General features: G+C 52.8%; 53 protein-coding genes (2 of these 53 only partly in view). 28 read left to right on the forward strand and 25 right to left on the reverse strand.

Annotation, left to right across the window (positions count from 1 at the left end; genetic code table 11):
* Positions 1–21, forward strand: the final stretch of a protein-coding gene (locus O5O45_RS14470) for a DUF2798 domain-containing protein (protein ID WP_305905917.1). The gene continues 228 nt to the left of window position 1, outside the view; 21 of the gene's 249 nt are visible here — the last part of the coding sequence; its start codon lies beyond the left edge, outside the window; the stop codon is at positions 19–21.
* Positions 22–55: 34 nt separating this feature from the next.
* Complete coding sequence (locus O5O45_RS14475; RefSeq protein ID WP_305905918.1) at positions 56–442, forward strand: RidA family protein; 387 nt, start codon at positions 56–58, stop codon at positions 440–442.
* Between the two features lie 32 nt (positions 443–474).
* Here the strand turns inward: O5O45_RS14475 and O5O45_RS14480 are convergent, their stop codons facing one another.
* From O5O45_RS14480 to O5O45_RS14520, 9 genes are all read right to left on the reverse strand, one after another.
* Positions 475–1548, reverse strand: coding sequence for a lipase secretion chaperone (locus O5O45_RS14480; RefSeq protein ID WP_305905919.1), 1074 nt, complete (start codon positions 1546–1548; stop codon positions 475–477).
* A 128-nt stretch (positions 1549–1676) separates the two neighbouring features.
* Positions 1677–2657 carry an esterase/lipase family protein gene (locus O5O45_RS14485; protein WP_305905920.1) on the reverse strand — a complete coding sequence of 327 codons (981 nt, stop codon included), beginning with the start codon at positions 2655–2657 and terminating at the stop codon, positions 1677–1679.
* A gap of 200 nt (positions 2658–2857) precedes the next feature.
* Positions 2858–3409 carry a DUF4136 domain-containing protein gene (locus tag O5O45_RS14490; RefSeq protein ID WP_305905921.1) on the reverse strand — a complete coding sequence of 184 codons (552 nt, stop codon included), beginning with the start codon at positions 3407–3409 and terminating at the stop codon, positions 2858–2860.
* A gap of 65 nt (positions 3410–3474) precedes the next feature.
* A complete protein-coding gene (locus O5O45_RS14495) occupies positions 3475–4047 on the reverse strand; it encodes a DUF4136 domain-containing protein (RefSeq protein ID WP_305905922.1) in 573 nt (190 codons plus the stop codon).
* 154 nt (positions 4048–4201) lie between these two features.
* On the reverse strand, positions 4202–4612 hold the full coding sequence (locus O5O45_RS14500; protein ID WP_305905923.1) for a response regulator: 411 nt from the start codon (positions 4610–4612) through the stop codon (positions 4202–4204).
* A gap of 69 nt (positions 4613–4681) precedes the next feature.
* A complete protein-coding gene (locus O5O45_RS14505) occupies positions 4682–5047 on the reverse strand; it encodes a response regulator (protein WP_305905924.1) in 366 nt (121 codons plus the stop codon).
* 11 nt (positions 5048–5058) lie between these two features.
* Positions 5059–7437, reverse strand: a complete 2379-nt coding sequence (locus tag O5O45_RS14510; protein WP_305905925.1) for a response regulator — start codon at positions 7435–7437, stop codon at positions 5059–5061.
* Position 7438: 1 nt separating this feature from the next.
* On the reverse strand, positions 7439–7981 hold the full coding sequence (locus O5O45_RS14515) for a YfiR family protein (RefSeq protein ID WP_305905926.1): 543 nt from the start codon (positions 7979–7981) through the stop codon (positions 7439–7441).
* Positions 7982–7984: 3 nt separating this feature from the next.
* The gene (locus O5O45_RS14520; protein ID WP_305905927.1) at positions 7985–9790 is read right to left on the reverse strand and encodes a TonB-dependent receptor plug domain-containing protein; all 1806 of its coding nucleotides are present in this window, start codon (positions 9788–9790) and stop codon (positions 7985–7987) included.
* Between the two features lie 264 nt (positions 9791–10054).
* Here O5O45_RS14520 and O5O45_RS14525 point away from each other — a divergent pair, with 264 nt between their 5' ends.
* Complete coding sequence (locus tag O5O45_RS14525; RefSeq protein WP_305905928.1) at positions 10055–11764, forward strand: putative bifunctional diguanylate cyclase/phosphodiesterase; 1710 nt, start codon at positions 10055–10057, stop codon at positions 11762–11764.
* Positions 11765–11769: 5 nt separating this feature from the next.
* Here the strand turns inward: O5O45_RS14525 and O5O45_RS14530 are convergent, their stop codons facing one another.
* Entirely contained in the window at positions 11770–12420 is a 651-nt protein-coding gene (locus O5O45_RS14530; RefSeq protein WP_305905929.1) for an HD domain-containing protein, read from the reverse strand.
* Positions 12421–12711: 291 nt separating this feature from the next.
* Between O5O45_RS14530 and O5O45_RS14535 the strand changes: the two genes are divergently transcribed.
* The 5 genes from O5O45_RS14535 (at position 12712) to O5O45_RS14555 (ending at position 19523) form a co-directional block, all read left to right on the forward strand.
* Positions 12712–14127 (forward strand): sigma-54 interaction domain-containing protein, encoded by a 1416-nt coding sequence (locus tag O5O45_RS14535; protein ID WP_305905930.1) that lies wholly within the window; start codon positions 12712–12714, stop codon positions 14125–14127.
* 374 nt (positions 14128–14501) lie between these two features.
* Positions 14502–15578 (forward strand): TRAP transporter substrate-binding protein, encoded by a 1077-nt coding sequence (locus O5O45_RS14540; RefSeq protein WP_305905931.1) that lies wholly within the window; start codon positions 14502–14504, stop codon positions 15576–15578.
* Between the two features lie 193 nt (positions 15579–15771).
* Complete coding sequence (locus O5O45_RS14545; RefSeq protein ID WP_305905932.1) at positions 15772–16470, forward strand: TRAP transporter small permease subunit; 699 nt, start codon at positions 15772–15774, stop codon at positions 16468–16470.
* 4 nt (positions 16471–16474) lie between these two features.
* Positions 16475–17833 carry a TRAP transporter large permease gene (locus tag O5O45_RS14550; RefSeq protein ID WP_305905933.1) on the forward strand — a complete coding sequence of 453 codons (1359 nt, stop codon included), beginning with the start codon at positions 16475–16477 and terminating at the stop codon, positions 17831–17833.
* A gap of 13 nt (positions 17834–17846) precedes the next feature.
* Positions 17847–19523: an acyl CoA:acetate/3-ketoacid CoA transferase gene (locus O5O45_RS14555; protein WP_305905934.1), complete on the forward strand. Its 1677-nt coding sequence runs from the start codon at positions 17847–17849 to the stop codon at positions 19521–19523.
* Here O5O45_RS14555 and O5O45_RS14560 read toward each other — a convergent pair whose 3' ends face one another.
* Positions 19524–21311 carry a thiamine pyrophosphate-binding protein gene (locus O5O45_RS14560; RefSeq protein WP_305905935.1) on the reverse strand — a complete coding sequence of 596 codons (1788 nt, stop codon included), beginning with the start codon at positions 21309–21311 and terminating at the stop codon, positions 19524–19526. It abuts the gene before it with no gap.
* A 383-nt stretch (positions 21312–21694) separates the two neighbouring features.
* Here O5O45_RS14560 and O5O45_RS14565 point away from each other — a divergent pair, with 383 nt between their 5' ends.
* The 11 genes from O5O45_RS14565 (at position 21695) to O5O45_RS14615 (ending at position 30345) form a co-directional block, all read left to right on the forward strand.
* On the forward strand, positions 21695–22177 hold the full coding sequence (locus O5O45_RS14565; protein WP_305905936.1) for a DUF6484 domain-containing protein: 483 nt from the start codon (positions 21695–21697) through the stop codon (positions 22175–22177).
* A gap of 68 nt (positions 22178–22245) precedes the next feature.
* A complete protein-coding gene (locus tag O5O45_RS14570; protein WP_216739476.1) occupies positions 22246–22707 on the forward strand; it encodes a DUF4150 domain-containing protein in 462 nt (153 codons plus the stop codon).
* Positions 22708–22734: 27 nt separating this feature from the next.
* Positions 22735–23793, forward strand: coding sequence for a DUF2169 family type VI secretion system accessory protein (locus tag O5O45_RS14575; protein WP_305905937.1), 1059 nt, complete (start codon positions 22735–22737; stop codon positions 23791–23793).
* 4 nt (positions 23794–23797) lie between these two features.
* A complete protein-coding gene (locus tag O5O45_RS14580) occupies positions 23798–25165 on the forward strand; it encodes a hypothetical protein (protein ID WP_305905938.1) in 1368 nt (455 codons plus the stop codon).
* Between the two features lie 12 nt (positions 25166–25177).
* Positions 25178–26293 carry a hypothetical protein gene (locus O5O45_RS14585; protein WP_305905939.1) on the forward strand — a complete coding sequence of 372 codons (1116 nt, stop codon included), beginning with the start codon at positions 25178–25180 and terminating at the stop codon, positions 26291–26293.
* A complete protein-coding gene (locus tag O5O45_RS14590; protein WP_305905940.1) occupies positions 26290–27132 on the forward strand; it encodes an AHH domain-containing protein in 843 nt (280 codons plus the stop codon). Before O5O45_RS14585 ends, O5O45_RS14590 begins: the two co-directional genes overlap by 4 nt.
* 54 nt (positions 27133–27186) lie before the next feature.
* Complete coding sequence (locus tag O5O45_RS14595) at positions 27187–27768, forward strand: imm11 family protein (RefSeq protein ID WP_305905941.1); 582 nt, start codon at positions 27187–27189, stop codon at positions 27766–27768.
* A 7-nt stretch (positions 27769–27775) separates the two neighbouring features.
* Positions 27776–28357 carry an imm11 family protein gene (locus tag O5O45_RS14600; RefSeq protein ID WP_305905942.1) on the forward strand — a complete coding sequence of 194 codons (582 nt, stop codon included), beginning with the start codon at positions 27776–27778 and terminating at the stop codon, positions 28355–28357.
* Between the two features lie 10 nt (positions 28358–28367).
* Positions 28368–28949 carry an imm11 family protein gene (locus tag O5O45_RS14605; RefSeq protein WP_305905943.1) on the forward strand — a complete coding sequence of 194 codons (582 nt, stop codon included), beginning with the start codon at positions 28368–28370 and terminating at the stop codon, positions 28947–28949.
* A gap of 3 nt (positions 28950–28952) precedes the next feature.
* A complete protein-coding gene (locus O5O45_RS14610; RefSeq protein ID WP_371747990.1) occupies positions 28953–29411 on the forward strand; it encodes a hypothetical protein in 459 nt (152 codons plus the stop codon).
* Positions 29412–29568: 157 nt separating this feature from the next.
* Positions 29569–30345, forward strand: a complete 777-nt coding sequence (locus O5O45_RS14615) for a hypothetical protein (RefSeq protein ID WP_305905944.1) — start codon at positions 29569–29571, stop codon at positions 30343–30345.
* A 227-nt stretch (positions 30346–30572) separates the two neighbouring features.
* Here the strand turns inward: O5O45_RS14615 and O5O45_RS14620 are convergent, their stop codons facing one another.
* Positions 30573–31400: a proprotein convertase P-domain-containing protein gene (locus O5O45_RS14620; RefSeq protein ID WP_305905945.1), complete on the reverse strand. Its 828-nt coding sequence runs from the start codon at positions 31398–31400 to the stop codon at positions 30573–30575.
* 669 nt (positions 31401–32069) lie between these two features.
* Between O5O45_RS14620 and O5O45_RS14625 the strand changes: the two genes are divergently transcribed.
* A complete protein-coding gene (locus tag O5O45_RS14625; RefSeq protein ID WP_011398068.1) occupies positions 32070–32558 on the forward strand; it encodes an Hcp family type VI secretion system effector in 489 nt (162 codons plus the stop codon).
* A gap of 160 nt (positions 32559–32718) precedes the next feature.
* On the opposite strand, the gene O5O45_RS14630 is transcribed toward O5O45_RS14625, so the two are convergent.
* The 8 genes from O5O45_RS14630 to tagH all read right to left on the reverse strand — a co-directional run bounded on the left by O5O45_RS14630 (position 32719) and on the right by tagH (position 43020).
* Entirely contained in the window at positions 32719–32997 is a 279-nt protein-coding gene (locus O5O45_RS14630) for a hypothetical protein (RefSeq protein WP_305905946.1), read from the reverse strand.
* Positions 32966–33691 (reverse strand): PP2C family protein-serine/threonine phosphatase, encoded by a 726-nt coding sequence (locus O5O45_RS14635; protein ID WP_305905947.1) that lies wholly within the window; start codon positions 33689–33691, stop codon positions 32966–32968. The genes O5O45_RS14630 and O5O45_RS14635 overlap by 32 nt, the downstream gene beginning before the upstream one ends.
* Before the next feature lie 70 nt (positions 33692–33761).
* Complete coding sequence (tagF, locus tag O5O45_RS14640) at positions 33762–34454, reverse strand: type VI secretion system-associated protein TagF (RefSeq protein ID WP_305905948.1); 693 nt, start codon at positions 34452–34454, stop codon at positions 33762–33764.
* 86 nt (positions 34455–34540) lie between these two features.
* Positions 34541–37999, reverse strand: coding sequence for a type VI secretion system membrane subunit TssM (tssM, locus tag O5O45_RS14645; RefSeq protein WP_305905949.1), 3459 nt, complete (start codon positions 37997–37999; stop codon positions 34541–34543).
* Positions 38000–38084: 85 nt separating this feature from the next.
* Complete coding sequence (icmH, locus tag O5O45_RS14650) at positions 38085–38966, reverse strand: type IVB secretion system protein IcmH/DotU (RefSeq protein ID WP_305905950.1); 882 nt, start codon at positions 38964–38966, stop codon at positions 38085–38087.
* 106 nt (positions 38967–39072) lie between these two features.
* On the reverse strand, positions 39073–40410 hold the full coding sequence (gene tssK, locus O5O45_RS14655; protein WP_305905951.1) for a type VI secretion system baseplate subunit TssK: 1338 nt from the start codon (positions 40408–40410) through the stop codon (positions 39073–39075).
* 14 nt (positions 40411–40424) lie between these two features.
* On the reverse strand, positions 40425–40871 hold the full coding sequence (tssJ, locus tag O5O45_RS14660) for a type VI secretion system lipoprotein TssJ (protein WP_238384917.1): 447 nt from the start codon (positions 40869–40871) through the stop codon (positions 40425–40427).
* A 259-nt stretch (positions 40872–41130) separates the two neighbouring features.
* On the reverse strand, positions 41131–43020 hold the full coding sequence (gene tagH / locus O5O45_RS14665) for a type VI secretion system-associated FHA domain protein TagH (protein WP_305905952.1): 1890 nt from the start codon (positions 43018–43020) through the stop codon (positions 41131–41133).
* Between the two features lie 462 nt (positions 43021–43482).
* Between tagH and O5O45_RS14670 the strand changes: the two genes are divergently transcribed.
* The 3 genes from O5O45_RS14670 to O5O45_RS14680 all read left to right on the forward strand — a co-directional run bounded on the left by O5O45_RS14670 (position 43483) and on the right by O5O45_RS14680 (position 46892).
* Positions 43483–44241, forward strand: coding sequence for a response regulator (locus O5O45_RS14670; protein WP_305905953.1), 759 nt, complete (start codon positions 43483–43485; stop codon positions 44239–44241).
* A gap of 329 nt (positions 44242–44570) precedes the next feature.
* Positions 44571–46196, forward strand: coding sequence for a tetratricopeptide repeat-containing response regulator (locus O5O45_RS14675; protein WP_305905954.1), 1626 nt, complete (start codon positions 44571–44573; stop codon positions 46194–46196).
* A gap of 6 nt (positions 46197–46202) precedes the next feature.
* Entirely contained in the window at positions 46203–46892 is a 690-nt protein-coding gene (locus O5O45_RS14680; RefSeq protein ID WP_305905955.1) for a sensor histidine kinase, read from the forward strand.
* A gap of 46 nt (positions 46893–46938) precedes the next feature.
* Here O5O45_RS14680 and O5O45_RS14685 read toward each other — a convergent pair whose 3' ends face one another.
* Positions 46939–47739, reverse strand: a complete 801-nt coding sequence (locus O5O45_RS14685) for a UPF0149 family protein (RefSeq protein ID WP_371747991.1) — start codon at positions 47737–47739, stop codon at positions 46939–46941.
* Between the two features lie 313 nt (positions 47740–48052).
* Between O5O45_RS14685 and malT the strand changes: the two genes are divergently transcribed.
* The 3 genes from malT (at position 48053) to O5O45_RS14700 (ending at position 52752) form a co-directional block, all read left to right on the forward strand.
* Positions 48053–50776 (forward strand): HTH-type transcriptional regulator MalT, encoded by a 2724-nt coding sequence (gene malT, locus O5O45_RS14690; protein ID WP_305905957.1) that lies wholly within the window; start codon positions 48053–48055, stop codon positions 50774–50776.
* Between the two features lie 197 nt (positions 50777–50973).
* Positions 50974–52317 carry a glucan 1,4-alpha-maltotetraohydrolase domain-containing protein gene (locus tag O5O45_RS14695; protein WP_305905958.1) on the forward strand — a complete coding sequence of 448 codons (1344 nt, stop codon included), beginning with the start codon at positions 50974–50976 and terminating at the stop codon, positions 52315–52317.
* A gap of 177 nt (positions 52318–52494) precedes the next feature.
* The gene (locus O5O45_RS14700) at positions 52495–52752 is read left to right on the forward strand and encodes a GrxA family glutaredoxin (protein WP_305905959.1); all 258 of its coding nucleotides are present in this window, start codon (positions 52495–52497) and stop codon (positions 52750–52752) included.
* 115 nt (positions 52753–52867) lie between these two features.
* Here the strand turns inward: O5O45_RS14700 and O5O45_RS14705 are convergent, their stop codons facing one another.
* The 4 genes from O5O45_RS14705 to O5O45_RS14720 form a co-directional block, all read right to left on the reverse strand.
* Entirely contained in the window at positions 52868–54346 is a 1479-nt protein-coding gene (locus O5O45_RS14705) for an OmpA family protein (protein ID WP_305905960.1), read from the reverse strand.
* Positions 54347–54489: 143 nt separating this feature from the next.
* Positions 54490–55767 carry an NAD(P)/FAD-dependent oxidoreductase gene (locus O5O45_RS14710; RefSeq protein ID WP_305905961.1) on the reverse strand — a complete coding sequence of 426 codons (1278 nt, stop codon included), beginning with the start codon at positions 55765–55767 and terminating at the stop codon, positions 54490–54492.
* A 159-nt stretch (positions 55768–55926) separates the two neighbouring features.
* Entirely contained in the window at positions 55927–56367 is a 441-nt protein-coding gene (locus tag O5O45_RS14715; protein WP_011398087.1) for a hypothetical protein, read from the reverse strand.
* 347 nt (positions 56368–56714) lie between these two features.
* Positions 56715–57137: a transcriptional regulator gene (locus tag O5O45_RS14720; RefSeq protein WP_127971876.1), complete on the reverse strand. Its 423-nt coding sequence runs from the start codon at positions 57135–57137 to the stop codon at positions 56715–56717.
* Between the two features lie 108 nt (positions 57138–57245).
* Between O5O45_RS14720 and O5O45_RS14725 the strand changes: the two genes are divergently transcribed.
* A complete protein-coding gene (locus O5O45_RS14725; RefSeq protein ID WP_305905962.1) occupies positions 57246–57524 on the forward strand; it encodes a Cro/CI family transcriptional regulator in 279 nt (92 codons plus the stop codon).
* A 21-nt stretch (positions 57525–57545) separates the two neighbouring features.
* A protein-coding gene (locus tag O5O45_RS14730) for a hypothetical protein (RefSeq protein ID WP_305905963.1) crosses the window boundary here: on the forward strand, positions 57546–57671 show its 5' portion. The gene runs 102 nt beyond the window's last position; 126 of the gene's 228 nt are visible here — the first part of the coding sequence; its start codon is at positions 57546–57548; the stop codon falls past the right edge of the window.

The raw sequence follows: 57671 nt of genomic DNA on the forward strand, positions 1-57671 counted from the left end.
GGTCGCAAATCGGGTTCTTAATTAATGCAAAAGCGCAAACACTGAGTATCAGCACATGGAAAAGAAACCATCGATCCGGCGCCAAAATTACGCGGCGCTAGGGCAGCCTGTTGGGCCTTATTGTCACGCTACCGCGTTCAACGGCATGCTATTCATCAGCGGGCTGACGGCGTATGACGGCAGTGGCGCCAGCAAGCCTATAGGACAACAAATCGACGCTATTTTCGCTCAAATCACGCACATTGCTGAAGCAGAGGGCGTCGGTTTGGACAGGATTTTAAAGGTGGCCGTCTACATCAAGTCCACTGAGCATCTGGCGGCAGTGAGGGAAGGCCTCAGCAGGCATTATCAGGGCGCCTTTCCCGCCAGCACTCTGATGGAAGTGAGCCGCTTTTTCTCTCCGGAGGTGGACATAGAGATTGAAGCGGTAGTGGCGCTTTAACAGCGCCGCCGCCTTTAAGCTATGAGCGTCATTCAAGGTTTATCGTATTGCGCGGCTTTCCTTTCAATGGCGTCGTAACTCTCCACCAACTTCAATTCCTCTGAGGTAAACAGGCTGTTGCGCAACTGTGTGAGCCCAGCGATGGTTTCCGCATCGGTGCGCGCAGCGGCCTGGATATCCTGTTTGCGCCGTTGGTAATCACCCAGACGAGCGCGCCACTCCTCTTCCCTCTGATAGTAAGTAATAATCTTTTCCGCTTTCTCGTCGCTAAAGCGCCCTCGCAAAGCTTGTCGTACACTGTCGGCGCTGTACCCTTCCCGGTACATGCGTCGCGCTTCCCGAGTCAAACTCTCCCGCTGCGCGGCCTGGCGATGGGCGTCGCGCATCTGCGCGGGCAACTTTTGCTGCAAGGCTTCCACTTGGCTGGCCTTCTCCTTGTCGCTCAACTGAGCGTCCGCCTTCACTTGCATAACCGCCAGCGCATAACCGGAATAGGCTTCATCCAGACCAAAAAATGCGTCGACTACATCCGGGGCGAATATTTGCCGACGTAGAGACTTCAACTGCTCGAATGTACTCTCCATCACTGATGCGTAATATTCATAGTTCTGACTCTCCGCCGGCGCCAACGGCGCCGCCATCAACTCTCGTATACGCTCCTGATAGGAGATGTAATCGTTCAGCAAACCCATCGCCTGGTCCGCAGCCGGGGCCGGCAATCGGTCATAGATACGCCGCTTAATTTCCGCAACCACCTCCTCCGGCGTACGCTCTCCGACAGCGAGGAAGAAGTAATCGAAAAAGTCCTTCACCTGTATGTCCATGATCAAAAGACCATTCTCATCCACTCGCAAATCACCGTCGATATCCGTCCCAGCCAGGGCGCGGGCGAAGTTTGCGCCATTCCATACTGGCGTCGTCATTGGCGGGTCGGATTGACGAGGCTTGGACGCCTGCTCGTCGCCAGACGCATCAGACTGCGCTGGCTGGAGGCCTTCTGGATTCACTTCCGCGGCGATGGGTGACTCGGTCAAGTCAGGTTGCAAGAGCAATAACGCCGCTGCAGTGAGAGCTGCGACGCACAAGGCGAGGGAGAGTTTCTTCATGGCGAGGTTCCTTTTTATTTTTATTACGTCCTGATTGTTATAACGTCCTGTTGCGATTACTCCGGTGGGCAAATCGCAGCGCACCCTCACCGCATGTCATAGTAAGGGCGCACTGCTCAAACTACTGATCAGAGTCCGATATTTTTCAGACGGTTGGCCTGCACGCGGTACAGCGACACCGGGTTGTGCCAGATGGAGCCCACGCCCATCACGTGATTAATCACGTCGATATGGTTGGCGTCATAGTCGCCCAGGTACTCGCCCAGTTTTTGCGAACAGACGGAAACCATACCGTCGTTGGCTTCACCGCCGAACGCCAATGAGGTGGTGAAGAGAAACGGGTCCAGCAGATCCAGAATGTTGGTCATCACGCTTTTTCCCGCCCAGGAGTACAGATGGATCTCATTGCCGCGATACGTTACGACCGTATCGCGGTCCTCCACACATTCCCCAGATGCGGTCCCATAGGGGTGACGGCTGTTGAGATCCGCAGTACCGACTGAAGTCAGCGAATCCAGCGCCGCAATAGAATCCTGCGAATGCTCATCCCCCGAAATCCAGGCGATCAGGGAGCCGAATGCATTCGCCACCGCAGCGACGCCGCCCTCAATCGAACTGTCCGCAGGAATGACGCCGCGAATCATATCCGCCACCCGTGAGCCGTTGTTGACCCCATCCACGGAAGTCAGCGAGGCGATATGCCCCTGTCCTTCCGCATTGGCGTGAGCGTCAAAAGTGATGGCGGCGCGAGTGGTGGGAGAGCCCTGGCTATGGGCGAAAACATTGTATTTCACCGCATCGCCGTAGACGCCGCTATTAATATCGTCCGCCAGGAACAGGCCACGCTGTTCGCTATCATTGAACGGCGATACGCTGGCGATGACCACATCAGCGCCGCTGCGGCACAAATTCATGGGCACTGTGTGAAAGTATCCCAACAATCCGCCGACAGTATCGAAACCAGTAATGCCATGCACCATCAAAAAGGGATGTTGGGTATCGGTATAACCATCTGAAGTACCCGCCCAGGCGCTGCATCCATCAGCGTGTGAGAGGGTGGAGAATGAAGCTGCCACGACCAAACATACAGCGTGCGTTATTTTTTCCATTACGCTACCTTCTGCTTTCGTTAATGTTTATTTTTGTACTTCTCAACAGCATTTTCAGGTTAATAAAGCGACAAACGAAAAAGAATCACCTGTATGGGTGACTCTTCCTGACAACACACGAAAAAGAAATTTTCCCGGTCTCGGGATCAAAGGAAAGCGCCCTTGCGGGATACTGTGACAGGACGGGGAAACCGGAAAGACTATTGCGCCGCCGGCTGCGGCGGGTAGCGCTCAAAGATGGCGCGCACCTCTTCTTCCAGGTTCTTGATCTTTTCTTCAGGGGTCTGGTCGTAACTCATACGCCTGGATGAAGAGCCCTGCCATACGACGCGATTGGTATTGGGCTCTATCATTTCTACTGTGAGCACGCCCATTTGATAGTCATGCGCCACCACATCGCGGTCATGAGAAAAGAAAGGCCGCCAGAACCCAAACCCAGGCTCCTGACGATACTCCTGCCGGTTATCAATGCGGTATAGAACCCGCACCAGCACATCCGCCGTCTCAGCCGGAGACAGACCTTCGTCTTGCAGCGCCTGCTCCACGGTCTGACGCATCCGCTGCTCGCGTAATCCCACTACACCCTGAGCGTCGCGATTCTCCATCGCCCAGCGATAGGTATGGATGCGGGAAAAGTCGAACTCCTCGGCGTAATCGCCACGCACCTGGTAACCGGCGCAGCCGCCCAACAGCAGCAGCGCGCACAGCGTCGCCACGCGACTTAGCAGATTCAATTGTCCGCACAGGTTCATCGAAGTCTCCTCACCCACATTCCACATACAGCGTCAGTCTGACGCCCAATCTATCACTCATGCCTTCAAACGTCTTTCGGTGGAAAATTCTGTAGCATTTCTCCCACCTGTTTGCGGATTTCCGCTTCCTTCGCCGCTGGCGAATCGTCCTCGCTCAAGGGACGAGCGGCCTCCGCGCTCCAGATAACATTGGCATTCTGCGGATCGATCATCTCCAGCACTAACTTGCCTCGCATCACTTCTTCCGCCGGCGGTCGAGTCCCCAGGCTGATGCCGACGCCGGTGCGCCCGCTCGCGATGCCATAGCCAAAACCATAGCTGATTCCATCGCGGCGGATTTCCTTTTCCTCTTTGATCCGCCAAGTGCTCCAGACATCCGCCTTGACCTTGTCGACCATTTGAAAACCTTTGTTCTGCATGAACAGGCGAATGGCGTTTTCTATTCGGGCGTCGCTCAGCGTGGTCGCGCCGCCATTGACGCTGGGCGGCGTCAGGGCATAGGTTTTTAGAGAGGAAAAGTCTCTGCCGGGCTGATAATCATATCGCGCCGCTTTCGTGGCGCAGCCGGACAGGTTAGTAGTTAAGGTCAAAGTAACCAGAATGGCGGACACTCCGCCAATAATTCGCTTGTGAAACATAAAGCGCTCCCCATGACGCGCCCGTTAGAGGAACGCAGCCAGGGCGCCTCCAGCGGAATTTGCAACTTATTCCTACAATATTGCCCGGCCTGGGTATTTTCCATGAACAATTGGTAATACGCTCTTATGGGTCCCGGTTCTATGCGACACAGGCTCAAGGGTCCGTCCGGTCGATGACGAGGCTTTCCTGCAAATACTGCAGTAGCACGCGATAACTAAAAGGCTTGGTGATGAAGTAGTCGAATCCCGCTTGATCGATGGCCTCCAGATCGTTTTTCATGGCGTGGGCGGACATGCCGATGATTAACACAGGCCGTTTCCTAGCTTGATTCCGCTGTAGCGATTCCGCTTCTCGGATCCGGCTGGCGGCGACTATACCGCTGACGCCTGGGAGTTTGATGTCCATAAGTATCGCCTGGGGCGACAATTCAGAGGCCAGCCGCACACCCTCTTCGCCATTATCCACGGCCTGGCACCGATAGCCTGCATTTTCCAGGATATCCAGCAACAAACGTCTGGAGGCCGGGTCGTCTTCAACAATCAGAACATCTGTCGTTTTGATCATCGCCGCCTCCACAAACCTTTCACCCTGCCCTGCGTACACCCTTTCTCAGAGCCTCGCCCAAGCGCCTTTTCAACTCACCGACAGAAAACGCTCGATTTTTTCCAGCAGGCGAGGGAAATTCACCGGCTTGGTTTCGTAATCATCGCATCCCGCCGCCAACGCCTTATCACGGTCTTCCGACAGAGCATGGGCCGTCAGCGCAATAATGGGAGCGTCGCATCCTCCGCTCTCTTTTATTCTTCGGGTCGCCTCATAGCCATCTATAACGGGCAAGCTCAAATCCATCAGGATCAACGCAGGCCGACATTCCTGCGCCATGGTCACCGCCTCGCCGCCGTCGCAGGCAAGCGCGATTTCGTATCCTTTCCGACGTAGTCGACGCGTGAGCATGTCCGCATTCATATCGTTATCTTCGACAATCAGCAGCAATGTCATGACTCTCTCCCCTAACTTACCGGCATCCTTTCCTCCAGTACTTCCTTGATGCGGCTCAGCAGCGCGCTCTTGTCATACATGCCTTTGCGCAGCACCGCCTGGGTATGCTGTTGCAGCAAGCTGCGTTCCGCCTGGGTCAAATCCCTGGCGGAGATCACGATGACCGGGATATCCGCGGTTTTCTCATTGCGACGGATTTGCTCAAGAAATTCGAAGCCGTTCATTCCCGGCATGATCAAATCCAACAAAATCATAGAAATATCCGGGTTCTTACTCAGTTTTTCCAAGCCTTCCCGACCATCCTCCGCCATGATCAGACTCCACCCGGTTCCATGCATGTACGCACGCACCAGTTCCAGGCTATGCACATCGTCATCCACGTACAGCACTTTCATTCCGGTATCTTTTTTCTGATAGCGCTGCAAGATCGACAACAGGCGCGAGCCGTTGATCGGCTTCACCAGATAATCCGCAGCGCCAAGCGCAAAGCCTTTCTCCGCGTTGGACTCAATGGTGTGCATGACGACCGGAATGTGGGCCGTCGCCGCATCGGACTTCAGCTTTTGCAATACCTGCCAGCCATCCTGCCCAGGCATGAAGATATCCAACACAATGACGTCAAAATCTTCCTGTTTCGCCAGCGCCAATCCTTCAGCGCCAGAGAGCGCGGAACGGACCATGAATCCATGCTTGTTCAGTTGATGCTTCAGGATGTCATGCACCGTTGGATCATCGTCGATCAGCAACAGCCTGGCCCCTGTCATCACATTTGGCGCAGGGAGCGGTATGTCTGACGTAACCAGTGGCGGTCTGGAGGACAGCGTCTCTCCGCCCTCGATGCGCTCTTCCGAACCGTTGATTTCAGCCGTAGTGGGCAAGCGTATGCAGAACTCCGAGCCTTCGCCTTCTTTGCTGGAGACGCTGATTTCTCCTCCCAGCATCGTGGCGTAGGAGCGACTGATCGCCAGTCCGAGGCCGGTACCGCCGTAGCGCCGCGTAGTGGAGGGATCCGCCTGACTGAAAGGTCGAAACAGCTCCTTTATCGCGCTGTCGCTGATGCCTATTCCCGTATCACGCACCTTGCACAGCATCCAGTCCTCCCCTTCTACAGATTCCCTTTCGCATATCAACTCTACGACGCCGTCCTGGGTGAACTTGACCGCATTGCTCAACAGGTTGAACAGGATCTGCCTGACCTTGACCAAATCGCTGTGCACCACGCCAACTTCAGCTGCGCCGCGCACAACCAGTTGATTGCGTCGTTCATCCGCCAGCAGCCGCAACGCGCCTGCCACTTCATCAACCAGATCCTCCATGCTGAACGCCTCAATGCTGATCTGCATCTTGCCGGCTTCAATCTTGGATATATCCAGAATATCGTTGATCAGACTCAGCAGGTGTTTACCTGCGGAGCGCACCTTGCCGATATCATCGAGAATTTCCTCTGTCTCATAATCGTCCTCCGCCACGACTTCCTGCAGCATTTCGCTATAACCGATGATGGCGTTGAGAGGCGTTCGCAGTTCATGGCTCATATTGGCGAGGAAGCGGCTTTTCGCCTTATTGGCCTCCTCCGCCCGATTGCGCATGGCGATTAAGTCTTTCTCCACCACTTTGCGCTCCTGAATCTCCCGTTCCAGTTCCCGGTTCAGCGAGACGATAGTTTCCTGCCGCGCCAACTCTGACAACATGACATTGAGACTATCCACCAGATGCCCGATTTCATCCTCATTGCGCTTGCTGGCGCGAGCGTTGAAGTCCTTGTGCTTGGAAACCTGCATCGCCCACTCCGACAGAGAAGCCAGCGGCTGGGTAATGTGGGACTTCAGCCAGTAAGACACCAACAACGTCAGAGCCAGCATACCGACGATCAGCACCAGAAATAGCGTCAGCAGCTTCTGTTTGAATTTATCCCACTCTTGCAGATTCGATTTCAGCACCAGATATCCGACTGTTTCATCATTCACCTTCACCGGCGTCGAGGTGATGTAAAACTCCCGCCGCAGCCAAACGCCGCTCTGGCCCGCCATCGCCGCCAAGCCCACCGCAGCGCCTGATTGCGGATACTCGGCAAAAGCCACGCCGCCGCCATTCTGATACAATGCAGCCGCCTCCACGGAGGTGTTTTCTTTCAATGCAGACAACACCTTGCCCGCGGAAGACGCATCGTTGAAGGTCAGCGCCGCGCCGGTGTTCTCCGCCAGCACCTTGCTAAGCATTTGCAGGTCCTGGCGCATCTTCTGATGAAAATAGAGATTCGCCATCACCGTCAGAGTGATAGCGCAGATAACTAGCAGCAACAGCGCAAAACCGAGAACGCCTATCTGCATCTTGGCGCGGATGCTAACCCGCCGCCACCAGCTCACCTCTGTCGTTTGCGCATCTTGCATGTTATTCCACTCCCAATTGCACCAACTGCGCCGCCACCTTGAAATTGGTCTCCGTGACTAGCGACGCGTTGACTCTGAAGCGTATGCTGTCATCTTTCTGATACAGCTCAATCAAGCCGCCATAGGCAATAAACGGGGAGTATTCGCTTATGGTCAGCACTTCGCGCACATCCACCAGTTTCAGGATGCGTTCTGTTTCTCTCTCTTCCGACGAAGACAGGAACAACACATTGCAGCCATATATCGGTAGATTGGGTCGATATCGTCCCAGGCTACTGACGACGACCGTACCCTGTGGCGCTTTAGCCCCGTTTACTTCGTCTAAAGCATCGCCAAAGCGATTTACGCCGACGATACAGACCTTGATCTGACCATCGTGGACTAAAGACTCCTGCGGAAAACTCACAAACTGCATAAAATTGTAGAGATAGGAGGCTTTGATTTGATATTCGACATCGGCCGCGAACACGGCGGCGGAAAACGCCAATATTATCGCCGTCGCCATGCCGCTCGCCCAATTCCAGCACATCTGTCGAGAGGACATCCGCTAAAACTCCCAGCCCAGATAGAAGGCGGCGTCAGATTCCACCTCGCCATTCGGGCCCACTGACTCCGGGTGCGGATCCCCCAAATGACGGATAACCCACTGCGCGCGCAGATCTTTAGTCGGCTTCCACACCACGCTGAGGTCCGCCACGAGAAAGCTGGGGATATTCGAAAACTGAATCCGATCCACGTAGCGCAGATAGGCGTTTAAACTCCAGGCGGGCGATATGTCCCAGTAGGAAATCAACTGCGCCATATCTCTGGGAGAGGCGTCTTCGAGGCTCTCCGCGCTGATCACCGAGTCGCTGGATGAGTCCAGCTCCAGATCCATTTCCATGTGACTGGCGTTGAAACGTAATCGCCACACAGGATTTGGCTTGAAATCCAACGAGGCTTCAATGCCCCGGACGTCGCCGGACATCTCGTTGTCGATAACGCCGCCTCCAACCGTTCTCAGGTCATCATACTCGCCGTAGTAGGCGGACAGGTCCAGCGTCCACTTCTTCCAGGATTGGCGCCCCCCAAGCTCGTAAAATTTAGCGCGTTCCGGTAGCAGGCTCTGCGCCCCTTCCAGCCCCGGCGCATACAAGTCGTGCTCCAACCGCGTCGGCACACGCACCGCTTTGGACCAGGACGCCCAGACGATAGCGTTCTGGAAGTCATAAGCAAGCCTTATACTGGGTTGCCATTCCTCACCGGAGTAATCATTCACTTCATATTTAGTTCCTGCAATGACACGGAAATTCTCACCGAAGGGCTTGATTTCATCCTGAATAAACAGGTTCTTGACCTCATCATTCCGCCTCTCTGGCCTCAAACCGGATATCTCAGAAGGCGACACAACTTCATCATGCACCACCCGATAACCAACTCCCGCCACCACATCATGAAACCCGAACTGGTTGCGCAACTGGTATTCCAGGTTCCAGATATCACGCTTATCGTCGAGGCCTGTGGTTTCCAGCACAGTGTTATCAAAGTAAAGCAGCAATTGTTGGCTAAGCTGCTCAGAGAAGGTATGACTCCAATTGAACATCAGATTGCCGCCGTGGAATTCTTCCGTCGGATCGGCCTCACCTCGATAATAATCCCCCTGCAAGGTGAACTCATCCTTACGGCCGCGCCCCAGATCCACCCTGAACCCGGTTTGCAGATGTTCACTGTCGTCTTCCGTCCCCAGGCCGCCGCTATTATCCCGATAAACCCCTTTGCCATAGATGCGGGCGAACCCCTCATCGCCGACTCTCCAGCCATAGCGCTGCTGATACAACGCCCGTTCTTCCAGACCAACGCCGGCGGTGACCGCGCCACCCTGCGTTTCCTGCGCATTACGCGTGATTATGTTGATGACGCCATTGACCGCATTGGCGCCCCATAAGGTGCCGCCAGGTCCCCGCACCACTTCGATGCGATCCACGTCTTCCAGCATGACGTCCTTCTCCTCCCACAACACGCCGGAATACAGCATGCTGTAAATACTGCGGCCGTCGATGAGCACCAGCATCTTGTTGGCGTTAGTGGTGGAGGAACTGAATCCGCGGGCGCTCACGCTCCACTTGCCCCCCTCGAAACGATTCACTTCGAGCCCGGGAACATAGCGCAGCGCTTCCGCAATGTGGGTGACGCCCATGCGTCGAATCTCGTCCCGGGTAATGACGTAAACCGCCGCCGGGGCTCTGGCGAGTAATTCCTGTTTGCGGGACAGGGTGGAAATCTTAAGCCCCATAAGCTGCTCCAGACTGGCGCCTTTAATATCCAGCACCAGATCATCTCTTGCAGCGAATGAAGTAGCGGAATATAGCGCCATTAGCGAACATCCAGCTATTTTCGCGAGGTCGGACGGTCGTTGTTTCATATCCTCGAAACTCCCTTGAACCGTTAAACTCAGTATAGAAACAAGCTGGGAATTAACAAAAAAACACACATAGTCTGGGTTGGCCTCACCAGCCAAAACAACCTCCTCCCCGTCGCATCAGAGAGCGCCCCCTATTACAAAAAGTCCTGATTTGAGACGTTAAATTTGCTGGAATTCTTGACTAGACTTTAAAGATCAAGCGATGGAAAACAATTTATGCTCCAGCTCGAGGGAAGCAGGCTGTTAATAGTCGACGACGAACAGCGCAACACCAGACTGCTGGCGGATATCTTCCGCGCAGAAGGTTGTGACGTTCACGAGCTGAACAACAGTTGCGACGCGCTGAAAACCGTCGCCAGTTACGAACCGGACCTGATTATCCTGGACGTAATGATGCCGGGTAAGAACGGCTTTGAGCTAACGCGGGAAATCAAGTCTCATGAAGCCTGGAAACACATCCCCATTATTTTGCTGACCGCGCTGGCGGACAGGGACTCCTGCGTATCGGGACTGGAAGCCGGCGCAGAGGACTATGTCAGCAAGCCTTTTAATCGTCGGGAGCTCTGCGCCCGCGTCAACAACCTGCTGAAACTGAAAAAGCTGCATGACTTTCAGAATCAGAATATTCGTTTGCTGGAGCAATACGACCCGGTCACCGGCCTGCCGCGCAAAGAAATCTTGTTAGAGATCGCCAGCACTCTGTTTAAGAAGAAAAAAGACAGTTCCTTTTGTGTCGGCGTATGTGAAATCGACTTGGATCAAACCCTGATCGGCCTGCTCAACAGTCTGGATCGCGATATGTCCGAAAAGCAGATCAGCCGTACAGTGGTCGAACGCATGTCTGCGATTTTTCCACCGGGCATTCTGATGGGCTGCCTCGGGCCCGGAAAGTTCGGCGTCGTGCTGGAAGCCTCGGAAAACGAGGCCGCTTCCCAATTGCGTTTGTTGCAGCATCGGCTGCAACAGCCGTTTATGATCCACTCGCAGGAGTTTCTGCTGAAATTCTCCATCGGTTACATGCCACCCAGCCTGCCTTCGCGGGAATGGCGCACCCTTTTCAATAAAGCGGAAATGGCGCTACTGGAAGCCAAAAAAGAAGGCGGCAACCTGCTGAAAAAGTTCATCCCGGAAATGGACGCGGAGAACTACGAGCGTTGGTGGCTATCTCAGGCGCTGTTTCAGGCTATGCGCGATCAACAGTTTGAGGTGTACTTCCAACCTCTGGTGGACATACACAAAGAGACACTGGTTGGATTTGAAGCCCTGTTACGCTGGCATCACCCGGACAAGGGCTTTATCAGCCCCGCGCGCTTTATCCCGCTGGCGGAAGAGAATGGACACATTTACGACTTGAGCCTGTGGATGATCGAGCAGGTCTGCCAGCAGATCGTCGCCTGGCGCAGGATCGGGCCGAGGGTGCGCATGGCGATTAATATTTCGCCGGCGCAATTGTATAGAGACGACTTTACCGAAGACTTTGTCGACATTTTCAGCCGCTATCATCTGACTCCGAATGACTTTGAACTGGAGTTGACCGAGAGCAGCCTGATGGACCCCAAAGGCGGCGGGCAACTGCAAGCGCTGTGGCGACAGGGATTCGATATCGCTATCGACGATTTCGGCACGGGATACAGCAATCTGGAATACCTGAAAAAGTACCCGTTCAACCGCCTCAAAATCGACCGCTCCTTTATCAGCAATATCTGTGAATCCAGCGACGATATCGCCATCGTCAAAGCCATTCTGGCGATTGCGGAACACATGGGCTTCAAAGTTATCGCAGAGGGCATCGAAACCGTTGAGCAACTGGAAAAGCTGCGCGAACTGGGATGCCATGAGGCTCAAGGCTTTTACTTCAGCAAACCGGTCCCCGCCACGGCTGCGACAGACATGTTGCGCCACGGCCTGAAACCGTCAAAACCCTGATCCGCCTATTTGCCTCTATTACTTCCCTCAGGCTCCGTAAGACACGCCAAGGCTCGTTCTATATTGGCTCTGGCGGTGGATTCCCGTTCATTGCGGAATTTATCTGTCTGATAGATGAAGACGTCGCTCAAAAAGCCTTGCAGAACCCGACGGCGACCCGCGCAATACTGCGGCCAGGGAATGTCTTTATATTCCTGCCTGATCCAGGCTTCATATTGATCATATAAAGCCGGAGCGGCGCCCAGTATCGCCAGGTCGATATCCACCAGCAACGCGGCGTCATGGCAATCCGGTTGTGACGGATGGCGGGTGTGAAGAATCAAGGCCCGCACCTTCGCCGTCATATCGGGTGTCTCACCCAGCTGGCGCAGCTCAACGACCGCACGTCGGGCGCTGTCCGCTTCGCTATCCGCGTTTCCTATCTGGTAGACAATATCGTGATACCAAAGCGCCAACTCCACGGCTCGGGGATCTTCCAATTCGCCAGGAACCTCATCGAGATGGCGCAGGCAGGCCTGTATATGATCCAAGGTATGGTAATGGCGATGCGGTTCCGTGTAGGCGCGCCGCAATCCATCAAAGCAGCGCTTGACGGTTGCAGGGTCCACCACGGGGAAAAGCCGTCGCCAGCGAGTAAACAAAGGGTCTTCCGGCATTCAGTGCGTCCTTGTTAAAACAGAGGGTCGACATCAAATGACGACGTCGTTTCGTCGCATCATACCTTCAGACACACTAACTAAAAACCTGATCGCGGCGTCAATATCAACGATAGCCGCGAGAATTGTTCAAACATTGAACTTTTTACCTAAACCATTGTTGTACCCCCACAGTTTCATTGCCTGACGGCAGCTTTCGGAGTATGTTTCCCGGTTACACGTGGAGTACTTTTGTTGTCATTCGGTCCCTCTCAATGGACAGGGTCGGATTAAGAAACGGACGGCGTAGACATGGCAACCTCAATTTCAGACAGTCGGCTTCCTATCGAAGCCCAATTAGCCTTTATTCAAGATAATCCTTTGATGGATCTGCTGGACAGTTTTTGCGAAGGCAGCATCATTGTCGATCAAAAAGCCCGAATTCGCTGGCTCAGCGACAAATACCGCCTTCTGCTGGAACTGCCGGAAGACGCCGCGAAGTATGTCGGCCGCCCGGTGGAGGAAGCCATTCCCAACAGCATGATGCGTCAGGTGGTGGAAAGCGGCCGCCCTATTCTTCTCGATCTCATGCGCATTCGCGGCACCTGGATGGTGGTGACCCGTATGCCGATCCGGGACGATCAGGATCAAGTCATTGGCGGCATTGGTTTCGTGTTTTACAAGCAGTTGGATTACATGAAACCCCTGGTGGAAAAGTTCGGTCGCCTGCGCGGCGTGCCCACCACGGCGGAAAAACAGCTGGCGGACATGCGGCAGGCGAAATATTCCTTCGCGGATTTCATCGGGCAAAGCCCGGTCATCCGTGAACTGATCCGTCGCGCGCGCCAAGCGGCGGAGCTGGACACCACCGTTTTACTGCTGGGCGAGACCGGCACTGGCAAAGAAGTGCTGGCCCACGCCATCCATCACGCATCGGTGCGCGCGGAGCGGCCGTTCGTTGGCGTCAACATGGCGGCGATACCGGAAAGCCTGTTGGAAGCAGAGTTTTTTGGCGCAGCGCCTGGGGCTTACACCGGGGCGGATCGCAAAGGGCGAATTGGAAAAATCCAGCTCGCGGACGGCGGCACTCTGTTTTTGGACGAAGTCGGCGACTTGTCTCTGAGCCTGCAGACCAAGTTATTGCGGGTGCTGCAGGAACAAGAGTTCGAAGCCCTGGGCTCCAATCGCATCATTCGCGTCAACGTACGCATCATCGCCGCCACCAGCCGCAATCTGAAGCAAATGGTGGAGACCGGAGAATTCCGTTCTGACTTGTACTATCGCTTAAACGTTTTGCCTATCGAGGTGCCTCCACTGAGAGACAGAGAAGGCGACATCGAGCTACTGGTCGGCAATATGCTGCGACAGTTCTGCGACGCTTCCGCGTTGCCATTTCGCAAGCTCAACGCAGAAGCGATGCAATTACTGCGAACCTACCACTGGCCAGGGAATGTGCGAGAGCTTCATAACACATTGGAACGCGCGTTTATTTTCGCAGAAGGAACGGAGTTAACCGTGGCGGATTTCGCCCATCTGCAGGGGGCCGGAGATAAAGAAAAACGTCGCGAGGCCGTCAAGCCGCTATCGGAGGCCATGGCGGAGGCGGAGCGCAACTTTCTCAAGCAGGCGATGTCCGCCTGTAATGGCAACCGCTCCGCCAGTGCGAAGGCGCTGGGGATATCCCGCGCCACCTTTTATGAAAAATTGCAGAAGCATGCGTTGATTTAAGGCGTCGCAAGACGCCTTTTCCGAGCGTTCATGTGCGTAAAGCATGCAGAAAAAGGTGCAAAGAGCATATTTAACCAGCTCGCACAGATAAACTTGTACTAATAATTTTATAACTAACCTCCCCGCCCTTTTTGTCCGATTCCTCATACATTGTCTGAAAATATGGACAACTCCACGGCCTCATTAATGTCAGCGATTACAAGCTCCCGGAGATACCAGGCCGCCCACCTGTCCGGCCTTCCGTACAGCCACCGGAGAACAGGTCATATTTGATACGTATCTATATGAAAATCAAGGAGTTTAAAAGCTGGCCCAATATATGTATTCTGCCTTCCGATAGTAGTCGGCAATAAAAAGAAATTTAGGGAAATACTATGCATTTACATGGAACCTCATCATCCTTATCTTCGCGCACGCTCGCCAAAGTTCTCATTGTCGCCACACTGACTTGCGCAGGAGCGGCGCAGGCGGCCGACAAAGTACGCTGGAAAATGCAGGCGGCGTACGGCAGCAACCTTCCCGCCTTGGGCGACACGATTCCCGGCGTCATGGAGTCGCTTAACAAAGCCTCCGGCGGCCGCATCATGATCAAGCACTACGAGCCCAATAAACTGGCGCCCACACTGGATATCACCGAAGCCGTCAAAAGCGGGAAAATCGAAGCCGGCTACACTTGGCTGGGATACGACCAAGGCCGTATCGCCTCCTCCGTACTGTTCTCCTCCGTTCCCTTCGGTATGGAGCCCTGGGAATATATCGCTTGGTGGTATGAAGGCGAAGGCCGCCAGATGGCGGAGGAAATCTATCATCGCGACAACATTCATCCCCTGCTGTGCGGCCTGACCGGGCCGGAAACCGCAGGTTGGTTTAAAAAAGAGATTAACAGCCTGGAAGACGTCAAAGGCCTGAAAGTCCGCTTCGCCGGTATCGGCGGTCAAATCATGCAGGACCTGGGCGCTTCTGTGACGGTATTGCCTGGCGGCGAAATCTTCCAGGCGCTGGAGAAAGGCGCTATCGATGCGACGGAATTCTCCCTCCCCGCCGTCGACCAGAAACTGGGTTTCAACAAAGTCGCCAAATACAACTATTTCCCCGGCTGGCATCAGCCGCATTCCGCTTTCCATTTGGTAGTCAATAAACAGGAATGGGACGCCGTCTCCGAGAACGACAAAGAGATGATCAATCTGGCGTGTCAGGCCGGCGTCACACGCGATTTGGCGCGCAGCGAAGCCATTCAGGGCCGCGCCATGGAGCAGTTGGAGGCTGACGGAGCCGCCGCCCGCAGATTGCCGGAAAGCATACTGCGCAGTCTGCAGGAAGTAACCAAAAAAGTACTCGATGCAGAAGCCGCCAAAGATGCGGATTTCAAGAAAGTATACGAAAACCAGCTGGCGTTCGGAGCGCAGTATAAGCGCTGGAAGCAGTTGGGATATCTGCCGCGCGACTTCTAAAGCTGCTTGGCTGGACGTTGCGCAGCGGTGTCTGATTTCCTTGAGGTAAGCAGTACCCATAGCGTTCTAGGGTGTCGCTACGACACTTTGTGGGGGCCCGGCCCCCACCTTTTTCGGCTGGAGGCTATCCCGTTCCGCCAAAGGGACGCCCGTTTTATAGGCCGCAGTGAGAATAATAAGCAGGAGTTTCCATATGCAGGCGCATCCTATTAAGGCTGACAGCGCCAACACCGACGCACTGAGCGACGCATCATCGTCTCAGAGCGAGCTATTGCGCCATAAGCGCGGTCTCGACGCATCCCCACAAAATTTCTCTCCCTCATCTTTTGAACATCATCACGCTTTCTCCAACCTAAACGCCGCAGCGAGCCCGCCGCCAGAGCTGCCGCACACACGACTGTCCAGATTACTGGACATATGCGTGCGTCGAGTCGGCGAGGCCAGCGCCTGGATCTGGCCCATCCTGATGCTGGTGATCATGACCAATGTCGTGATGCGCTACTTTTTCGGCGAAGGGCGCATTGAGTTCGAAGAGTTACAGTGGCATCTATACGCCATTGGATTCCTCACCGCACTGGCGTATTGCTACCAGTCCGACGACCACGTGAGAGTGGATGTCGTCCATGAGCGTCTTTCTCTGAAATCCCGGTGCTGGATTGAGCTTCTCGGCATTCTGTTTTTGCTGATTCCGTTCCTTACGTTACTGACCTATTACGCATATCCCTTCGTCTATGGCGCCTGGCTCAGTGGTGAACGCTCTTTGTCTCCCGGCGGGCTGCCTTATCGATGGGCTATCAAGGCGGCGCTGCCCGTTGGCTTGTTGCTTCTCTCTATCGCGACGGCGTCCCGTTTCAGCCGCGTGTTCGCCTATCTTTTCCTGAAACCGAGGTAATGCGATGGAGCTGAATGAAGTCCTGGCCATCGCAATGTTCGCCACATTCATCATTCTTATTTTTTCCGGCTTTCCCGTCGCGTGGTTACTGGGCGGAGTCGCGGTGGTATTCACTGGCGTCGCCCTGTTCGCGGACACCTACCTGGACGCATTTATCGGCATTGATTGGGACTACACCGCGCTATCGGTGGATCGAATCTGGGGCATCATGAATAACTGGGTGTTAGTGGCGCTGCCCATGTTCGTCTTCATGGGACAAATGCTAGACCGATCCGGCGTCGCTGAAAACCTGATGAATGACATATCCAAGCTGTTCGGCCGCATGAACGGGGGAACCGCTGTCGCGGTGGTGATCATCGGACTGCTGCTGGCCGCATCCACCGGCATCATTGGCGCATCGGTCGCCCTGCTGACCTTGCTGGCGCTGCCGGTGATGCTGAAAAACCACTATCAATCGGAGCTGGCGGTCGGCTCAGTCTGCGCCGTCGGCACCCTGGGAATCCTCATTCCTCCCAGCATCATGCTGGTGATGATGGCGGATCAACTGGCCATGTCCGTCGGCGACCTGTTTCTCGGCGCCGTAATGCCTGGCGTACTTCTGGGCTCCGCATACATCCTTTACATTGTCGCCCGCGCCAGCTTCGACCCCAGCATCGCGCCTGCCGCCGCAGACGCAGAACCTCTCAACGGCAAGATCGCTTTAGCTGCATTACGTTCAATCATGGCGCCGGCTTTACTGATCCTGGCTGTGCTGGGCTCTATTTTCTTCGGCCTGGCGACGCCCACAGAGGCCTCCGGCGTCGGCGCTTTCGGGGCCACCTTCCTGGCCTGGCGCAACAAAAAACTTAATGTAAATATGTTGCGCGATGTCTGCCGTCAAACCAGCAAAACCACCGCGTTTATCTTCGCCATACTCATTGGCGCAACCGCTTTCTCTTTGGTCTTGCGAGGCCTGGGGGGCGATGAGCTGATTGAGAACGCTCTGACCGGCCTGCCATTTGGCCCCAACGGCGTCATCATATGCATTCTGGCCTGTGCTTTTCTGCTCGGCTTTTTTCTGGACTGGATCGAAATCACCCTGATCATCCTGCCGCTGGTGGCGCCGGTGGTGCAGCAACTTGGCTTCGATCTGGTGTGGTTCACCGTCATGTTCGCCGTCTGTCTGCAAACGTCTTTTTTGACGCCACCGGTAGGATTCGCCCTGTTCTATTGCAAAGGAGTGGCGCCGCCGGAAATCAGGGTGGGGACTCTCTATCGCGGCGTTACGCCCTTTATTTTCCTTCAGCTGGCCGCCCTGGTGCTCGTATTCATGTGGCCGCAACTGGTCACTTGGCTACCCCAGCAAGCCTACGCCAATCCATGACTCCGAGGTTGTTATGCACCCGAAAGTAATTAGTGCCGAACAAGCAGCTTCCCTGATTGAAAACGAACGCACCGTCGCCACCGCTGGCTTCGTCGGCATCGGTTTTCCGGAAACTCTCGCCGTGGCGTTGGAAAAGCGATTCAAGGAAACGCAGTCGCCGCGGGACCTGACTCTTGTCTATGCAGCGGGACAGGGGGACGGCAAAGAGCGCGGACTGAACCACCTTGGCCATGAAGGGTTAGTGAAACGGGTGGTCGGCGGACACTGGGGCCTGGTGCCGAAACTCGGCAAACTGGCCTGCGAAGGCAAAATCGAAGCCTATAACCTGCCCCAAGGCGTCATCACGCATTTGTATCGCGATATCGCCGCTGGCAAGCCCGGCGTCGTCACGCATGTCGGGCTGCATACATTCGTCGATCCCCGCTATGACGGCGGACGCATCAACGACAGCACGCCTCCGGGACTGGTAGAGCTGCTCAATGTGGCGGGCCAGGAATATTTGCTGTACAAAGCCTTCCCCATCCATGTGGCCCTGCTGCGTGGCACCACCGCCGATCCCAAAGGCAACATCACCATGGAGAAAGAGGCGATGCCTCTGGAAAGTCTGGCCATCGCCCAGGCCACCCATAACAGCGGCGGTCTAGTCATTGTTCAGGTGGAAAGGCTGACCGCCCGTCACAGCCTGCATCCCTCCCGGGTGCGCATCCCCGGCATTTTGGTGGACAAGGTCGTGGTGGCGCCGCCCGAACATCATCAACAGACATTTGCGGAGAGCTATAACCCGGCCTACAGCGGCGAAATCAATCTGCACTTATGCGACCACAAAGCGGCGTTGGATATTCGCAAACTGATTTGCCGCCGCGCGGTGATGGAGCTGCGCCCCGGCGCTATCGTCAATCTCGGTATCGGAATGCCCGAGACCATGGCCACCGTCGCCACGGAAGAAGGCCTGATGGATGAAGTCACGCTGACGATCGAGCCAGGCGGCATCGGCGGATTTCCCGCCGGCGGCCTTAGTTTTGGCGCGGTAATGAACGCCGAGGCGATCATAGATCACCCCTCCCAGTTCGACTTTTACGATGGCGGCGGTCTGGATCAGGCGTTCCTGGGCATGGCGCAGATGGATAGCGAAGGCAACGTCAATGTCAGCCGCTTCAGCCAGCGTATGTCCGGCGCCGGCGGCTTTATCAATATCAGCCAGAACGCCAAGGAAGTGTACTTTCTCGGCACCTTCCTGGCGGGCGATTACAACATCCGCATCACCGGCAATGGCTTGGAGTTCGGCGTTGCGGACGCCACCATGAAACTGGTGAACAACGTCGAACACCTCACCTTCAGCGGCCGCTACGCCTTGGAGCGCGGTCAAAAGGTCACCTACATCACTGAACGCTGCGTTTTTCGTCTGAGACCTGACGGCCTGGAGCTGACGGAAATTGCGCCCGGAGTGCAGATCGATCGGGATATTCTCGCCCATATGGGGTTCCGCCCACGCATTTCCCCCAAGCTTAAGATCATGCCGATTGAACTGTTCCGCAGCGGCCTAATGCATCTGAGGCTGCCTTTCTCCGGCAGCGCCTCACCGCCAGAGGTGTCTCCGCTCCCCTTGGGAGACACGTATGCGGAATCAGTCGATGAAACCATTGAGCGCCATTACCACAGCGCGCTCAACATAGAGGCCTCGCGGGACTGATCAGACGGATATTGAGCCTTTTCGAAAGTCCGAGTGGTCCAGAATCGCATTGATCAATACCGGCCTGCCCTGACGCGCCAAAACTTTCGCTTCTTGCAACACAGGAGCGATATCGGCTGGCTTATCCAGTAGAAAGCCCACCCCGCCATAGCCCTCGGCGACTTTATGATAGTCCGTGCGACGCAGCATAACCCCCACATCGTCCTGCAGTATTTCCACCTGATCTCGGGCGATCTGGCTCCAGCAGGCGTCATTACCGACCACGGCTATCACACCGATGTTATGACGAACGCAGGTATCGAATTCTGCGAGGGAATAGGCGCAGGAGCCATCGCCGTACAGCAGCCACAACTCCGTCCCTTGCGTCGCCGCTGCGGCTCCCAACACAAAGCCGCCGCCAACGCCAAGCGTCCCGAACACACCAGGATCAAGCCAGCTCAAAGGGGAGCGAGGACGTAGCGTGTAGGCGGCGGTGGCTACAAAGTCGCCGCCATCAGCAATGATCGCGCTTCTCTCGTCCATCGCCGCGTCGATTTGCAATAGCAGATCCAGCGGATTAATGCGCCCGCCCGCTACCGACGCTTGCGTGCGGATGTCTTTTTCCCTCTGCCGATCCCTGTCACGTAATGATTCCAGCCAATCAGCGTCCCATTGCATCGTCTCTCCACATGACTCCGCCAATTGCACAAGAAAAGCAGCGGGATCTCCCCAGACCGGAATGGTTGGCAGACGATTTTTGAACAGATCCTCGCGCTGCGTATTCACTGACACTAACGTCGCTTTTCGGGAAATATGAGAGCCATAATCGAGACGAAAGTCGCAAGGCGCTCCAGCCAATAAAACCCAGTCCGCCTCGCGCAATGCCTGCTTGCGATGATGCCTCAGCTGCAGTGGGTGATCCGGCCCCAGCAGGCCCCGCGCCATGCCAGAGAGATAGACTGGCGCGCCCAATCTTTCGATCGCAGAGGCGAGCTTGTCCGCCTGTTCAGGATGACGCAGCGCCTGGCCGCCGATCACCACAGCGGGACGCTTCGCCTTGCGCAGGGACGGCGCCGCCACGGTCGCCAACGATTTATTCTTTACCGCATCGATCACATCCAGAGACACGTCCGTCGCAGTATGGCGCAGGGCTCGTAACGTGCTCCGCTGCGGCGAATCCTGAGCCCCTTTGAACATCTGTTCAGCATGAAAGTCCAGATACCATTGCACCGCCTTCCCGCCGAGACCGCCCTTCCCCTGCTCGCCGCCTTTCACGCCATACCATTCTCTTACCACCTGCTCTGGATAAAGCAGATCGATGGGAAGTTCAACGAATATGGGGCCGGACGCGCCAGCGCACGCAACTCTGAACGCCTCCTGTAATGTCGGCGCAATGTCGCGAACCTTCTCCACCGCAAAGCATTGCTTGACCGTGGTCGCCAGCAGCCCGGTCTGATCGATATCCTGCAATGATCCACGCCCGCGCAGCACTGTCGCGCTGGCCCCGCCAAGCAGAATTAACGGAGACTGCGCCATCTGCGCATTTTTCAGCGCCGTTACAGCGTTGGTGACCCCAGGACCCGCCGTCACCGCCGCCACGCCGGGTATTCCCGTCAGGCGCGCATAAGCGTCAGCGGCGAATACCGCACTCGCCTCATGCCTCGCGTCAATCACCTGCATTCCCGCCTTGCGGCAACCGGATAGAATGGGCGAAATATGCCCGCCACATAATGTAAACAACACCCCGACGCCATGCTCCAACAAGGCCTCAGCCACCAGATCGCCACCGTGTTTCATACGCAAGTCCATTCCCTGTTCCATGTTTGACTATTGTTTCAGGAACCTTAAACCAAGCTTCCATCACTGGCCAACTCAAACTGTAGCGGCGTCTTACCTCTACCCTTTTTATCTAACGCGATTCGCCGCTTTACGCCCCAAGCGCACGGCTGACAATTCACTCAGCCTTATGGCGGTAGTCAGGTCCAGTGGCCTCATGTATCCTTGCGACACACTCAATGTGATACAGAATATGCGATGTCCGACTTCCCGATAGCCTTGTCGTCACAAGGAGTTGGAGTTCAGCGGAGCAATTGGAATTTAGACCGCTGTCGGCAATCGCATGACGGTTTTCGACGTCAAACGTCGCTTGATTATTAAGTTTATTTTCAACACCAAAGGAAAGAGGCGCGACCATGGGTGCAGTCAACGAGTTATTTGAATCCGTAGCGGAAACCGCCGCAACCCCAATTATTGGAAAACTGGTGGAAGTGGACGCTAAAGGTCGCGCATGGATTGACTTCCCCGGCAACAGCGAAGGCGCGCTGCTCGCCAAAACCACCATCACACTCCCCCCCAGCCAGGCCGTTCCAGGCCAACAATTGCTGATGTTATTCGAAGGCGGGCGCAAAAAATCTCCCGTCATTATCGGCGTCGTCGGCGAAGCGCTGGTTCCCAATGAAAGTCAGACGGTCGTGCTGCCTGTTGGTAAGACAGATGGCGCCGTTATAGATGGTAAAAAAGTACGTTTCGACGCGCGTGATGAAATTCAATTGGTGTGCGGCAAAAGCAGCATCCTGTTGCGAGCTGACGGCAAGGTCGTCATCAAAGGCAAAGATATTCTGAACCGCGCCATGTCATCCAACAAAATCAAAGGCGCCAACGTCGCGATCAACTAAGAACGGTTGCGTCGAAGACGACGCTGGGCGAATATACACGAGATTTCAAGAGATTAAGGAATATAGCAATGGGCGTTACAGTCGGCGTAAATCATATGTCCGTGGTGCACAAGGACAGCGGTGGAGTGACCATCTGTTTCCCGGATGTCTGTAAAACCCCCACGCCGGGTGGCCCTGTTCCTATCCCCTATCCCAACATCGCCATGTCCAGCAACTCGGCCAAGGGCGCCAAAAAGGTTAAATGCGACGGCAATCCCGTCTGTCTGAAAGACTCAAACTTCTCAACCAGTACCGGCGATGAAGGCGGAACGGCGGGGGGCGGGGTCGCTTCCGGCACTATCAAGAACAAGGCGGAGTTCTCCATGTACTCCTTCGACACCAAATTCGAAGGCAAAAACGTGCCGCGCGCCTTTGACATCATGCTGCACAACAAGATGAATACGCCGCCCTTCCCTGTGCTGCAGAAGCCCATCATAGCGATGCCGATCACTGAAAAACCAAAATGCATCATTTGCAAAAAAGAACTTTAATCTTCGGTCAGTGAATAACGATCAACAATGCCGCACCCGGAAATAACCAATAAAACCCCTTTTGTTGTTGAGCCCCTTTACCTGAATGATGAAGAGTTCGTCCCCGTCCTGACACTGGTTGTGAAGGCGACTTATGACATCGTCGGCAACCAGCAGCTACGACTGGCGGACGAACAGGCGCCGCTTTGTTTAGCTGGCGAATACTGGGGGGAACCTGGCGAGTCCAGCCTGAAATACGAGCCTGAATGCGTCTACTTTAAACCTGCCGCCGATATTGTTCTGATCGGCCACGCCTATCCCGAGCGCAAAAACGACGCCAGCGTTAAAGTTGGCATCCGCGTAGGCCCGGCAAGAAAAATTGTGCAAGTGTTCGGAGACCGGCACTGGACAATGGGACCTTCCCACCCCATCGCCACCGCTCCTGCGCACTTCGAGAAAATACCGCTGATCTACGAGCGCGCATTCGGTGGCAAAGATCCCCGTGGCGACGATGGCGAAAAAATCAGCCAGGAATCTCGCAATCCCATGGGAGTGGGCTATCGCGATCCGCTGGAAGATTTCGAAGAAGGTACTCCTCTGCCAAACCTGGAGAATCCGGACGATCTGATTCGCGCTTACAATGATGCGCCAGCGCCCGTCGGTTTCGGCTTTATCGAGGGCCACTGGGAACCGCGCATAAAATACGCGGGCACCTACGATGAAACCTGGGAGAAAACGCGTAAGCCCTTACTCCCTTTTGACTTCAACAAGAAGTTTTACAACGCCGCATCGCCCGGACTGGTGTTGGACGGCTATCTGGCAGGCAACGAAGAAGTCACTATAGTGAATGCTTCCCCTCGTGGCCGCCTGCAGTTTTTCCTGCCCAACCTGCCTGCGCCGGAATGTCACGTGCAGCTTCAAGGCGGAGCTGGCGTTCTTAGGGACAAAGGCGAACTGGATACGCTCATCGTCAACACCGACGAACATAAGGTGTTCCTGATTTGGCGCTGCGTCATACCGCTTAACGGCGGCTTTAACAGCGTAGCGGAAATAAACGCCCAGATCCCCGGCGTCGAAGTCATGAAACACGTGAAACTGGAGTCTTAGATACATGGGAGCAGGACCTCTTAACTTCGCTCCTGTAGACGAGTTTTGTCGTCAGCTATATTTGGAGCACCTGGAAGAAGCGTCTTTTCTATACAACAGCTATCTCGCATGGAGAAATGACCCGGAAATAACCTGGAGAGATCTTCAAGATCTGGAAGACCGGTTGGATGCGCATATTTTCGCGCTCACATCAGGCGGCGATGCGGCCAAGCAAACCTGTCTGAAGCATTTGTCAAAAGCCGACTCAGGCGAGATCTACGCCATCGCCAGATTTTTCTGTCAGGCGCATGACGGGCAATGCATTTCTCTGTTGTGGGAAACCTTACTGAAAGGCATCGACGATGAGCTTGAGGAAGAGTCTGAAGAATATGACAAGGTAACCGCCGCCGCACGCGCACTGCGCCAGGACTACCCTCAAGAGTGGCGCATCAAGCTGGCGGCGATTTTGGAAACCACTCACCATAAGTTGTTTCCGATTATCGCGTCAGCTGTAGCGATCACCCGCAAAATGTCGGACAAGGGCGCTAAAAACCTTCTTGAGAACATGCCTTCTCCCTTTCTTTCAAGCGCGCTAGAAAATGTAGCGGAGAACCATACGACAAGCCACGCCAAGCTGCTTTATCCGCTGTTAGAACATGATTCCAACGCAGTGCGGCAGTTGGCGGCGGTGGGGATGTTGCGACTCGGCGAAACCCACGTTCTCCCTCAGTTGCTCAATCAGCCGCTGGTGTTTGCGATCCCTATTGCTCTGGCCGGCATCAGGCAACAAATGCAGATTGTTCTGCAGGCCATCAATAAAAAAGAACTGAATATCGATCTGATTGCCGCATTAGGCATCAGCGGCGATCTCAGAGCCGTGAACTTTTTATTGCCTGCCCTGGCTGACGATGAATTGGCCTATCACGCCGCGCACGCGTTGAATCTATTGGTCGGCGCCAATCTTTATGAAGAAGCCTTTCATGAAGAGCGTTTTTTTGAAGAAGATCTGTTTGATCATGAAATTGCGGACTTTAAGAACGGTAAATCTCCCCAGCATCCAGGCGGACGCCCCTATGGCGAGAACATAGAGCAGCTCTCCCGGGACCCGGCGAAATGGCGCCAATGGATGCTGGATAATGAGAGCCGATTTGATCCGGCTTTACGCTACCGTTATGGGGAACCCGCCTGCCCACAAACTATCGGCAGAAGTTTGGCCAGCCCTCGTACGCCCGACTTCCTGCGCCGCTGGATTCAGTATGAACTGTGCATCCGGTTCGGACTCGGCGCGCCGTTCTCGGTAGAGAACCCCGTCAAACAGCAATATAGACAGTTATCCGGCATCGCCCAGTGGGTGCAAGAGCACGGATCAGCCCATACTCCAGGACAGTGGTAAGAGAGCCTTCCTATGAGCACCCCACAGGACTTTAATACTGAGCTTCCTATCGCCGTCAGCGAAGTCGGCGCGATCACTTCCGTAGGAAGAGGTATGCAGGACAGCTTCGCCTCGATCCTCGCCGGCATGTCCAGAAGCACTGAAGTGAGCGGGTTTAAAGTGTTCGATGGCGATGAGCACGACATGGTTCCGTTAATCGGACACCCGGTCGCCGCAGTCACTGAGGGCTTTTCCGCCCTTGCCCGCTGGCGCCTGTTGGCGGACCACGCTCTGGGCAATCTTATCCAGCGTGGTAAAACGCCCGGAGCCAAACTGACTCAGACGCCCACCGGCTGCGCAATCGTCTTGCCGACCCTGGAAGGCGACCGCTTCTACTATGACCGCAGAATACGCCCTCCTTACAGCTCTGAAAGCCTGCTCAGCGGCTTGCTGATCAAGCACGAACTCAACATACCGCTGGAACAGCGGGGATATTTTTGCAGTGGCCATGCCGGGATCGGTGAGGCAATTCTCGCTTTAAAAAGTAAAATGGAAGCTGGCGCGATTCACCGGGGCATTATCATAGCCGTCGACTCGATGCTGGATGGCTTCTCTCTGCTTTGGCTGAACGAAGCCGGGCGTCTGAAAACGCCTGACTCCGCCCACGGCCTGGCGCCGGGAGAGGCGGCAGTAGCTTTGATTCTGGAGCGGGTCGATGCCCTGCAGCAACGCGGGGGCAAGCCGATGGTCTGGCTGAAAGCCACTGCCTGCAGCGAAGACGATTATGGATTCTGGCAAATTGGCCGCACCCAGGGGCGCGGATTGATCAATGCGTTGAATCAAGCCATGCAGAACTTCGGGCCGGACTTCCAGACAGAACTCTATACCGATATTAACGGAGAGCACTGGCGCAGTACTGAGTTAGGCATGGCGATTCCCGGTTCATCAATTGGACCAAGCCTGGCGGGCGGATTCAAAGCAGTGGCGGAGTCAGTGGGCGAAACAGGCGCCGCCAGCGGCGCGCTGAATATCGCCATCGCCGCCCAGGCATTAGCCTTGGGACAATCCCAGGCGCCCTACGCGACGATCCTGTCCAGCTCGGATTACGGCGACACCTGTGCGTGCATATTACAAAAGGCGATGTTATGAGCAAAAAGCAAAAGTCAGAAGGACCTCATGAGTGTTACACCGATGGCTATGGCCCGCACAAAACGGTGCAAGGCATGGAGGGCGGTTCTTGCCTGGCTCGTCATGAACAGTCTTACAAGAAAAACAACAGCTGCTCTTATCGTTGGCAGGGCGTAGAAAAAGCCAAAACAAAACCCGGCTGCGACGCCTACAATGCACACCCAAACACAAAATATCACATCACAGGCAGAGGAACCGGCCCTGTCGCCACCTCCAACCTGTCTAACTACACCAAAGACGGCAGCGGCCACGACGGCGTAGCGGGCAAAAGCTTCACCAGCAAAAAAGGTGATGCACTGACTTTAGTAGAAGTAAATAACTTCACCACCGGCTTCGCCCCTTACGGCAATCAGGTGCATCATATAGTTAATATCAGTTCGGTAAGGAACGGTATTGAAGAAATAGCGAAAGATCTACCCGACCTTAGAGTATTAATCGTTAATGGTTTGCTGGATGAAAAGTACAATATTAACTATAAAGACAACAGCCTGATACTGCCGACACAAAGAAGCGCTTCGGCCAAAACCGGCCTTCCCTCTCACTACGGGAGCCACCCTTCTTATAGCAAGGACATATTGCAGCATGTGAAGCAGGCTTTGCAGCCCTACAAAAAAATCGCAAATGAAATGAAAAAGAACAAGCCTCACAGCAAACCCGACCCAGTAGAGCTGAAGAAGAAATTAGAAGACGCATCAAAGAAACTTTATAAAGAAATTATGGGAGATGCGGCGGCTAATCGGGCAAAAGCTAAAGCGACAAAGATTAATGATGTATCGCCAAAAAGCTTGCTGGCCCGTTAAAGCTATAGACCTTCTTCCAATCTACTTTAATACTCTCAATTCCAAGGAAAGCATATGAAATACTTTCTATTCGATTTCTTAGGCGATAAAAAAGAAGAAAAATACTGCTTTACGTCCAAAACTCCTGATGGCGGCATTGACTCGTACGACCTAATCGCAGGGTTCCGCTTGTCGGATGAATACCCTGATGGCATAGAGGAAGTAACTCTGAGCTTGGAAGACCAATTTCCAGGCGTTGAGCTGGCTTCCTTCATCGGCAATACTGATAAAATGCTCGCTTTCAACAAAAAAGCCGCCACGCTCATCACTTCGATGAGCGAGTCTGAAATAGAGGTAGTTCCATTTATCCTCTATAACCAAAAAGGCAAAGTACATAGCACAGACTATGTCTTCCTTAATCCAGTTGGAGATAGAGACTGCATCAATTGGAAAGAGTCTATCTGCACTCGTGACTCCGAAGGGGATATCTCTACCTACGACAAAGTTGTCTTTTCAAAAGCAAAACTAAATGAAGCGCCTCACATATTCAGAGTGAAAAATCATATTGGTTACTGTTTGTTCAGCGAAGATTTGGTCAAAGCCCTACTGGATGCAGGCCACACAAACTTAGTATTCAAGGATATTGAAGTCGCCTGATTTAAGCATGAAATACTTTCTCTTTAATTGTTTAGGGTATAGAGATAAAGAAGAGTATTGCTTTACAGTAAAAACGCCTGATGGAGGCATTGACTCCTATGACCTAATTGCAGGATTCCGCTTGTCGGATGAATATCCAGATGGAATAGAAGAAGTTACCTTAAGCCTAGATGATAAGTTTCACGGTTTAGAGCTTGCATCCTTTATTGGAAACGCCTGCAGAATGCTTGCGTTTAGCGTATCAGCCGCTCAAATAATTACGTCCATCAACCAAGCCGAGACTGAAACCATCCCCTTCACGCTACTCAATAGCAAAGGCAAAGTACACAGTAACGATTATGTATTTATTAATCCTGTAGGAAGCTGGGATTGCGTAAGCTGGAAAGAGTCGCATTGTGAACGGGATGAAGAGGGAGATATTGAGTCCTATGATAGGCTTGCATTCTCCAAAGACAAGCTAGTGGGCGCTCCACATCTCTTTCGCGTAAAACACAAAACCAGCTTATATTTATTTAGCGAAATTCTGGTTAAAGCGTTACTAGACGCTGGCCATACAAACCTAATGTTTGAAGATATCGAAGCAGTCTGACAGGCTTGATATGAAATATTTCCTCTTCAACACCCTCGGCGACAACAGCAACGATGGCTACTGTTTCACCTCTGACACACCCGAAGGAGGCGTTGATTCCTGGGACTTAATCGCGGGATATCGCATAGCTGACGAATATCCAAATGGAATTGAAAAAACCGTGCTGAGACTGGAAGAAGAATATCCAGGCCTTGTCCTGGCTTCCTATATTGGAAACGCTGATCGTATGCTTGCTTTTCGCAACGATGCTGCGAAGGTCATTATAGATATCAACCAGAATGAGACAGAAATCATCCCCTTTACTCTACTTGACTACAAAGGCAAAGTTAGAAGTGAGGATTATGTCTTCATCAATCCTGTTGGCGCTGTAGATTGCCTTAACTGGAAGAAATCTATTTGCACTAGAGATAATGAAGGTAACATTGAAACTTACGAAAAGTTAGTTTTTGCAAGAGAAAGTCTAGAGCATACTCCTCACTTATTTCGCATTAGATTCAATAGTAGCCTCTACCTATTTAGTGATCTGTTAGCAAATACTTTGCTGAGCAAAGGTCATACAAACCTAATATTTAAGGACATTGAAGTCGCCTAAATAATGAAATACTTTATATTTAATTCTCTAGGTGACACTGATAACGATAGTTACTGTTTCACCTCAAAATCTCCTGAAGGTGGGATTGACTCTTATGACTTAATTGCCGGCTTCAGACTGTCTGATGAGTATCCGGACGGTATCGAAGATGTTTATTGGCATCTTGGAGATAACTTTGTAGGACTAGAGCTTGCATCTTATATCGGAAACACGCACAGAATTCTCGCGTTTAATAAAAGCGCAGCAAACCTGATAACCTCAACTACTCAATCTGAGATCGAAATCATCCCATTTACCTTATTGGACTATAAAGGAAAGGTGCATAGCAGAGACTATGTCTTCATCAACCCAGTAGGTTCCTTTGACTGTATTAACTGGAAAGAAACAGTTTGTAACCGTAGAAAGAATGGTGACGTAGCCAACTATGAAAAACTAGTCCTTAACAAAGAAAAAATCCGATAACCTCCCCCATATATTCCGTATTAAATATTTGACCGCTGAATATATATTCAGCGAAACTCTGGTTAATGCACTACTAAATGCCGGACATACAAATTTGGTTTTTAGCGGAATTGAAATCCATTAAGATAGAGCAAGCCAAACTTACGGAACCTTTATTATGAGCTCACCCTACCTCGAAGATTATAAGGAAAACGCAGAGTACGAACTGGAAATAGCCCTTCCTATCGCAACAAAAGAAACTCTGACCAACATGCAGGCGCAATCGGTATGCATGTACTTTCGGCAGCGAGGCGCATGCGAATTACTGCTGACCGGTGAGCCAGACGCCTTGTATGTCAACCTGATGCAAAGCGCCGCACTACATCAGCACTACCTTCACTTTGCGCCGGAGAACGACAAAGTCACCAGCCGGGCAATGCCTTTCTATGACGCCATTGGCGGAGGTTATTGGGAGTGTGCGGAAGATATCGCAAAACATAGTCGCCTGACCTGGAATCAAAAACATGAGCTGGAAGAGGACTTTCTTTTTGTCCTGTTCATCATCAAACACTTTTTCCTTGGCGCAGACGAAGATGAGTGTAGAAGTATTATTGAACGTCACGACGAAGCTGCGGAAGGCGCAGACTCAGAATACAGAGATGTTTGCGAAGCTTTTCTCGACGAAGACAGCGATGCCTTGCATGACGCCATCTGCGCCTTATTGGATGTGCGGGCGGCGAGACTGGATAAAATGGCCGAAAATGAGTCGCTTCCTGATGAGATATTGGCCTGGTCCCGTTATTTTTCCATTGAAGCATTCGCCTTGCTGCGCTTAGCAGAGAAAAAAGGGATAAAGACGACAATAAACTACTCCCAGATCCCAGAGGTCGCCAGAAAGTCTCCTGGGTTTAAGTTTGAGCCCGACTCTTGGAAGTCGCTGCGCTTCGCGCCTTAAGACTGCTTAAACGCCATTAGATTGTTGATCCGCGAATGCATGAGGGCTTAACAGCCCTCTTGATACACATTCTTCCGGTAAACCCAACCACCAGAGCCCCTTCGCAGTACGCAGATATTTATTAAGTCTAAATCTGATGGGGCCTTGATAAACTCATCGGTTAGAGGCCGAATCTGGTCACTATGCCTTTTAAATCAGAGTCAGGCTTGCGCAGCGACCTAGACGATCTACTCGACCGTGACACTCCAGCTATCCAGAATCACGGGCGCTTTATAGGTTTTCCCATACCCCATGATAGTCAATGTCCAGTCTCCCTGAAGCTCCGCCAGATCCATGGGACCGATAATATATTGCTTACTCACGGAGCCCTCCCCCGTGCCCACCTTGCCGGTATAGCGTCCCAACTGTGTTCCGGAAGGACCTGTCAGCACAGCATTGACATACTTAATATCAAGGAAGTTCAAGGTGACGGCGGCGCTTTGCGCATTGTTCTCAAAAGGCACATTTAACTTGAACTGCTTCCAGGCGCTGCCCTCTGCGCCACGATCGATGCGGTTGGCTTTATCAAAGGTATAAATAGAAGGCCCATCAGTTTGATCGTCGTCACCGTCGTCTCCGGTAGTCTGCTTGCCATCGTCGATGGTAATGCTCCATTTATCCAGAGTAACTGGCGCGTCCAGGCTTTTACCGTACGCCAAAATGCGCAACGTCCAATTTCCACTGACCTCAGGGACTGACGTATGGTCAATAACGTACTGCTTACTCAAGGACCCCTCTCCTGCGCCAACGACGCCAGCGAAGCGCCCCACCATCATTCCACTAGGATCGGTCAACACGGCGTTAATGGATTTAGCGTCAGTTAAATTCAGGTTCACGCTGATGCTCTCTATGCTATCCACATAAGAGACAGGCAATACGATCTCTTTCCAGGTCGCAGAACCCGCATTGCGATCAATGCGAGTTGGGACGTCGTATTGAAAGGTGTCAGCAAGCGCCAGAGGAGCCAAACTCAGAGCCGCTAAAGCCGGCAGTAATAATCTTCCCAGTAACGCCATAGGATTCTCCCAGTTATAGATAGGTAGCCCCATGACAAGCGACGCTTGCTAAGAGCCTGTTTACACTGAAAAAAGAATACTAGAGGCGCACAACAACAGCACTCCTGCAAACACCCTATCAGCGCTGGTCATAGGTACTACGCAAATTGGAGAAGCTCACTACTTTGAGAGTGACTGAGTAAAAGTTCACCGCACCCGCCCCCATTTTCGTGAAGTCGATCACATTACCCTCAAAAAAGGAGGCGAAATAGGAAACCGAGTCACTGATGCTTCATATAAGAATTCATATTAATTAGTGTCAGAGTGACTTAATAAAAATGGTGTCAGAGTTAATCTGACCTGCGTCGTCTATATATGTATCTAAGGCGAAATAATAAGCATTTTAATAGTGCCAGAGTGAAGCCGAAGTACAGTTTAATTATCACCCAGAGTCACATTAAACCTCGGCTTAAATTAGTGTCAGAGTCGCTTTAATTTATTGAAAAACATGAAATTTTAACCTTGAAGATCAAAGTATATCCGCTCATACTGCAACCACGCTTTAGGTAACCCGATGCAGTAAAAGCGATAGAAATTTTCTGAAAAAATTTTGAAGGGTTTCCAAAATCTTCGACGCTTTATATCTCGAAGATGAATTAAAACAGATAACTCAAATAGAGGAATTTCAACATGGCTATTTACATGAACTACGACGGTCTGAAAGTTAAAGGCAACGTAACTGCTGAAGGCTACAAAGACTGGATTCGTCTGGACAGCTTCCAATTCGGCGTTGGTCGCCACATCACTATGGAAGCCGGCCACATGTCCAACCGCGAAGCTACTCGTCCTAGCATCAGCGAAATTTCCGTTTCCAAACTGATGGACACCGCTTCTTCCGGTCTGTTCAAAGAGTCTTTGACTGGTACTGCTGGAGTTAAAGTTCTGGTTGATATCGTTCGCACTCAAGCTGACAAAATCGAGAAGTACGTTTCCTACGAAATGGAAGACGTAATGGTAAGCAGCTACAGCGTTTCCGCTGGCGCTGAATCCGCTCCAGCTGAGTCTATCTCCCTGAGCTTCTCTAAAGTAACTATGTCTTACACTGCTGCTGACAAGAAGCACGCTGGCAAGACTCCAGAGCGCGTTGGTTACGACCTGGAAGCTGGCAAAAAGATCTAATTTGGATCTGGAGTCGCTCCTTTGCGAGCGACTCGCCAAGCAAACAAAAAAGGCGAGTGGGATTTCCCGCTCGCCTTTTTTGTTGTAGTTGAAATATATAACTGGTTAGCTCAACCCAGACCGTCACAGGACGGCCCAAATTCGAGTTAAAAGCGAAATGTTAGCGCAGGATAAGATAGAAACCTGCGACACCAGCCGCCACGCAGCAAGACGCCACCAGCGTCAATAGAATATTCCTGAAGCGGGATTTGGTAATTGCTGAAACTTTATTGACGTGCGCTCTCTCTTCTAAAAGCTGTTCCAAAGCCACACGTCTCAGGCGACGCACTTCTCCCCGACCGATCTGCCCCCTTAGCTGCTGATGATTGATGCTCATCAGATCAGGATGCAGCTTGCTCCCGCACCCTTCAGTGCGCTTGGAGGGCGATAAAGGTGACATTATCTTTCGCATCCCCGTTTAAGGTTTCTGTTAGCAGCGTGTCGGCCGCCTCGCTCAGACTTTTAATTTGCATAGCTTTCGCTAAACCAGCTTCTCCAACTTCGTTGTACAGGCCATCCGTGCAAATTAAAAACCGGTCAGAAGGCTCAACCAGTATAGCGTTAACATCCACGCACAACTGCTCATGCACGCCAACGGCGCGGGTGAGCATGTTACGAAAGCTGCTTTGCTCCGCCTGTGCGGGCGTCATATCGCCCTTATCAACCAGCTCCTGCACCTTGCTATGATCATGCGTGATACGATGCAGCTTATGATTTCGCATGAGATATACGCGGGAATCACCAGCCCAAACCGCAACCGCCACTCCATATCTGACAAACAGGCAAGCTACCGTCGAACCAACTTTGCTGCCGTTCAGTTCTTGCTGCGCATAGGCCAGCAAGTCATCGTTCGTTTTGATCAAAGCGTCTTCAATTTGCTCAACCACATCCACCAAATATGCTCGCAGCGGCAGATGATCAAGCTGCTCGACAATCTTCTGACTGGCGACCTCGCCGGCATGATGCCCGCCCATGCCGTCAGCCACCGCCCACAGCCCACCTGCATCCCGGGCCAGCGCAGCATCTTCATTATGTTTTCTAACATTGCCCACATGCGTGCGCAGCTCAGACTTCCAGTTAAGGTGGTTCGCCATGAAAATTACATCTGTTCACAGGTCGCCGGACGCTGGTAGCGCCCGATGAAAAAGGTCCGATTTTCCATTCCTATTTATCGTTCCATCCCCACTGCTGCCATTTTCCATCGAGGAAAGCTGTAAATCCTTGAAATTTAGGCAATCTTTCTGCTGTGACAAATCTGGGCGACACCCAGGTGGACCCCTGAGTCCACCAAAAGCTATGCGGCTCTTCCTGCTTCATAAGCATGACGTCCAACGCCCCAATCGCCACAGGGAAAGTGGACTCATCCTCTTCAGGAATCTCCAGGCTGAGGCTTTGAATAGAACCACCCGCCAGAGACTTCTCAAGCGGCGGCGTCATGGCAGCAAGCTCCGACCGAAACTCTCCAAAATCAATAATCTGCTCAAGCAAACGCCCAATCAGGGTTTCCAACGTTTCGTACCACTCGCCATTGCTCAATAAGGTATCCACATAACTAATACGAGAGCTCAGCGGATGCAGCACAGTGAACGGAAAATATCGACCGACACTGTCAACGCTCGGACACCACAAACCAATCCACGCTTGCTCATCGAGGACTTTGGGCATAATCATGAAGCGCCACCAAGGCGCCACCAGATAATAGTCCAGCCAACGCTGCCCCAAAGATTGCTGACTTGCGTACAGACTGTTCTGCAGCCATTTATCCCACGCTGAACCAAATCCGCCAGGCAGGTTCAGCTGGATGAAGTCCCCCGATGACGGCAATTTGCCGAAATAGCCAATAGACGAGTTATTCACTTGCTCCCCATATTCGCTTATCAAGCCTTACCATCCCAACCCAATTAGAACAGCTAATTAGTTCTGTTTTCACTACGTTCAACTCTCTATAAACTGCTCGGACAGTTGTATCGTTTTATCCATCCAGGCGTGAAGGGATTAACCGTACTACTGGCGAAAAGCTCCATTTCTCCATTGCGGTGATCCACACTGATCAATACGTTATACAGACGGGAATTGCTTCCTTTATTCACCTTGTGAGCGTCCAGCAACCGGAACAGCCCCCAATCTCCTTCATACGCATCTGTGTGCAGAGTTTCATTCAAGTCTTCGAAGACCACTCTGGCTCCGCTCTTATCCGCCGGCCAGTCCATACTCATTTTCAACTGAGGACCATGGGTGTAGCGCAATCGCTGACTGCCAACCTCGAAATCGAAACGACGAACGGTGTTATCCAGTTTATGCGGTTTTACCTGGAAGCGTACGTGCGGGTCTTCACCTTTATCACCAAAGAACACGCGGCGGATAGAGTCAGCGACTTGCATCTGCTGTAAGGCCTGGCTGCTAATGCCTATGCCACGCCCATCCACGCCCTTGGCGCGCCATGAAGAGGTAATGAACGGCGCAATATTCGCCTTCACAAAGCTATCTTCAGTCCCTCCAGGCTTAAAGAATGCAGCGAAGTCGCTCAATGAAGCGTCACTGGAAGATTTGGAAGAGAACGGGTAGTTCTTCGCCAGCGTCTTTTGGAAGACGGAGTACACTTCTCTGTTCCACGCTGCGCTCAAGTGCGATCCGCCTGCGCCCAACAATACCTTCCAGCTTTGGTCGCCCATCGACTCCAGCCATCCTTTCAAATAACCAGGCGCTCTTGACGCCGTGACACGCAAAGCTTTGACGGGATCTTCGCCGCCGCTGAAGCGAGCCAGCGCGAACTTGAAAGCAGCCTCAGATGAATTTGGCGCCAGCGATGTCTCCTCCAGCTTGTCGAATATGCCGCGCAGCTTCTCCCAATAACGGTCAATTTCTTTATCTTCCATCAGCCTGTGCAGCGACTTGAAGGCGTCATCCACCGGCGTAGGCTCACGTTGCTGCGCCACCAGATTGGCCGCCGCATCCAACGCCTGTCCAGTGCGACCGCTAACATTTGCGTCTGGAATTGGGGGCGTCAGCAGTGTTTCTTTGCTGGCGCGGTTCAGCAGAGTCAAAATTGGAGATTGAGTACGGTCCAGATTATTGGCCAGCTTGTTGCGAGCCACATCCATAGAGCCGAAATCGACCACTTTGGGTGAGTTCAACGCCCTGTTCCAAACATCGATATAGTCGGTGAAATAGAGCTGCTTGATCTTCTCTACAATGTTCTCAACATCTTTTTCAGAGAAGTCTTCTTCGACCTGCGCCCCAAGAATCCATTGCTCGCTTGAGTAACGTTTCACCAGATTGGAGTCAGGAGATAGATCCAGCTTGCCATATCCCGCTTTGGTATATAGACGTGGAATTTTCAGATCCGAGCTTACTTGCGAATCCACAACGAACGTACCAGCGAAATCCACGCCCAAGTCGTCACGCAAATTCAGGAAACCTGCAAACTCAGGCTGACGCTTGATTTGCTGATAGATACGTCTCTCGATCGGAATGGTTCTCAGCTTTTCCCGACTACGTTCAACAACCGTATCCTTCAGCGTCAAATCCGTGAAATTGCTGTCCAGCACTTGGTTCAAATGCGTTTTCAGAGCACTCTGTTCAGACGCCTTACCAGGAAGCTTCTCTTCCCAATAACGCGCAAACCAAGCCTTGATTTCATTATTGTCGCGAACTCGGCTGTTCCCCATCATCAGATAGACACGAAGAGCCTCATATATGGCGTCGTTGTTATCCTCCGTGACCAATACGCCTTCTAGCCTTTGACGCAACAGCGGCGTTAAAAAGTGGCGCAGCGAAGCATCGAAAGTATTTTCGGTTTCTGCGACAACTCCAGAGTCATAAAGACCTAAATTGCTCAACCAGGGATGGTCCACTTCAGAGTAAAGCTGCTTAGCGTCTTCCAATGGCTTCAATATATCCAACACTTGCTCGAATTCATTCGGTTCAGGATTGGCCGTCGCCAATTGATTATGCTTATTCAGCAACTCCTGAATATCCGCCATCATGTTCTGTGTGCTCACCACACTTGAAGTCCACGCGGCAAGTGCGCCGCCAAAGGCCAGCAAAAGGGTGATGAAAGCGACGCGACGCGTCCACTTTATACGGCCTTCGTAGCGGGTATTTAATGTAGCAATTTCCGCTTCGGGGAAAATAACCTCTTTCAACAGTTTATTCAGGAAGAAGCTTTTGCCTGCGCCTGGCGCATTAGCGGCGACGTTATAGTTGATGCCATAGTTTGAAGAGAGGTTCGCCAGAATCCGGTCGATCGGGCGTCCTTCCTGGGTGCCGCTGGTGAAATACACGCCGCGGAGCAAGGATTGTTTTTCGAAGCGGCTGGTTTTGAAAACAGACTTGATAAAGCTATCAAGCACTGAGCGCATGTTTTCCACTTGCCCAGGAAAAGCGAGAATCTTAGAGCGGCGGCGGGTGTCTCGCTCTTGATGCGCCCGCCAAATCACTCTCTCATTCAATCGTTTGACCAATGCCTCGAATTCGGGAGCGAAATACTCCGCCGTTTGAGATGCATTCTGATCTTCAGTGTTGGGGAAGGTCATCCCCCAAACTTTTTCACGCTCTGTAGCGCCAAGATTCTCAAAAAACTCATTAAAGCCGGAGATAAGATCCGCTTTCGTGAAAAGAAAATAAATGGGGAAGCGGACCTGGAAATTCTCAGCCAGTTCCTGAATTCGATTGCGAATACGCTCTGCATGTTGCATGCGCTCCGCTTCGCTGGAGCTCAACAAGTCCTGAACGCTCACCGCCAGAAGAACGCCGTTGATCGGCCTGCGCATACGGTGTTTTTTCAGCAGCGCGAGGAAGTTACGCCAGCCGGTGCGATCCTGGGCCGCGTCGCTGTCCTGAGTTGTGTAACGACCGGCCGTGTCTATTAACACGGCTTCGTCAGTGAACCACCAATCACAGTTACGGGTACCGCCAACACCGCCAATTTGCTGTAATCCCAGCTTTTCTTTCAGCGGAAAATGCAGTCCGGAGTTGATCAGCGCAGTCGTTTTACCTGCGCCCGGCGGCCCAATGATGATGTACCAGGGCAACTGATAAACTGAACGCCGGCCCGCCTTGGTGTCGAACTTTGCGGTGCGCAGGAGACTCATCGCCTCACGGAAGCGCTCGCCAACCACTCTCGCTTCCTCATCAGATGCAGAGGGTTTGGCTTCTTCTTGTATCGCCTCCACCATGGAGTTGTTTTGCTTACGCTGTCCCAGCATTTTGATCAAGAAGATAATGGTGGCGACAAACCAGACGCAAAGTATGACGACCAGTCTGACCGCCCCTGAAGCGGGCTCCGCCTTTTCTCCGAAGCGGACGTAATCGGCCCCGAACCATATCACCAGAGAAAGCGCTATAAGTCCCACTACCGTCAAAAACCGTGGGTCAATCATCCATTTAAAAAAGCGGGACATAAGTCTCCTCATGCAACCGAAAAAGAGAGTTCAAACTACAAGACCGGGTATCCGATTCGGGGAGCAGTCCGATCGATTCATCAACTTAGGACTGATACTTCTGCGTCAGTTCCTGAAGCTGCTGTTCCTGCGCGTCGGTCACCGTACCCAGCCAATAGCGGAAGCCGCTATAACTCAGCAACAATGCCGCGGCCATAATGGAAGCGACAACCCACAGCGGCACGTATTCCGAAATACGTTTTTTCGCAGGCGTGGAACCTCGCCAACGAGGAGACAGGTCCCCGTCGAACTCGCCGCGCTGCATCTGAATGGTGCGCACCAAGTTATCGCGAATTGTCTCCAGATAATCTCTGCCGCGAGGATCCAGCTTATATTTCCCTTCAAAGCCCAAGCTCAGGCACACGTATATCAGCTCAATCAGATCGATATACTTGGCCGGGGTCGCCAGTATCTTGTCCAAAATCAGGAATACTTTCTCACCGCCCACGTTCTCGCGATGGAACGTGCTGAGAAGAGTCGCTCGCGACCAACCAACCTCCGCTCCCCAAGGGGTATTCATGATCGCCTCGTCCAGTGCGGAGCACAAAACATAGCGAGCTGAAAGTACTACATCAGAGGCGACGCCCTTCGACTGCGCTTCGGACTCAAATCGGCGGATCTGCTGAATAACCTGCTGGCGTAACTGATTGGGGTTTTGCACCTGAACGGTCTGACGCAACTCTCCCAGTAACGCAATCAGCTCCGAAGCGCTGGCGGTAAGAGGGTTCAACCCCTGCTTTACATCCAAGCCCTGCCCGCTGTCCATAGAGCCGGGAGGAGGCGCAGGCGCCTGATGGGGCGCAAAAGCCGTCGGCGGAGGCTGTGTAGACAGCCCTCCTGAAGAACGCCCGCCGGGAGTGGGTACAATAACTGTACGATCACCGCCGCCAGCGCCACCGAAAAATGTTTTATCAGAATCGTTGCTCATGACTTCTAATCTCGCTCAAAGCCGTCCATTTGCTTCATATTAAAACGCCGCGTCTCGCAATGAAACGCGGCGAGGGCTAAACGCCTCTCTTCGAAGCAAAAAACGATTAATCCCTGATTGCCCAAAACTCCATTTCCAAACCTGGGAAATCCGCGCCAATGTGCACGGCAAAACCGCTGGATTGCGCCAAAGCTCGCCAGTAATCGCTATTGCGATCTAACTGGAAGTAGGTGAAACCGGTATGGAATGGAATTTGTCTCGGAGCCACTGGCAAGGCTTGCAGCCCGATACCTGGCAACGCAGCATTGATCAAGTCGCGAATACGTTCGACCGGCGCAATTTTCACCTGGCTTGGGAAGCGACTGCGGATCTGATCCGACTTCATCTGCGCTTTGACCGCCAGTATATACGTCGCCTTCTCCACCAATGACCGGTCCGTAATCGGAGATACATAAATACCATAGCGACGCTCAACCAGATCCAAAGACACGGCGGAGGTTTCGCTCACCGTATTCATGTACTGATTCAGAATCTGCATCAACTGCGGGATGGATTTCTCCAACTCGTCATGATGATACGCAGGCATGGTCGCGGGAGGTCGGCGCTGAACACTGGTGAACGTCGAAAGCTCACCGGCTATTTGCATTAATTCGCCGAACACGTCCACAGGATGTAGCGGGCGAATTTGCGCCAAGTGCAGCAACCACGGCTCAACCCGGTTGATCATTTGCAGCATCAAGAAATCCGCAATCTCGGAAGTGCCCTGTCTGCCGCTGTCTCTCAGTCGGCCAGCCAGCGCTTCCGCGCGCAGATTCAAGCTGCCCGCCACTTCCTGCAACAGGTTGGCCAGACGTGGATGCGCTCTTACATCCAGCATGGGAGGGATAAACTGAGAATCGAGAACAATTTCTCCATCGTCCCGTTTATCCTGTATCCGTGCGATAGGCAACACGGCGTAACCACTGCGGTCTTCTCTTTCCAACAGGATACGAAAACGCAGTTGTCCAATCTGAATTTTGGAGCTGTCGCTATGCTCGGAGGTGGAGTCGAAAGTCTCCAACTCACGGGCGTTAAACCGCACCAGAGTCTGATTGTCCTCTTCCAGATGCGTATCTGGCGAGCCTGGACGCTTAACGGGGATACCCAGATAAACAGTTTGATTCTGGAGCCCTTTCTCAGGCTCCAGAATATCAAGCTCAGAATCTATGTCTGGAACGTTGAACGGCGTTCCATCAGGAAAAATACCTCGGCAGCGATTAATGGAGAACTTTCCAAGCTTTAGGACTTGGCTATCGATTTCCAGATCGTAAAATCCCCAGAAAAAAGCCTTTAGAGGCTTGCAACGAGCTTCCAACAACGATTCATGGTAACGATCCTGTTGCTGAAAGTGCTGCGGACGAAGGAACATCCCCTCCGTCCATACGACGCGATTTTCAAATGACATCGAATAGCCCCGGATTAATCCTTGATGCGCATGCCAAGGCGGTCAACGAACAGATCCAGTTTGTTGCTGGTGTTCTGGTCGATTTGGAAGACCACTTTGGTGGAAGCGTCGTCGTAACGGATATATTCCGCCATGACGCCGATATAATGAGTGCGCTTATCGAAGGTGAAGGTCTCTTCCCTCAATTCGCCCGGGGTCAATTCTTTCAATTTATAAGTCTTCACCAGATCACGGCCCAATACTTCTTTGGCGCTCTGGAACAAAGCTATGAATTCTTCCTGATCAAACTGACGATCATTTTCCAGCTCGAATATATTCAGAATAACAGGAGAGGCCCGACCGTCTTCATTCGGATTGACGTCGTTGGCGCCGTGAATCCTCAAAGTGACGGTGGTTTCCCGTCCGGTCCATTTGCCTACAGTCGTACACCCGGCCACCGTCAAGGCCAAGAGCAACAACATAGCCCAATTTCTGAAAGAAGCCTGGCATCTCATGAACAAAAGTCCTCCATATTTATAGATTCGCGCCATCTAAACTATGTAATCAGCCCAAGCGCACTATCAAATGCGCCCAGGCAAATCTTATAAATTATAATGCTCTACAGGACAATTTCTGTCGTCCCGCAACTGTTTCCCTTTAATATGAGAAAGAATGCAGCCAAACGCCGCACTCTCATCAAGGGGGTTTCTAGGTACAGTAATCAATTTTAAAGTGCAAGCGTCATTTTTGACGGTTTGCCTTCAACTCATTGAAACTGCGCTCATAACTTTCCGCAAAGGTCTCGCCGAATAGACGTTTGAATGTCTTCTCCGCGTCTTCATTCATTTCTTCGAAGAAGTCCTTGTACGCTTCCCAGTTTTTACCAGCGCCGCCAAACAATGACTTACCACGCTGCTTTTCAAAACGTCGCTCCAGCTTTTCGGGGTTAAACTGACTCATAAGATAGTCGTATGCCGCACGAATGCCATTAAAGAGCGCTAACTGGTGGTCAGAAATATCGGCGAAGGCTTCTTTTGTCGCCTCCATGGGCGATAAGTAGGCGCGCCCGGACTTCGTAAACAAGTTGTCCAAAGCGTCCTCAGCCGACACTGAGAATTTCAGCGGGTTGTTCTCAGCCGCCTGAATCATGGTGAGATTCATACGAAACTCATTTTTGATAGTCTGACGGGCTCTCAACGCCTTCATCAGACCGTCAACCGTTTCCCGCACCATATCGGCGATAACAGGAGTCAGATTAGCTTGCTGTTCTGCGGTTAAACGCGCCAGCCCCAGGGCTTGCGCCAGTCCAGCGACCTGTTCTGGAGAAACCTGAATCGGCGGCGTGGAAACAGGCGGACGCTCAGGCTCCCGAGGCGTTTCTAGCACAGACTGTTTTACAGGAGGCGCGTCTCGTTTGACCGGGCGCTGCTCGACCTGCCGTCTGGGCGGCACGACTTTTCCTGGCGCTTGCCCGCCCGAGTTTGCAATCGGCAAATCCGGCTCGGGGTTCTGTTTGACCGGCTTTTCAGCTGGCTTAGGTTCAGCAGCCGGAGCCACGTCATTCAATATGTCTGCGAGCGAGCCACCGTCACCAGACGGCTCCTTGACGGAAGGCTCAACAGGAGGAGGCTGTTGCCCCCACAGAGATGACTCCGATGGCGAGGTGGATTCCAACGGATCGGACTTGCTCGCCCCCGCCCCAGTCAAGTCTTGTATCGGTTCAATCTCTTTAGGAAGCTGGTGCGGCTGATCCATTCCCGCCAATTGTTCGGAGGGAGTGTTCACGATATCCAACAATGAATCCGGGTTGGACTTGGGCGGCGGTTCGCGGCGCGGCTTCTGTTTGGATTCAACGGGAGGCGGAGGCCTCTTGGGCGTAGACGGGATTTCCGGCTTGCGAGGCTGAATAAGGGACTTATCCCAGTCTTCAGGAATCACATTGGGGATATCCATGCGGCCACTCTCAGCAGAGCCTCCGCCAAGCCCAAAGGAATCCCCCAATAAGTTGTCCGCGGGAGGCTCGTCTCCCGACACGCCCAACCCCAAGCCTTCATCATATAAAGAAGATTTTTGCGATCCACCAATCGCGACCAGGGGATCTACAGAAGAGTCGCCGCCAGTTAATCCCGTGTCGCCGCCAATAAGTTCCCCATTCAACGCGCCCAAAGAAGGTTTGGGTTCCGGCTCCGACCCAACGCCAGTCAGCCATTTGTCCAAATCGTCCAAGCCTGGGGAAGCAGCAGCGCCCGCGCCGCCTGGAACGTCATCAATGTCGGATGTGATAGACGTTGACTCGCCGTCATCCTGCGGCTTATCCCCTTCCACCAGTAATACGAACGGCCCGAGCAAAATCTGGTCGCCCTGGTTGATAGGGGTCGGTTGCCCTTTTACCAAAGCCTGACTCAGGTTGTTTAGAAATGTGCCGTTGGTGCTTTGATCGACAATTTCAAAGCCTGTTCCGTTAAATTGAATCTTCGCGTGAACGGATGATACGTAACGGTTGGGGTCCGGCAGCACCCAGGTATTCGAATTCGCGCGACCTATCGTCGCCCCTTCTTCTTCAACAGTTACGACTTTGCCCGCCATCTCGCTCTCAGGCGGACATTGAACGACTCTAAGCTTTACCTGCATGGTGATTTTCAAGTCCGAAGGAAATATCCAGTTAGATTAACTAATTATGCTTACCAGTTAAAGCGATGCATATACTCACAATGGCTTTCCGGGTTTGCGTCCCTGACTATATGCGACGACACTGTGATACGTCGCCAACTGCCCTTAGGATAATCCTTTAGGGTTAGACAGCAACAGAATAAAACTCAAAACGATAAAAATAGACCATAAAGCCTATACTTATCGACCGGTACGCCTATATTTCATAGGCCTAAAATAGGGTTGCTAAAATTAACGCCAAATGAATAATCTGCAATCTAAGGTAAAAGCGTCATTATTTGGCATAACAGCTTCATTATTCGGCTGTTGCTATATTAAAAGTTATTAAGATTATTGGACGGCGTCGAATGTCGGAGACGCTTTCTCGTCCGACGTATTGCAGGCCTGCTCCTGCTGAAAAGACAGGCGATTAAGGAACATTAAATGGCTCAGAAAACTGCTCTCATCGTTGACGACTCAGCGACAGCTCGAATTATGCTGGCCAAGGTCCTTAACAGCATGGATGTTAAAACCCGTCAAGCCAGTTCAGGGGAAGAAGCCCTGAAACTGGTTCCCGCAGAACGCCCGGATCTGATCTTTCTCGATCATCTTATGCCGGGCATGGATGGTTTCCAGACACTTAAAGCGTTAAAGCAAAATCCGGAAACCAACCAGATTCCCGTCATTATGTATACCTCCCAGAACGCCATGAAATATCAGGAGGAGGCCAAGGCCCTTGGCGCGGCGGGAGTCATCACCAAGCAAGTTGACCGCGAACGTTTATATCTGCTCGTTGAACATGTTTATATGCAGCAGGAGCTGGCTCGTACGGAAGCAAGCGTCAATACCGTGGCGGAGGCGATCGGTCAGACGCCTATGTCCACCGAGCAGCCCGCCGCTCCACGCAAGGTCGTCCCGTTACGTCCTGGTCAGCAGAAAATGGAAGATCACGTGGAGCAGCGCATCGCAACCCTGCGCAGCGAGCTGGAAACGCAGCAAAACGAGCGTTACTGGAAGCCACTGGAAGAATTGAAGAAACAGAATGGCCGTCTGCGTATTGCGCTGTGGGGGATGATCGTCGTGTTCATTCTGACTGGACTGAAACTGAACTCTCTGGATTCCGCCTTTGACGCCATGCAAAAAGAGGTGAATTCCGCCAGACAGGTGCTGAATGAACTGATCGCTATCATGGAAGAAACCTGATCAGCGAAGAATATCCATGACAGAATCAGTAGTCACTATGCATTAGAGGGCGCTCATGCGCTCTCTTTCTCCCCCCCTTGTTCTCGCCCGCTCCCATTACATACCTCGCCAAGCACAACGCCAGTAAACGCCCTATCGCAGAAGCATCCGCCCGTTTCAGGCAAGAAAATAAATATCCGTTACACTTACTTAAAGTAATTCTTTAGAAAGTGAGCATTACACCGATTGTTTTTCTGGGCTTTCATCAAAGATGTCTGCTGCGCAGTGCGCCTGCTTAATAAGGAAAACCCAAGTTCATCTCAGTGAGCCAATAGCCGGGAAATAGCGCAATGCTGTTCAAGACTTATCAAAAGAAAAAGTTTCTGCTGGTTGATGATTTTGACAACTTCATCTTCTCACTCAAACAAATGCTGCGCCGACTTGGCGCGGAAGACATCGACAGCGCACGCAACGGCGAAGATGCGGTGCAGCTGTTTTTACGCAAGCATTATGATGTCGTGTTCTGTGACTACAACATGGGGGAGCACAAGAACGGACAACAAGTGCTGGAAGAATTGCGCTTCCGTAAACTGCTGAAAAATACAGACATATTTTTGCTAGTCAGCGCTGAAGCGGCCAAAGACATGGTGTTTGGGGCGCTGGAGTGCCAGCCTGACGGCTACATCACCAAACCCATTACACAATCCATACTGCAAAACCGCCTTGATAAGTTAATGGAGCAAAAAGAGGCCACCGCGGATATCAACCGCGCGATTGATCTGGAGGATTACTCCAAGGCGATTTCGATATGCAACCAACATCTCAAGGCGAACACCAAGTATCGCTCCTGGACCGTAAAAACCCTGGCGAACCTGTACTATCTCAGCGGCGACTTGGTTCACTCCAAGCAGATTTATGAAGATATTCTGCAAAAGCGCCGTCTGGACTGGGCCCGCCTGGGACTTGGCAAAGTGCTTCTGGCGGAAGGCAATGCGCAAGAGGCGGCAGTTAAATTTGAGGAATTGATCGAAGAGCAGCCCCTGTTAGTGGAAGCTTATGACTGGCTGGCTAAAGCCCAGCGTCATATCGGCCACGGCAAAAAAGCCCAAGGGACGCTGCAGCAAGCGGTGGAGATATCCCCTCGCGCCCTGCTGCGCCAAAAAGAGCTGGCGGAGATCAGTCGCTCGTTGCATGACTTGGAAACCGCCTCCAAAGCGTATCGGCAAACCAACAAGTTGAGCGAGCACTCCTGTCACGAATCACCGGATTTGTATCTGGATTTCACCCGCTGCCTTTCCGACCTGTCGGAGGGAGACACCTCGTCACAAGGCCAGAAGCTGGCCTCGGAGGCCAACGCGGCGCTAGAACGCATCCGCAGAAAATATAAAGACGATCCGGCGACACAGCTGAAAAGCCATATGGTCGAGGCCAGAGTCTGGTCGGGTCAAGGCAAAGCTCAAGAAGGAGCCAAAGCGCTCAAGCAGGCGCAAACCTACTTTGACGATGCCGCCAAGGACAACCCGGATCTCACACTGGAAATGGCGCAAACGTTGTACGCGCTAAACCAAGAGAAAGAAGCCGAGCTGCTGCTGACCGAGCTTGCCGCCAAGTACCCGGATAATGAGAAACTGCAAGACCGGATAGAAGAGTTGCGCGACGAACCGGTCAGCCTGAAACAGCGAATCAAAGCTCGGGAACTCAACAGAAAAGGCATACAGCTATACGAGGAAGGCGCTTTGTCGGATGGGGTGGCCGTATTCAAGGAAGCGATGGCGATTACGCCGGCTCATGTCGGCCTGAATCTAAACCTGCTGCAGACGCTGATAAAGTCCGCCGCCCAGTCCAAACTGAATGCAGAATATCAGGGTCTGGCGCAGCAGTGTCTGAGCCGACTGCAACGACTCACGCCACAGCACAGACAGTACAAGCGCTATCAACACTTGTTGCAGCGATTCCAGCAAATTCAACGAGGTTAATGCACCGTGACACAGAAAAACAAACTGGACTTCAGCTTTATCATGGCGGCCAGCGTTCACGATATGAAGAACTCTTTGAGCATGTTGCTGCACTCTCTGGACGAAGTGAATCACGAAATCGCGGAACTGGACCTTCCTATTGCACAACGCATGGCCACATTGCAGTACGAGGCTGCGCGGGTAAACAACGATCTGGTGCAGCTGCTAAGCCTTTACAAGCTGGACTCAGACATGCTGACTGCGGACATCGATGAACACTTCCTGCTGGACTTTCTGGAAGAGCAAGTAGCGCGCTACCACCCCCTTTTCGCCGCTCGCAATATGCGTTGCGAAGTAGACTGCGACGAGAGATTGACCGGCTACTTCGATAGCGATCTGGTGTCTGGCGTGGTGAACAATATTCTCGCCAACGCGATTCGATACAGCCGTAGCCAGATCAGGGTGTCAGCCAGAGCCGTGGAAGATGGTCTTTACATCACGATCGAAGATGACGGCCAGGGATTTCCCGCCAAAATGGTGGAAATCCCGGAGCAGTTGTCAACGGAAGTGGACTTTGAGTCGGGCAGCACCAATTTGGGGTTATATTTCGCCCACCGCATAGCGCAACTGCACATGCAGAAAGACAAAACAGGCAAGATTTCACTGCGCAACGGCGGCGCACTGAATGGCGGCGTCTTTGAAATGTATCTGCCTTAAATCTCTCCGCCCGCCGCCGGGCGCTTTCCGGCGGTCAGGCCTCAATTCACAGGCAACACTTCTTGAACTTTTTACCGCTCCCGCAAGGGCAAGGATCATTACGACCGACTTTGGGCTCTTCCCGCACCAGCGGATCATGATGCTGGAAGTAAACGGATAAGCCCCGTCCCGCTTTGGCGTATCGCATCAGGTACCCGTTCAGATCCTCATGAGCGCCGCGCAACTCCTCGCGAAAGTCATCCTGCTGAGATGCGCTTTCACGCTCCAGAATCTCCAGGGCGGCGTCCACATCCTGAAAGACTTTCAGGATTGAAATGGTGTCATCCAGATCCCGTGACATTTTCTCATAGCCGCCGGGGTCGCGTTGCGCCAACATCTCCAGGGCGCGCACCCAGTTTGGAGCCAGCCACTCATCCGCCAGGATAACGCCCTCGCACCAGTTTTCGAAGCTGCGGCGCTCCTCGGTGTCCCAGCTGAACAGGCAGTCCGATGGCAACGTCGGCGCGCCGGTTTCAATTTGTCCACGAATTTCCTGATACAGCGCCTTCATGTCCTCGATCACCGTCGAGTCACTTCGGCACAGTTCCTCCTGATAGCATTCTCCCAATGCGACGGGTAGCCAGTCTTGCTCGTCTATTTCAACGGGGCAGCAGGCCAATCCGAACAAAAAACCGTGACATTGATTGTAATTAAGCAAGTCCTCACAGCGTTCGGCGTCACACAGGAATGCGCGCAGGTCAATAAATCGCGGATCAGATTCATAGCCCGAAGCGACTTGTCCCCTCGGGTATACGGAAGGAAATTCAACTCCCATACCACTCGATCCTTTTAATAATCTGTTATTCATTCAAGTGTAAAACGAAACAGGCAATATTGTTAGTAGTTTAGTATGGCCCCGGCGCGTCCTCACGCAGGTCCCAGGGCGCGCCAGACCAGCCTCGCCAAAGTACGCCCCCTTCTACGCCCAAAGAAAACGCCGACTACTCCCCCACTCATCCCCATCCCCCCCCCTTGAGCGGCTGTTTACCCGTATTTTTTACCCCCATAACATTCCAGGTAATAACGCCGCTGACATGCCTATTGCACATAACAAACAAAGCGGCCCATAACAAAAATAAACAGCCGTAACGGTCAGCGAGAGGCCGTCGGCGGAGCACCCTATGACAACGAGCGACGCACCTGATGCAAGACCGCTGATTCCCAGCAAAATTTCACCACCGCAAATCAGCCCTCATGTTCTGAGCCGTCCGCGCCTGGAGGCCACCCTGCTTGAAGCCGCCAATAAGCCCTTATGCATCATGCGCGCGCCGGCAGGATTCGGAAAAACCACTTTAATGTCCCATTGGCGTCGCCGCCAGCCGGGACGGGTCGCCTGGTTCAGCCTGGATGAACTGGATAACGACACAACCCTTTTCGGGCGCTATCTGGTGGCGACACTGTCTCACCAGGCGCCGGAGCTTCAGGGACCACTGTCGCGCGCTGCAGAAGCGCTATCTGACTATGATCTGATCTGGCTCATCGGAAAACTGTGCAATGAATTAAGCGCCCTGGATCAACAGCTCACTCTTGTGCTGGATGACTACCATCGCGTGCATAGCGAGCACATCCATGAAGCGCTACGGTTTCTTATTCAGCATCAACCTCCCGCGCTACGCCTGTTTATCCTGACGCGAGCTGAGCCGCCGTTAGGCTTAGCGAATTGGCGCGTACGCGGCATGTTGCACGAAATCGGAGCTGATGAACTCGGCTTTACGCTGGAGGAAGCGCAGCAATTTCTGCATGAAAAAAATGACCTGCGAATCGACGACCCGCAAGCATTGCAGGAAACGTTGCAGCGCTTGAAAGGCTGGGCGGCGGGGCTACAGATCATTGCGCTGTCGGCGCCCCCAAAGGATTCATTTAATGATTACCTAAGACGCTTTAATGGCGCCCACGCGCATGTGCTGGATTTTCTCGCGGAGGAAGTGCTCAGCAAACAACCGCCAGAGCGTCAGGCGTTTTTGCTAAAAACCAGTGTGCTGGAGCGTTTCAATTCCGAACTGGCGCAAGCGTTGACTGAACAGAAAGAAAGTTTCGGCATGCTACAGGATCTGGAAAAAAGCGGCATGTTCATCGCCCCGCTGGATGAATATCGCACCTGGTACAGCTATCACCCATTTTTCGCCGAGTTTCTGCGCCATCAGCTACAGCTTCAGGCGTCCCCCCAGGCTATTTCCGACCTGCATCGAAGAGCATACGAATGGTGGCTGCAAAAAGCCCAGACGGCGGAAGCGCTGACTCATCTATTGCAGGTGGGCGATCCCGCGCTTATCGCCGAGACGTTGTCTGTCCACGGCTGGGCGCTGTTTGAACAGGGCCGGCTTAGCCTCATCGAGCAGTGTCTGGACGCCCTTCCCGAAGCCGCCATCGCTAACGACAACAGACTCGCCCTGCTGCGAGCCTGGGTATGTCTGACCCAGGCCGATCCCGGATCGCTGGAGGAAGCGCTCAATCAAGCGGAGCAACGTTTGCCGGACCGGCAAGAAGAGACGCAATGGCGACGAATCAGCGCCGAAATCAGCGCACTCAAGGCCCAGTTATACGCCACGGTCGAAGACATTGAAGCCGCGCACAATCACGCGCGGCAGGCCTTGGCGATCAGCTCCAGCGCCTCCAACGCAGCCGCCATCGCCCTGTCCGTTCTCGGTGAAACTCACGTGTGCCGCGGAGAACTGGACCAGGCGCGAGAAGCTTTTATTCAGGCGGAAGCTTCCGCACGCGCCGCCGATTCCATGCACGGACTGCTCTGGACGCTTGGACAACAGGCGGATGTTCTGCGTCATCAGGGAGATCTGTTGGGATGCCATCAACAGCAGACCATCGTCTTGCAACTGGCGCGGGAACACCATCTCGCGCAAACGCCAGTCATGGAGTTTATTCACCGGCAACGGGCTGACCTGCTCATCGAGTGGCTGCAATGTCATGAGGCCGCCCAGCATTGTGACGCCGGATTACGCATCGTGGAGCATCTTGAACCCCATTGCGCCATCCCTCTCAACGCATTGAAGGCCAGCATTGCGTTGCAACAGGGCGAAGCAGGCGCGGCGGAAAATTATCTACGCAAAAATACATTGTTAATGCGTGAACATCGGTGCCACTCGGACTGGCGAGCCCTGTCAGCATCCATTCAACTTCGCTACTGGCGACAGCAGCGCAATCTATCCGCCATTAACGAGTGGTTAAGCGCCGAGCCAGCTCCCAGTCCGGCTCCAAGTCATTTTCAGCAACGCCGGGCGCGCAACCTCGCCTTCGCGCTGCTCAGCCTGGACAGATCCCTCGAAGCGCTGCAAATACTGCAACCATTGACCGCTCAGGCGCGCCAATTTGGCCTGCGCCTCTGCGAGATGGAAAACCAGATTCTTGCAACTTGGGCCTGCCTGCGCCTGGGGAATGAGAACGACGCCAGCAACGCTCTGCTGCGCGCATTGCAACTGGCGGAGCCAATGCGCGCAATCGCCAGCTTGCTGCAAGCGCCGGAGTGGCTGCTGGAGTTCTATGGCGCTCTGCTGGACGACTCTCGCCTGTCCAGCGCCGAACGCCGACACTTGCAACGGGTTTTAGAGCTATCCAAGCGGCAACATAGGCCGCAGAAGAAAACGCGCAATATGCCTGAACAAGCCAGAGCGTTGGCGCTAACCCCAAAAGAGTGGGAAGTGCTGCGTCTGATTGGCGAAGGCAGCAGTAATGAGCGCATCGCCGAGCGTCTGTATGTGGCGCCAAGCACCGTTCGCAGCCACATCAAACACGTGTACCAGAAACTAGGGATTTCCAGCCGGGTGGAAGCCCGACGGGTTTCCCTCGACTTATCGCAGGGCCGGGTCGCCGGCCTTGGCGAACAGGGGTAGGCCGGCGGACCTAAACGCTGAAAATCCCCCCGTAAATCCCCCATTTGCATGGAAGCGTCCCAAGCTCGCCTTGGTTATGATCAAAGGGTAACGTACATCCGAAGCGGCCATGATGGCCGCCGCCAATTTCACGAGCTTGGCGCACGGATGAACCAATATGGACTTCAGAAAAAATACAATACCGGAGCTCATTCATTATGTTGAAAGTTCATCGTCCAACCCGAATTTCTCTCGTCATCCGACACGCCGCCGCCTGCGCGGCGGCCGCTGTGCTATGCGTTTCCACAACGACCGCGAACGCCGACAGTTTCGGCAAAAGCGACGCCGGCGTCCGCTTTCACGGCGGCGACGAAATCATCCTGCAAGGTTTCCACTGGAACGTCGTACGTACTGCGGAAAACAACTGGTACAACATCCTGCAAAGTAAAGCCCAGCAAATCAGCGACGACGGCTTCACCGCCATCTGGATGCCGGTTCCCTGGAGAGATAACTCGTCCTGGCAAGCATCCAGCGATACACGCTTCGGCGGCGAAGGCTACTTTTGGGCGGACATGGATAAAAACAGCCGCTACGGCGGCGACGGCCAATTGAAGCAGGCTGCCTCCGCCCTGAAGAACAAAGGGGTCAAGGTCATTTACGACATCGTGCCCAACCACCATGATCGCGGACACAGCAATGACTCTCTCAATTTCCCCTCCGGGCAAGGTTATTATCGTTCCGACTGCAGTTCCTGCGACGATGGCGACCCATTCATGGACGGCGGCTCAGATTTCAGCACCGCCCACCCGGATGTATACGATCTGTTCAAGAATGAACTGGTCAACCTGAGAACCAATTACAGCGCCGGCGGATTCCGATTCGATTTTGTCCGAGGCTACGCGCCGGAGCGCATTAACGCCTGGATGAGCGCTTCTCTGGACAGTGGGTATTGCGTTGGCGAGTTATGGAAAGGCCCCAGCGAGTTTCCATCTTGGGACTGGCGACACAGCGCCAGTTGGCAGGAAATACTGAAAGATTTCACCGACAATTCTGACTGTTCCGTCTTCGATTTCGCACTGAAAGAGCGCATGCAGAACGGCTCCATTTCTGACTGGCGCTATGGTCTCAACGGTAACCCCAGCGCCCAATGGCGGGAAGTCGCGGTTACGTTCGTCGACAATCACGACACCGGCTATTCGCCCGGCCCTCTCGGCGGTCAGCATCACTGGGCGTTGCCGGATTGGAAACGTAAGCTGGCGTACGCTTATATTCTCTCCAGCCCCGGCACGCCAGTCGTGTACTGGCCGCATATGTACGACTGGGGAATGCGTGACTTCATCCGCAACCTGATCCAGCTACGCAAATCTGCTGGCGTGAAAGCTTACTCTGGCGTGCAATTCCATAACGGATTCAGCGGATTGGTGGGAACAACAAGCGGCAGTAATGGCAAGTTGCTGTTCGCCATTGACTCTAACTTCAGCGCGCCAAATCAAGTCGCGGGCGGCTCATGGAGCCTGGCGGTCAACGAGGATAATGGCCGCATCCGCATCTGGCGTCAGTAACGCCGGCCATCCCCCGGGCGGCTGACGCCCGGGATTCTCCCGCTCTATAGAGACAATTTCAACGCACACCAATAACAAAAATCAATCAAAACGTTATTAACTATCAATTTTCCTCCTCACACCGCCACGTATAATCTAGGTCGCAATGTTTTACACGCGCCTACGGAGGTATCAGTCATGTATACGGTAATTTTCGGTCGGTCAGGGTGCCCTTATTGCGTTAGAGCCAAGCAAATTGCAGAACAATTAAAAGATCAGCGACAAGATTTCGATTTCCGCTACATTGACATTCATGAGGAAGGCATTAGCAAGGCTGATCTGGAGAAAACCGTCGGCAAGCCAGTCCAGACCGTGCCGCAAATATTTATCGATAAAGAACACATCGGTGGCTGCAATGAGTTCGAAAGCTACGTGCGTCAAAACCTGGCGCACTGACCAAACCGCAGCAGCGTCAGCATGAACTGCTGAATCCGATAGACAGCACAAATTAAAAGAGGCCGCTCAAGGCCTCTTTTTATCTTTTATAAATCACGCAGCGCTTACAAGCTTGCTACTGAAGTCGCCGAATCAGCTCAACGCGACGATTGCGTTTCTTTCCAGCGTCGGAAAGGTTATCCGTTTCCGGCGCCACCGGGCCTACTCCGTAGGGAATCAAACGCGCTTGCGCAATACCGTAGTCTTTTATCAGACGCTCAACAACCGCCTTCGCACGCGCCGAGGACAACTCAATATTGTGCTGGAACGCCCCTGTGTCATCCGTGTGACCTGTCACATAGAGCAACAGATCTGGACGTTTCTTCAGCAAGCCGGCAATAGCATCCAAAGTAGGTTTGGATTCGTCTTTGACGACAGCTTTGTCCGTATCAAATAACACCCCGTATAAAAGCGCTTTTCCGGTCTCGTCGATATCACGACTCAGACTGTCCACATCCACCGTTATCAGATCATCCTCCAGCGCTTCCGATTCCAGAATGATCTGCTGCACTGCCGCTTCATCTTCATAACCGCCGATAAACAAGGCGACATACACCTTGCCTTTGACTGCGTCTTTTGAAGCCACCATAAAGTAGGGATTACGGTAATTGTTGTAGACAGATTCTGTGAGCGATATCAGACCACCAAGGTGCGCTGTCTTATATTCATCGCCACATTGCTGCAGCTCACAGGAATAGATAGTGGTAAAGCCGCCCTTCGCCAGCGCCGCTTTATAGTTTTCGTACAACTTTAACGTGGAGACATTTTCCAGTTCATAAAAGTGCCTGGACAAGTCCCCTACTAAGTCCAATGTTTCAAACTGATAGGGTTTGTCATCGCCCAGCGCGGAAACTGGAATGCTAATGCGCTCATAATCCACCACTTTGCGTTGACGCAAATCCGCACCGGGATAGCGTGGCAACAGCGGATGATCTTCCTTCGTCGCGTCCGGGTCATTCGCTTTCATCACTGTTGCAGGCGGCTGCGCCCCAAGATATTCGACATTCATTGCGACAAGGTCGTTCTGCAACGGCTCTTCTTCAACGATAACCTGCTGCACGGCGACCTCGTCTTCATAGCCGCCAATGAACAGCGCCACCGTGACTTTACCTTTTTCCGCCCCCTTCTCGTAAACCATGTAGTAAGGTTTGCGGTAGTAGTTATAGACGCTGTCATTCGACGACACCAAAGCGCCCAGCTCCGAGACTTGATATTCCGAGCCGCAGTGCTCCAACTCACACAGGTAAACGGATTTGAAACCGCCTTTTTCCAGCGCGGTCCGATAGTTCTTATAAACCTTTAGCGTGGAGACGTTTTCGAGGTTATAGAAGTGTTGGGTCAAGTCGCCCGTCAGGCTTAACTTTTCATATTCGTAAGGCTTATCTTCGCCGCTGAGTTTGCTGGCGGGAATCGTGAACGGCGCATAATCGATCTGCAGATAGGTTCTTACTGTGGCGTCAGGATAACGACTTAACAACGGATGATCCGGATTGTCGGCATAAACACTGGCGGCGCTCAACACACCAATCAAAGCAGCGGTAAACCTTCTAAGCATGGAACTCCCCTAATTTTGGACGTAATTACAGGAAATATAAGCGCTTTCCGTGGTTAATTTCCGTCACGATAATGGGGAGAAACGCGTCCGCCCACTTAGGATGACGCGTTAGAAAAGACCGGGAAAAGAGTTTCAAAGTGCGGTTAAGAAGGGACCTTCAGCCTTTCAATTCCGAAAGCCTTTAATATGTAGCGCTCAAAGAGCGGCTCTGTAGACCCTTTGCGTAATTTGAGAAGAAAGTACTTTTCGAACGCCACTTTGGCGACATGCACCCACTTGCCTTCACGCATCCAGTTCACGTTGCGCGGCGGCATCTGTGGAATCGCCACAAAGGCGATTCCGGTGTCCCCCATATCCGCCAGACACACCGCATTCCAGGTTGCTTCCGCTTTGGGATCCGCGCCGGCGAGGGTCGCCTGGATATTTTTCGCCACCGCCGTCGCCATACTCTCAATCATATAGCCAGTTTTGGGGACGCCGGTCGGAACGGGTGTCTTTTCCTTCGGCGTAATCGCCACCGCCACACCAATGCCCCAAACATTGGAATACGTAGGATTGCGTTGATGCTTATCAATCACGACAAAACCTCGGGGATTCACCAGTCCCTCGACACCTCTTAACGCATCAATACCAGTAAAGGCGGGCAGCATCATGGAATATTTGAACGGCAATTCGCGGCGTTTCTTATCCTGTCCATTCTCATCCACTTCCATGACGGTCATAAGATTATTGTCGACAGACTCAACCTTGGCGTTGCAAACCCAATCGATGTGTTTTTGGCGCAGTTGAGACTCCAGCATGCCTTTACTATCGCCTACCCCACCCAGACCGAGATGACCAATATAAGGTTCTGAAGTGACGAAGGTCATTGGCACTTTATCGCGAATACGCCGTTTACGCAGGTCACGATCCATAATAAAGGCGAACTCATAAGCGGGCCCAAAACAAGAGGCGCCCTGCACCGCGCCAACGACAATGGGGCCGGGATCTTCGACGAACTCGCGCCACTTCTGGTTGGCTTTTATCGCGTGATCAATATGGCAAATGGATTGGGTGTAGCCTCCAGGACCCAGCCCCGGAATCTCTTCAAACGCCAGTCGAGGACCTGTCGCAATGATCAGATGATCGTAGGAGATGCTATCTCCATTTTTAAGCTCTATGCGGTTAGCGTCCGGGTCGACCTTTTGCGCTGCGCCGACCACCAACTCTACGCCTTTGCCGGATAAGGGGGATTGCAGCGGAATTTTAATCGCTTCTGGCTCCCGCCATCCGATGGCCACCCAAGGATTGGACGGCACGAAATGAAAATAGTCTTTATCACTCACCACCACTATGCGGTGGTCTTTACTCAGTGTTTCCCTTAACTCAAACGCCATGGGCATTCCGCCCAGGCCCGCGCCTAAAATAACAATAGTCGCCATGCGCTTCCCTCTTTGTCGTCAATTCCACTCTGACGCGGCTCAATCCCGCCGCCGCCTTGTCTCCAGTATTTCCTGAGACCCAGCAGAATAATTCAAAGCCGCACCACTTCGCTACAGCTGTAAACCGCGCATATGCGACTTAGACGACAAAAAGGCCCGTCAGGATGCGACGGGGCTTTCCTGAATCCTTACAGCAGCGCCGTTATGCCCTCTTTTGACGCTTGGTCCAGAGGGTTTGCGGAAAGCGTGACGAATACGATCCAGCTCCGACACCAACAACGTGCGCTCAAATTCGGTTGTGCGATCGTAAAGATCCAACCAGGCCTGCTTCTCAGGCGGCAGTTGATAGACAGGACCGTCTTCTTCCATACGCACGCGATACATGGGGCCATCGCCTGTACGCAGCCATTCGAAGTTGCCATCCCATTTGTCAGCAATGGTAATCAGGTAATCCGCTCCCACCTGATAAATATCTCCGTTAAACCATTGGCGCACTGTTTCGTAACGCACGTTACAGGCGACGGAGATTTCCCGTTTAATTTTCCGAGGATGCACTCCCCGATCCAGTAGTAGTCTTTCAATTCTTTTTGTAACACTCATATGCAAGCCAGCTTTGTTAAGATTTGTAAATTGTATCTCGCATTAATACAAGCTTGCATGCCTAATTCCAAGATTTTTTATTACATTGACAATGATTAATAAAAGTACAACTGGATTTCGCCGTTATTCCACACCCTTCCATTCCCTCAGACAGGCCTTGGGCGCTAGGCGCGACGCAATTTCGCTAAAAACGCAAACGCAATCGCTCAACAAGCGAAAAAGAAGACAAAATATTAAGAACAGGTAAGAAGAATGATCGATTCTTGGCGAGAAACTGACTTTCCGATGTGAAAGTCAGTCAGAGACTTGGACGGAAGTACAACTTCCAGTTAAATGCCAACAAGTTATCAGCTTTTAACTTTTTCTTCCTTTTTTGAGAAAGAGGCCGGCTCCAACCCCTCATATGGATTTTGAATAGACTTACGGAACCTTTTCAACTCATTGAGCATGTATGCGCGCTCAACGTCAGACGTGTTATCGAACAATTCTAACCAGGCCCTTTTCTCTTCAGGCAAATAGGAAGCGGCCTCTTCGCTGATCTTGGGCTTTTCCATAGAGCCCTTGCCCGTGTATAGCCAATCAAAGTTGGCATCCCATTTGTCGGCGATAATCAAAAGATAATTCGCGCCTACTTCAGCAATCGTGCCGTTAAACCACTGACGTACAGTTTCATAACGGACTCCGCAAGCGTTAGAGATTTTCCGCTTTACCTGACGGCGATGAACGCCCCTTTCGAGTAGTAGTTGTTCGATTCTTTCGGTTACAGACATATGCAAGCCAGCTTTGTAGTTTGCCGCATTGTAACCCGCCTTGCTACAAATATGCTTGCTTTATTTAAGCAATTATGCTTGTATAACGCGCGATGTAAGGAGGCAGCTATGACGAAAGCGGAAGTACTTGCTTACTTCGGTTCGGTGGCGAACGTCGCCAAAACGTTAGGAATCACCACCCAGGCTGTTTATGAGTGGGGAGACTCGGTGCCTGAGCCGCGACAATGGCAATTACAGGTTCTGACCGACGGCGTTCTTAAGGTTTCATCGAAGCGAGGTGGACAAGGTAAATCATCCACTCAAACGCTAAAGAAAAATGTAAAGGTTGGACAGAAAGCCAAAAGCGACAAAACCGGCGATGCGGACAAAGTTACCAAGGGAATATAGAGGAATAGCAAAGGGAGGCCCATGCTGTTATTAAGCCTGACCGGAGCCATATTGATTATGACTGCATTGTGTTTGCTGTTCTTCATCAGAAATGCGAAAGCCTCGGAATTGCGGCTGCGCCTGATGAAAGAAAACTACGAAGCATTC

Origin of the sequence: Hahella sp. HNIBRBA332, assembly GCF_030719035.1 — a bacterium.
Classification (GTDB): Bacteria; Pseudomonadota; Gammaproteobacteria; order Pseudomonadales; family Oleiphilaceae; genus Hahella.

Coding starts and splice junctions, on each gene's coding strand:
- O5O45_RS14520 (WP_305905927.1), bottom strand. CDS start 9,790: ATGGCGCTATATTCCGCTACTTCATTCGCTGCAAGAGATGATCTGGTG.
- O5O45_RS14710 (WP_305905961.1), bottom strand. CDS start 55,767: ATGGCGACTATTGTTATTTTAGGCGCGGGCCTGGGCGGAATGCCCATG.
- O5O45_RS14555 (WP_305905934.1), top strand. CDS start 17,847: ATGCACCCGAAAGTAATTAGTGCCGAACAAGCAGCTTCCCTGATTGAA.
- O5O45_RS14595 (WP_305905941.1), top strand. CDS start 27,187: ATGAAATACTTTCTATTCGATTTCTTAGGCGATAAAAAAGAAGAAAAA.
- O5O45_RS14580 (WP_305905938.1), top strand. CDS start 23,798: ATGGGAGCAGGACCTCTTAACTTCGCTCCTGTAGACGAGTTTTGTCGT.
- O5O45_RS14615 (WP_305905944.1), top strand. CDS start 29,569: ATGAGCTCACCCTACCTCGAAGATTATAAGGAAAACGCAGAGTACGAA.
- O5O45_RS14505 (WP_305905924.1), bottom strand. CDS start 5,047: ATGACATTGCTGCTGATTGTCGAAGATAACGATATGAATGCGGACATG.
- O5O45_RS14560 (WP_305905935.1), bottom strand. CDS start 21,311: ATGGACTTGCGTATGAAACACGGTGGCGATCTGGTGGCTGAGGCCTTG.
- O5O45_RS14540 (WP_305905931.1), top strand. CDS start 14,502: ATGCATTTACATGGAACCTCATCATCCTTATCTTCGCGCACGCTCGCC.
- O5O45_RS14515 (WP_305905926.1), bottom strand. CDS start 7,981: ATGTCCTCTCGACAGATGTGCTGGAATTGGGCGAGCGGCATGGCGACG.
- O5O45_RS14675 (WP_305905954.1), top strand. CDS start 44,571: ATGCTGTTCAAGACTTATCAAAAGAAAAAGTTTCTGCTGGTTGATGAT.
- O5O45_RS14570 (WP_216739476.1), top strand. CDS start 22,246: ATGGGCGTTACAGTCGGCGTAAATCATATGTCCGTGGTGCACAAGGAC.
- tagH (WP_305905952.1), bottom strand. CDS start 43,020: ATGCAGGTAAAGCTTAGAGTCGTTCAATGTCCGCCTGAGAGCGAGATG.
- O5O45_RS14700 (WP_305905959.1), top strand. CDS start 52,495: ATGTATACGGTAATTTTCGGTCGGTCAGGGTGCCCTTATTGCGTTAGA.
- tssM (WP_305905949.1), bottom strand. CDS start 37,999: ATGTCCCGCTTTTTTAAATGGATGATTGACCCACGGTTTTTGACGGTA.
- O5O45_RS14545 (WP_305905932.1), top strand. CDS start 15,772: ATGCAGGCGCATCCTATTAAGGCTGACAGCGCCAACACCGACGCACTG.
- O5O45_RS14600 (WP_305905942.1), top strand. CDS start 27,776: ATGAAATACTTTCTCTTTAATTGTTTAGGGTATAGAGATAAAGAAGAG.
- O5O45_RS14725 (WP_305905962.1), top strand. CDS start 57,246: ATGACGAAAGCGGAAGTACTTGCTTACTTCGGTTCGGTGGCGAACGTC.
- O5O45_RS14495 (WP_305905922.1), bottom strand. CDS start 4,047: ATGTTTCACAAGCGAATTATTGGCGGAGTGTCCGCCATTCTGGTTACT.
- O5O45_RS14530 (WP_305905929.1), bottom strand. CDS start 12,420: ATGCCGGAAGACCCTTTGTTTACTCGCTGGCGACGGCTTTTCCCCGTG.
- icmH (WP_305905950.1), bottom strand. CDS start 38,966: ATGAGCAACGATTCTGATAAAACATTTTTCGGTGGCGCTGGCGGCGGT.
- O5O45_RS14630 (WP_305905946.1), bottom strand. CDS start 32,997: ATGTCACCTTTATCGCCCTCCAAGCGCACTGAAGGGTGCGGGAGCAAG.
- O5O45_RS14695 (WP_305905958.1), top strand. CDS start 50,974: ATGTTGAAAGTTCATCGTCCAACCCGAATTTCTCTCGTCATCCGACAC.
- O5O45_RS14635 (WP_305905947.1), bottom strand. CDS start 33,691: ATGGCGAACCACCTTAACTGGAAGTCTGAGCTGCGCACGCATGTGGGC.
- O5O45_RS14590 (WP_305905940.1), top strand. CDS start 26,290: ATGAGCAAAAAGCAAAAGTCAGAAGGACCTCATGAGTGTTACACCGAT.
- O5O45_RS14720 (WP_127971876.1), bottom strand. CDS start 57,137: ATGTCTGTAACCGAAAGAATCGAACAACTACTACTCGAAAGGGGCGTT.
- O5O45_RS14705 (WP_305905960.1), bottom strand. CDS start 54,346: ATGCTTAGAAGGTTTACCGCTGCTTTGATTGGTGTGTTGAGCGCCGCC.
- O5O45_RS14585 (WP_305905939.1), top strand. CDS start 25,178: ATGAGCACCCCACAGGACTTTAATACTGAGCTTCCTATCGCCGTCAGC.
- O5O45_RS14620 (WP_305905945.1), bottom strand. CDS start 31,400: ATGGCGTTACTGGGAAGATTATTACTGCCGGCTTTAGCGGCTCTGAGT.
- O5O45_RS14670 (WP_305905953.1), top strand. CDS start 43,483: ATGGCTCAGAAAACTGCTCTCATCGTTGACGACTCAGCGACAGCTCGA.
- tssJ (WP_238384917.1), bottom strand. CDS start 40,871: ATGTTGTTGCTCTTGGCCTTGACGGTGGCCGGGTGTACGACTGTAGGC.
- O5O45_RS14480 (WP_305905919.1), bottom strand. CDS start 1,548: ATGAAGAAACTCTCCCTCGCCTTGTGCGTCGCAGCTCTCACTGCAGCG.
- O5O45_RS14685 (WP_371747991.1), bottom strand. CDS start 47,739: ATGAATAACAGATTATTAAAAGGATCGAGTGGTATGGGAGTTGAATTT.
- malT (WP_305905957.1), top strand. CDS start 48,053: ATGACAACGAGCGACGCACCTGATGCAAGACCGCTGATTCCCAGCAAA.
- O5O45_RS14535 (WP_305905930.1), top strand. CDS start 12,712: ATGGCAACCTCAATTTCAGACAGTCGGCTTCCTATCGAAGCCCAATTA.
- O5O45_RS14500 (WP_305905923.1), bottom strand. CDS start 4,612: ATGATCAAAACGACAGATGTTCTGATTGTTGAAGACGACCCGGCCTCC.
- O5O45_RS14550 (WP_305905933.1), top strand. CDS start 16,475: ATGGAGCTGAATGAAGTCCTGGCCATCGCAATGTTCGCCACATTCATC.
- O5O45_RS14525 (WP_305905928.1), top strand. CDS start 10,055: ATGCTCCAGCTCGAGGGAAGCAGGCTGTTAATAGTCGACGACGAACAG.
- O5O45_RS14565 (WP_305905936.1), top strand. CDS start 21,695: ATGGGTGCAGTCAACGAGTTATTTGAATCCGTAGCGGAAACCGCCGCA.
- O5O45_RS14715 (WP_011398087.1), bottom strand. CDS start 56,367: ATGAGTGTTACAAAAAGAATTGAAAGACTACTACTGGATCGGGGAGTG.
- tssK (WP_305905951.1), bottom strand. CDS start 40,410: ATGTCATTTGAAAATCGCGTCGTATGGACGGAGGGGATGTTCCTTCGT.
- O5O45_RS14610 (WP_371747990.1), top strand. CDS start 28,953: ATGAAATACTTTATATTTAATTCTCTAGGTGACACTGATAACGATAGT.
- O5O45_RS14485 (WP_305905920.1), bottom strand. CDS start 2,657: ATGGAAAAAATAACGCACGCTGTATGTTTGGTCGTGGCAGCTTCATTC.
- O5O45_RS14575 (WP_305905937.1), top strand. CDS start 22,735: ATGCCGCACCCGGAAATAACCAATAAAACCCCTTTTGTTGTTGAGCCC.
- O5O45_RS14510 (WP_305905925.1), bottom strand. CDS start 7,437: ATGCAAGATGCGCAAACGACAGAGGTGAGCTGGTGGCGGCGGGTTAGC.
- O5O45_RS14475 (WP_305905918.1), top strand. CDS start 56: ATGGAAAAGAAACCATCGATCCGGCGCCAAAATTACGCGGCGCTAGGG.
- O5O45_RS14605 (WP_305905943.1), top strand. CDS start 28,368: ATGAAATATTTCCTCTTCAACACCCTCGGCGACAACAGCAACGATGGC.
- O5O45_RS14625 (WP_011398068.1), top strand. CDS start 32,070: ATGGCTATTTACATGAACTACGACGGTCTGAAAGTTAAAGGCAACGTA.
- O5O45_RS14490 (WP_305905921.1), bottom strand. CDS start 3,409: ATGAACCTGTGCGGACAATTGAATCTGCTAAGTCGCGTGGCGACGCTG.